We start from the raw sequence: 45,859 nt of genomic DNA on the forward strand, positions 1-45,859 counted from the left end.
ACGGGAATTGGAAATAGTCACAAGTGGACAGGAAATTATTATTGCCCTTGATAGTGCTGGTAATTGGCAAGCAGAAAACTTTGAACAAGCAGTAATTGCCGCAGCATCGCTGTATTTTTACGCACAGCGTCAGCAATTACAGGTGCAACTGTGGACAGCAGCCACAGGATTAGTCAAAGGCGATGCCTCCGGTGGGCATTCGCCGAGCGTCTCGCAGCATATTAGTAGGGTGCGTCAGATATTGAAAAACTGTGATTTTTACCCAATTATTACTTCTGACGCACCCTACACGAGTTTTTAATTATGACACTTGTGTAAGTCCTATCAAAAATTCTGCCTTAAGGAAGCCTGATAAGTATCTAGGGAAAGATGTTATTACTGAGGAAATCAGTAACAAATATATCAAGTCATATCTTGCACCTTTCTCAATAAGCGTCAGGCGATGCACATCCAATGACGTAAAACTAAGGCTTTTAGCAAATTGCAAGCAATGCCCACCCTACAAAAATTATCATCAAGGAACAGGTGCAAGATGTGTGTCAAGAGAAGAAAGCGGCATCTGTCCACTAAGGAGACTGATTAAATGAATTTGCGGAGCATTTGGCAGCTGTTTCAAGAAGCGTTTCAAGAATGGAATGAAGATAAAGCCTCGCGCTTGGCAGCTGCTTTAGCTTACTACACAATTTTTTCAATCGCACCATTGTTGATTATTGTGATTGCGATCGCTGGTGCAGTATATGGTGAAGAAGCAGCAAGGGGAGAAATTGTTTCCCAAATACAAAGTTTAGTAGGTAGAGATGGTGCAGAATTTATCGAGATAGCCATCAAAAACGCCTACAGGCCACAAGCTGGAACCATAGCTTCTATAATTAGTCTCTTATTGCTCTTATTGGGTGCAACTGGTTTATTTGCCGAGTTACAAGATTCTCTCAACACAATTTGGGAAGTGCAACCCCGTCCTGGTCGTGGTGTTAGTAACATCATCCGCAAACGCTTGTTGTCGTTTGGGATGGTAGTGGGTATTGGTATTTTGCTGTTGCTCTTCCTGATAGCTAGTGCAGTATTAACAGCATTGGTGAATTATTTTAGTGGTTTATTTCCTGGTGTGAATTTCCTGTGGCAGATAGTTAATTTTATCTTGTCCTTGGCGATCGCTACCTTTATATTTGGGCTAGTGTTTAAAGTTCTACCGGATGTCAGACTAGCTTGGAGCGATGTTTTAATCGGTGCTAGTATTACCTCAGTTTTATTTGTGCTAGGTCAGTTCTTACTCGGACAATATTTAGCTAATAGTAGTTTTGCTTCAACTTATGGTGCTGCGGGTTCACTGGTAGTCATCCTAGCTTGGGTTTACTACACCGCCCAAATTCTGTTTTTTGGGGCTGAGTTTACCCAGGTGTATGCGAGAAAATACGGTAAACCCATTGTCCCATCGCGTCGCGCCATATCCAGAAATCAGACAAACCCTACTCAACAAAGAAAGTCGTGAACTACCTACAACTAACGCCATTGCACCACAAAAAGTAGATTGAGATGTGCTAAATAGACTGTAGAATATGACAGTTGTATTCTGCCGCGAACGTTGATTGAGCGTTATACTTTGCCCGAAATGGGCAACCTGTGGACTGAAGCTTATAAGTTCAAAACCTGGCTGCAAGTAGAAATTGCCGTTTGTGAAGCCCAGGCGGAACTGGGCTATATTCCATCTGAGGCTGTTGAGGAAATCAAAGCCAAGGCTAATTTTGCTCCCAAACGAGTATTGGAGATAGAGGCGGAAGTCCGCCATGATGTGATTGCTTTTTTGACTAATGTTAATGAATATGTAGGCGATGCAGGCCGTTATATTCATTTGGGTTTAACCAGTTCAGATGTGCTAGATACAGCTTTAGCACTGCAAATGGTTGCGAGTCTGGATGTGATAGCGCAGCACCTGGAAAACTTAATTCAGGTGATTCGGGAAAAAGCACGGGAACATCGTTATACAGTCATGGCTGGGCGATCGCATGGTATTCATGCTGAACCGATTACTTTTGGGTTTAAACTGGCGGGATGGCTGGCGGAAATGTTGCGTCACCAACAACGACTGCAAACTCTCCGCCAAACCATTGCTGTCGGTAAGATTTCCGGCGCAGTGGGAACTTACGCCAACATTGAACCACGAGTAGAAGCGATCGCCTGTCAAAAACTAGGGCTACAACCAGATACCGCTTCTACTCAAGTCATCTCCCGCGATCGCCATGCCGATTATGTGCAGCAATTAGCCTTAGTCGCCGCCTCCATCGAACGCTTTGCTGTAGAAATTCGCAATCTGCAAAAAACCGACGTTCTGGAAGTCGAAGAATTCTTCTCCAAAGGGCAAAAAGGCTCTAGTGCTATGCCCCACAAACGTAACCCCATCCGTTCCGAACGGTTGACGGGAATGGCGCGACTGATTAGAAGTCATGCCGGTGCAGCTTTAGAAAACGTCGCCTTGTGGCATGAACGGGATATTTCCCACAGTTCTGTCGAACGGGTAATTTTGCCAGATGCTTGTATTTTGACACATTTTATGCTGGTGGAAATTACTGACTTGGTGAAAAACCTGTTAGTATACCCAGAAAACATGGCGCGAAATCTCAACTGCTATGGTGGGGTGGTATTCAGCCAAAAAGTGCTACTGGCTTTAGTAGAAAAAGGCATGAGCCGAGAAGAAGCTTATGCGATTGTGCAACAAAACGCTCACGCTGCGTGGAATAAACCAGAAGGCAACTTCCACAACTTGATTACTCAAGACTCCCGTGTGACTCAAAAGTTGACACCAGCCGAAATTGCTGTATGTTTTGATCCACAGCAACATCTTCGCCATCTAGATCAGGTTTACCAAAGATTGGGGATTTAATTCTACGGGTTCAGGTAGCATTTTTGCTCAAAGAGGTAGTCTACTCTTGGGGGAAAACCCCAGGAGAAACTTACCCGTATTTTTTTACCAAATACAAGCCAGTCGGGTTTAATGCCAGCAATCCCAACATTCATTGACCTGAAATCAAGTATGTAAAGTTACTGATAAAACTAAGTATATCATCACTCCAGAGTCGTAGATGATGCTGTAATTTTCCCCAAGCGTGGGTAGTATAAATAGCAAATAGCTGTGTATTTATTAACGTTGTAAGTCTTAATGATAGAAATTTTAGCGTTACTATCGGCTTCTGCGGCGGCTGGCTTGAGAATAGGGGTACCCTTATTAATTTTTGGACTTTTGCAGGGCCATGATTTATGGTCAAAAGTTCCAATCTTATCTCACCTTTCCCCAGCACTTTTGTTAGCTTGTCTGAGTAGTTGGTCATTCCTAGAATTATACGCCTCAAAAAAACTTTGGGGGCAAAGAATTTTACAAATTATTCAGTTATTATTGTCTCCTCTGGTGGGCGCAATCATGGGTTTAGCGGTAGCTTCCGCAACAGCCACGCCACATTGGTTAATTGCTGTCATTGGGGGTTTATTCGCTTTGGTACTCCAGCTAGTGCAGGTGGGTTGGTTCTATCGCTTGCGGGGTTTGCCACTGTGGGCAGTTTTTCTGCAAGACACCTTGTGTATAGCTTTAGTGCTGTTTGCCTTTGATGCTCCCTGGCAAGGAGGATTAATTGCTTTAATCCTCCTGTGGTTTGCTTTGCGTAGTGCTAAACAGTGGTATAACTGGTATCACAAAAGCTGTTAAAATACCTGAACTTGGGCGAAACCATAGGGTATTTCTCGCCGATAACCAAGATGTCCACCAGCCAGTTCATATAGATAAAAATTGCGATTGGGACTATCTAAAGCCAAATTCCTGAAGGCGATTTGTAGAGTGGTGGCTGGAGGTACTGGTTGAGAAAAATTAATCCTAATTATGTCACCTTCTCTCATGATATTGGCATCTATTTGCTCACCAGCTTGATTTGTAATGTCAATGTTGCCAATGTTAACCAGTTCAGGCGGACGAACCGCAATATAGGATAATGGTTGCTCTCCTGTATACACACTGATATAATGGGCATCACGGAAACCTGTCGTACTGCTGATTTGGGGAGCAGTGCGCTCAAACACGCCTCGTTGTCTGGGTGAAATTTGCGCTCCTGGCTGGATTGGTTGTACAGGTTGGATTGGTTGTACAGGTTGGATTGGTTGAACAGGTTGGATTGGTTGAACAGGCTGGGCTGGTTGTATCTGCGCTACAGCTGGTAAACTGGTTGTGGCGATCGCCAGACTAAAACTAGAAAACCAAATCAATTTTTTCATTGCTCACCGCCAGTAAATAAACCATTACACATATCTTGCACCTGTTCCTTGATGATAATTTTTGTAGGCTGGGCATTGCTTGCAACTTGCTAAAAGCCTTAGTTTTACGTTGTTGGATGTGCATCGCCTTCAGCTGATTGAGAATGGTGCAAGATATGACATTAAATCTTTACTGGAGATGTTCGCGTAATTTATCTGTTGTTACATCAATCTACAATGGGAAGCACAGAAATTACAAAATACTCCATTTAAACACAAACACCTCCCCAACGAGGGAGGTGATCATCACAACTCAAAAGTAGCTAATATAGGTTGATGCTGCGTGACTTTTTACTGTTTGAAGCTAGAATCCCCGCAATTCAATTGCGGGGAGTATGTCAATGTAAAAGTCCGATCAAATGCAGCAAACCTTGACCTGTAATCAACTCAATAATTAAAGCAATAAAGCCCAACATCGCAATCCTACCATTCCAAACTTCTGCGCTGGTAGTCATACCCCATTCCCATCTTTCTGGAGGATACATTTTCACCTTCTTCTTCATTTGGGCGGCTTGTGAAAGCTTGAAACTCGGTTGATTGAGGGCATCAATTACCAAGTCTGCCAAAGCGCGAATAAATACGGGATGAGTATTAGGTGCGGGTACTCTCCGGAAATTGTGAATTCCTGCTTCTTCGGCTATTTCCCGATACTCAATGTCAATTTCTTGTAATGTCTCGATGTGTTCCGAGACAAAACTGATAGGTACGACGACTAAATCTTTTACACCCTTTGCGCCGAGTTCTTGAAGCGCATCTTCTGTATAGGGTTGCAACCACTCCACCGGGCCGACCCGACTTTGATAAGCTAAGGTGTAAGCATTGGGACGATTGAGGGTTTGCATAATCAGCGCAGTACATTCCTCAATCTCTTGCTGATAGGGATCACCTGCTTCTTCTACATAGCTCTTGGGTACACCATGCGCGCTAAAGAATACATGAGCTTGCTCAGGATTAGGACATTGTTCTAGTTCTTGCTGGATAAGTTCCGCCATTGCTTGTAAGTAACTTGGTTGTTTATACCAGGAAGGAATGACGGTGTAATCCAGACTTTGCAGTTTGGGATCTTCTTGCCAAAGTCTTTCTAACAGACGGAAACTAGAGCCACTGGTACTGATAGAGAATTGGGGGTATAACGGCAGAATTACCAACTTGTCAATTTTATCTTGAGTCAGCAGGGCGATCGCTTCCTCGGTGTAAGGATGCCAATAACGCATTCCTACATAAACATTGGTTTCTTGTCCCAAATCACGCAATTGTGCTTTTAAGGCTTCTCCTTGCGCTTCTGTAATGCGCCGCAGTGGAGAACCGCCACCAATTTGTTTATAGTTCTCTTGTGAGGTTTTGGTTCGCCGTGAAGCGATGAACCAAGCTAGGGGTTTTTGCAACCAGCGAAACGGTAGGCGTATGATTTCCGGATCTGAAAACAGGTTATACAAAAACGGCCCTACATCCTCTAACTTATCGGGGCCACCGAGATTGAGTAATAAAACGCCTACACGACCCATAGCTGCTATTTTCCCCCAACCTTTTCTATTTTTTTACTAATGTTAACAATATATCTTTATTTAATATAAAGCTTAACATTTTGGTAAGGTACAATGGCAACAATTTTACGAGATTTAAGTTACCGTTATCAATGGCTGTACGATGCGATCGCTCGTGTAGCCGCTATCAGCGTCGGTGGTGAAGCCCGTTTTCGCCAACTCGCTTTACAAGGACTCACAATTAACTCAGACTCTCAGATTTTAGATTTATGTTGTGGCAGTGGGCAAACGACGCAATTTTTGGTGAAATATTCACAAAATGTAACAGGACTTGATGCCTCACCATTATCGTTGCAACGAGCGCGTCAAAATGTCCCGGAAGCTGCTTATGTAGAAGCTTTCGCTGAAAAAATGCCATTTGCAGATAACCAGTTTGATGTGGTGCATACCAGTGCAGCTTTACACGAAATGGAATCAGAACAATTGCAAGCAATTATTCAAGAAGTTTACCGAGTGTTAAAACCAGGAGGTGTGTTTACATTAGTAGATTTTCATGCGCCGAATAACCCGATATTTTGGCCTGGTTTATCCATATTTTTCTTATTATTTGAGACAGAAACAGCTTGGCAGTTACTCAAAACTGATTTAGCTGAATTGTTAACTCAGACTGGGTTTGAGGTGAGTAAACCTACTTTGTATGCAGGGGGTAGTTTGCAGGTAATTCAAGCGAAAAAATAAGTCATTAGTCATTAGTTATTAGTCATTAGTCATTAGTCATTAGTTATTAGTTGTTCTCCTGCGCTCCCCTGCTCCCCTGCCTCCCTGCTCCCCATTTCCCAAGGATTCTTTAATGCAAGAGTTTTGAATTTTGAATTCGCAGCGTCGCGACGTGGCATTGGCTGATAAATTAAGAACAGTCAACCAAAGTCAAAACTAACCGTGTCTGAGAACGAAATTCCAGAGCATTTACATTTACTCTCAAGCTATGAAATGGGATGGAATGGGTTAAACCTGATTTATGAGCGAGAGCCGGCTGACGAAATGCCAGAAATGCTATTGCAGCAGCATTTTATTGTAATCTGCCTTGAGGATGTGCGTGTTGGCTGGTGGCTAAACAATCATTGGCAGTATATTGATTACACCAAGGGTGATATTGGGATTTTGCCAGCGTATGAGCTTTTTCCTAAAGCGCAGGTATTTCGTGAAGTGGGATTAGTCGAACTATTTCTAGAACCTGCTACTCTGGCTCGTGCTGCTTATGAATTTGTGGATGCAGACAAAATTGAGATTGTGCCACAGTTGCAGTTACGTGATCCTTTGATTGAACATATAGGATTAGCATTGATGACTGAGTTGCAAGCGGGTAAAGCTGACAGTAAGCTGTATGCTGAATCAATGGCAACTGCTTTGTCTGCTCATTTACTGCGGCGATACGCTTCACACCCACAGCAAATTCCAGAATCTAGCGGTGGTTTGCCTAAGTATAAACTAAAGGAAGCGATCGCCTACATTCATGAACATTTAGACCAAAATTTGACTTTAGATAAAATTGCGGCTTCAGTTCATCTCAGTGCCCATTATTTTGCCAGTTTATTCAAGCAATCTACAGGCTTAACACCATTACAGTATGTGACAAAATGCCGGATTGAAAAAGCCAAGCAATTACTGCACAGACACGAGTTGACACTGATAGAGATTTGTCAGGAAGTCGGCTTTCAAAATCAAAGTCATTTCACGAGAGTATTTCGCCAACACACCTCAACCACACCAAAAGCCTATCGCAAATTGTTATAAAACTTTGCGGAATATCAGAACATTTTTCGGAAGAATCGGCAAGACAGCAACTGCAAGCGATCGCTAAACTCAATACCTATCAGCAATTTTATGTTACGGTTTTTATTCAGATGATAGGTAACAAATTTTTTAGCAAAGGATGGGGTATAGTTGGTTTTACTACCCTAGCGATTGGGGTGATAGTGGCTGTAATATGGCTATTTCAAGGTATTGATGAGTTAGGAATGCGAATGGCGGTTAGAGCCACAGCCCGGACTTCTTGTATCTTATTTCTCGGTGCTTTTGTAGCTTCGGCTTTACACAAAATTTGGGCAACACCTTATAGTGCATGGTTGGTGAAAAATCGCCGCTATTTGGGAGTATCAATGGCAGTATCCCATACTTATCATGCGATCGCCTGGACTGGCTTGTGGTTTGTCACCTCTGGAAACAGTCCCCAATTTGCCTTCTTGTCGATTTTAGGTTACATCTTCATCTTGGCCATGACTGTGACTTCTTTTAATCGTGCGGCAACTTTGTTAGGTAGACGATACTGGCAGATATTGCATACCACTGGCATGTATTATTTTTGGTTAGCTTTTACCACAGAATTTGTTGTCAAAATTCCGCAGTCAATCCCAATTTATTTACCTTTTTCCAGCTTGTTAGTTGTAGCAATGATACTGCGCTTATTTGCTATGAAAAAAACAAGAAAATTAGCCAGTTAGATTCAGAATACAATACTGTTGAGAACCGCCAAAAATTCTCATGTAGAGACGCGACAAATCGCGTCTTAAAAAACAAAATTCCCTATTTCCTGTGCTATACTATTGGTTATACCAAGCTTTTCGCCACTGTTGCATTTGGTTAATTTCAGTATTTTGGGCTTGAATAATTGCTTGAGCTAGGTTTTTGATTTCCCCACGCTGAGATTTTTGATCAGCATCTTGAGCCATCACTAAAGCCCCTTGATGATGAGGAATCATCGCGTTGAGAAAGCGCAGTTGACACTCTCCGCCCTATAAGGGCGGAGATTCTTCAATCATAGACCCAACTTGCTCATGCAAGATTTCTCCAGCATGAGTAGAGGTCGAATCTCCTGAAGCGTTCGGATCTAAGATCCAAGTTCCCGTATGCCCTACGGTACTCAAGGGACCAATTCAGAATGTTGATTGCAGCATTCCAATCTCTATCCATCTCAAAACCACATTCACAGACATGAGTTCTTGTAGATAAAGATTTTTTAACTACCGCACCACAATTAGAGCATTGCTGAGAAGTATAGGCAGGATTAACAGCAACAGTTATTCTGCCAAACTTCACCCCGAAATACTCTAACCATTTTCTGAATTGATACCAACCAGCATCATTAATAGATTTGGCAAGACAATGATTTTTGACTAAATTTTTAATCCTCAAATTTTCATAGGCTACCAAGTCATTAGATTGGATTACGCAACGCGCCACTCGCTTGGCGTGTTCTATACGTTGCCTACTTATTTTGAGGTGTACTCGACCTAATCTATTAACAGCTTTCTTACGGTTGATAGAAGCCCTTTTTTTGCGAGAAACACGACGTTGATAAAACTTTAATCGTTTTTCTCCTATGCGATAAAATCTAGGATTAGGTTCACTATGCCCATTACTATCTGTGTAGAACTCTTTTAGACCCACATCTAAACCAATGGTTTTACCAGTCGGCTGTGTTTCTATTTTGTTATCTACACTTATCAAGAATTGGGCATAATATCCATCTGCACGACGTACCAATCTAACCCGTTTTATCTGGTCTATTGGATAGAAGTTTAAATCCCACGTTCCTTTTAGTTTCAGGTTGCCAATTCCTTTTTTGTCTGTAAAAGTAATCTGCTTTCTCGTTTGTGACAACTTCCAACCAGATGTTTTATATTCCACTGAACGGTTATTCTTTTTAAATTTTGGATAACTTTTCTTTCCGGGAATATTCTTTTTGCAGTTATCATAAAAGCGAGCTATTGAGCTATACGCTCTTTCTACTCCTACCTGACAAGCATGAGAGTTTAAAGCTTTCACAAAGGGATATTCAGCCCTTAACACAGTATTGTAGCGATATAACTCTTTCTGCCCTACACCATGATTATCCATCCAGAAACGGATACACTTATTGCGGACAAATTGAGCGGTTCTGATCGCCTCATCTATAGCTGCGTATTGAGTTGTTTTCCCTTTGACTTTAAACTCTAAAACTCTCATTGACGTGGAAAACATCTACGGCATTTATCCTAACACAAACAAAGCCGCCCTACAAGGGCGGGGCTTGTATCCCATTGTTTTTGGTCAAATTTTGCATCAGATGCGCCTAAGTCTTGGCTCATCTTCATAGCTTTGATTTGCTCAGATGACATCTCCATCACATGATTCATTTTGGCATGATAAGCCATTGGTTTAACTCCTACCTGGGGATACCAAGCTTTTCGCCACTGCTGCATTTGAGCAATTTCTTGGTTTTGAGCTTTGATGATATCGGCTGCTAACTTTTGCATTTCTGGGCGGTTGGATTTTTGTTGGACTTCCTTAGCCATATCTACCGCCCCTTGATGGTGCAGAATCATTGCATCAATGAACCGCAAATCATAGTCAGCATCGGCTGGGCCTAAATCCATTGCCATATTGTGAATCATACCACTGCCATGATTCATCGGTTGGCGATCGCTGATATCATTGGCAATAGTCTGAGAATCTTGATTTTGGGCTTGAGTGCTAGTAGAACAAGCTGTCAAAACTCCCCCTGTAAAGGAAGTCAGCAATACAACGCTCAATGCCAAAAAACGATTTTGCAAAGGTAAGAGTCCCATAAGCCTGGTTTAATGTTTCCTGATTTCATTTTCAACTCTCCAGCTTGGTAGAGAGTCAACAATTGTTTGAGATAGCCAGTAGTTCAGATATCTAGCTTGTCAAACCAAAGTGAAATCAGCATGAAATCAGGAATAGGAAACAGGGAAAATTACTTCTTTTTTGCCCAAAGATTACTGTGTGGACAGCAGGGGAGATGAGGCAGATAAGGGAGATGTAGCTTGCTTCTCTTACGAGACGCTACCGCGCTCTCTACGAGACGCTACGCGAACGCGCAGCGTATCCGTAGGATTCACCCGCAGGGTGGGAGCAGGGGAGATGTTTCCCAAAATTTTTTGACTTTTGACTTGATTTGTCCCCAGTCCCCAGTCCCTATTCCCTAGTATCCTTTTACGCCAAAGCTGCGGCTGGTTGAGGCCAACGCCCGACGGCTTTACCAATTACTGCTAATTCTTGCATTAAGTGGTCAAAAGCCTTTGGTGTCAAAGATTGCGGCCCGTCTGATAGGGCTTTTTTGGGGTTGGGATGAACTTCAATCATCAGAGAATCACAACCAGCTGCGATCGCCGCCATCGCCATTGACGGCACAAACTCCGCCCAACCAGTACCATGACTGGGATCAATCATCATCGGTAGATGGGTTAATTTCCGCAATACTGGCACTACAGAAATATCTAAAGTATTGCGAGTATATTGGCGGTCAAAGGTGCGAATCCCACGCTCACATAAAATCACATTGGGGTTTCCTGCTGCCAAAATATACTCAGCAGCCATCAGCCAATCTTCAATAGTAGCTGCCATTCCCCGCTTTAGCAATACGGGTTTTGACTGCGCTCCTACTTTCTTCAATAAAGAGAAGTTCTGCATATTTCTTGCGCCTACCTGTACCACATCAGCCACTTCGGCGATCATCTCCAGTTCAGCCGCATCCATCACTTCTGTAATAATCCCTAGTCCACTGACTTCCCGCGCCTTAGCTAATAATTCTAAAGCACTCTCGCCGTGACCTTGAAAGGCGTAAGGTGATGTGCGGGGTTTGTATGCACCACCACGTAAAAACTGCGCTCCTGCTGCCTTCACTAGCTGCGCCGTCTCGATAATCATCTCCTCATTTTCCACCGAGCAGGGGCCAGCAACCACTACCACCGGATGGTGTTCCCCAAAGAAAACAGGGCCATCTGGCGTGTTTACCACTACTTCAGAAGCTTCGCCGTGACGGAATTGGCGGCTAGCTCGTTTATAAGGCTGTTCTACTCGTAATACCTGCTCAATCCAAGGGCTAAATTCTTGAATTTGTAATGGATCTAAGTCAGCAGTTTCCCCGACTAAACCAATGACTACCTTGTGTTTGCCAACAATTTTTTCTGGTGTCAGCCCCCAGTTACTTAGTTCCTCACTAATACGGTCAATTTCCGCTTCTGGGGAACCAACTTTCATGACTACAATCATAAATATATTTCCTGTTTAATTGCGTTTGCGCTTCAAACAAGTAGGCATTTCATCTTGGTTTATATATTTTTAGTTTAGTCATGAAAAAATAAGAATGGATATTTATACTTAAAAAAACGACGCTCAGAGCGTTTATAACTGCTTATGGGGGTTAAACGTTAATCATAGATTTTTGATTAGAAATGTTGAAGTCATGATTTGAACTTCAACATTGACTCTAAAAATTTACCCAATAATCGCAGCTAGTTCCAATACCTGAGCGGCGTTGTTCATGCTTTTTTCTGCCGAGTTTCGCGCCAACCGTCTACCATTCGTCCCCAATTGGTGGTAAATTCACCAAAACCTAGTAGACTGCCAACTCTTTCTTCGTCCCAAGAGGCAGAAAGAACACCATAGGTGATTCCTAACACACCCAAACCAAACAGCCCCATATTCACTAATAAGACAGCGATGGGAGCTAATTTGATTTCAGAGTAGGTGGCAAGCAGATAACTAACAACTAACGTGGTAATACCCAAAGCTGTGGGAATCCCGCAAAATGCTGCTACTCGGCGGATCATGCGCTGACTAACCACCTGGGGAATAGCCATCTCTTCTTTAGTATAAGGTGGCTGCTGTTTTTCCTGTTTTTCAGGTGCTTTTGACTTTATTGGTGGATTAGTTTGAGATTTTGCAGGTTTTTGGCGTTTGGTTTTTGGTTCAAATGGCAAACGACTGCGTTCAGAGCCTTCAGCAGACATAAATATTTTTCCTTATCCACGAATACCTAAGCGTTCAATTAAGGCTTGATATTTTTCCCGGCTATCATTTTGGACATAAGCTAGCAGTCGCTTGCGCTGCCCAATCAGCTTTAACAAGCCCCGACGGGAAGAATGGTCTTTTTTATTAGCCTGAAGATGTTCGCTAAGACGGTTAATACGTGCTGTTAGCATAGCGATTTGCACTTCAGCCGAGCCGGTGTCAGTTTCGTGAACTTGGTAGCTAGAAATGATTTCTTGTTTGCGCTGTTGCGTCAGAGCCATGATTGATTCAAGTTATATTTAGTCTAAATGTATGCAGCAGTCTCTCATCATATCACAGCTGTTAAGTTGTGTGTGGCATGACTTGGGCTGGTACTGAGAATTGAGGATTTTTGCCCCCAAGCTGGGCAAGTCCCTAACTAAAGTGGGGTGTAGGGGTGTATGGGTGTAGGGCAGAATATACAGTTTTGCGCCACACACTGCTAATGGTTCATCGTCAAAATTTCATCTAACTAAATTGTGATATTGTAAACAAAAAAATAAAATCTATCCAAATATACAGGCGAGTATCAGCGATTTGGTAGATGATATCCTTGGTTAAGAATAAGATTGGCGAACAAATCAAAAATCAAATAATAATTGTCCCAAAAATGTTGCAACAGATAACTTCTTCAGAATTACCTGTTACAAAAATAGCGCAAAAAAATGCTCAACACTGTTAACTTTTCCAGGATTTTTTCCACTTAACCCAGGGGGTGAATCTGGTTTCTATAGATGAGGTTTATTAAGAAAAAGCGTGCTTGGTCTAGTGGGAGATGTCTGGGTTTGCCTTGATAGACAATTTGATATTCATTGACATCCGCCCCATCGCCATAACCAGAAATCAGCTTGAGGTGAAACGCTTCTTCTGCAAGTTGTCTGACTTCATCTCTCAGAGTAGCTTGTGTACTATTCATACGTTTGCTGTTTTCTGAACCCATTCTTCTATTTATATAAACTTTGCTGAAGTCTTACACCTATCTAGAGTTATATTTTTTTATGGGCAACAAATATATTTCTCAAAATTCTCCAGGTGAAGGACAAACAAAATTTGTTAAATTATGTCCTGGGATAGTTGAAAATGCTGAGAGCGGAAGTTAATTATAAACTGTTTATACCAAGTTTTAATTAATTAGTGACGCAGGGATCAAAACAAGCAATTGAAAATTAGTCAGACTTATTAGCGGCAATTAAAGATGGGATGTAAGCGTAGTTAGCTAAAGGTTAAACATCAATGGTTCAGGAAAAAAGCACCGATTTAGTTCGGATTAATGCCAGGAAGACAGATGTATTTGATATTTTCAATTTTCGACATTATGTCGGGCCTAACCCTGATTTAGATGTAGCAGCGTTAGTATTTGATTTTGCCCTGGTGGGAGATAAAGAGCCACTACCTATTGAGGATTATATTACTCGTGTAGGCGATCGCTATCCCCATCTGAAGCAACAAACCTATGAATCCTACGCCCAACTATTCGCCCAAACTGTATCCGCAGTGGCACAATTAGGCATGGATTTACACCTGAATCGTTGGAGTGTCAAGCCCTATCCCAATTATGCGCGGATTGCTGTCCAAACACTACACGCGCGCACCACTAAAGCTGTAATCTACTTTGTTTGGGACTGGTTTGAAGCCATTAACCAAGATCAAGATTTTGGCTTTGAAGACCAATTTTTGAGCTTACAAAATCAATTCCGTCAATCTGTTTATGGTGGCCCGACAGTTTACGCCTTATTGCGAACAGCCCAAGAAAAAGGTATTCCTTTCTTTTATCTCTGGGAAGAAGGACTAATACAATATGGTTGGGGAACAAAACAGGTTCGAGGTGTAGCAACCACCTTTGACTGTGATAGTCACTTAGATTCAGAGTTGACCACCCGCAAAGATGACTGTAAATTATTTTTGAAAAGCTTGGGCTTCCCAGTACCAAAAGGCAGAATTGTGTTTTCTTGTAAAGAAGCCCGCCAAGTAGCCAGAGAAATTGGCTATCCAGTAGCGATTAAGCCTGTAGTTGGTCATAAAGGAATTGGTGTCACCCCAGGCGTAAAAAATGTAGACGAACTAGAATCAGCCTATGATAGAGCATTGGCGGCAATTCCTCAAGACCAATCAACACGGATTATTGTGGAAAAAAACATATCAGGGAAAGATTTTCGCCTACTGTGTGTGAATGGTAAATTTGTCGCTGCTACGGAACGCCAACCAGCATCAGTTGTAGGTGATGGCGACTCGACAATTGCTGAGTTAATTCGCCAAGAGAACCGTAAAATAGCCCGTTTAGACACCCCAACTTCACCGATGAGTAAAATTCAAATCGATGAAGAGTTGGAATTATATCTGGAAGAACAGCGTTTGTCATTGAAAACTGTGCTGGACAAGGGAGAAGTTGTTTATCTGCGAAAAGTCGCCAATCTCTCAGCCGGAGGTGTCAGCATCAATGCAACCCACACCATGCACGATGATAATATTATGTTGGCACAAGATATTGCCCAACACTTCCGTCTGACTTGCCTGGGTATTGATGTCATTGCCGAAAGTCTGTCAGAATCTTGGAAACAGGGTAATTTTTCCATTTTGGAAATCAACGCCGCACCGGGAATTTTGATGCACCTCAACCCGGCTGAGGGTGACAGTGTGGATGTACCTGCCTATATTTTGGAAACCTTTTTTGCTTCTGGGATAGATGCGAGAATTCCGATTATTACCTTTAATAAAATTTCTGGAGAGGAACTACAAGCCACAATAGAACATATTCTGTCAGAACATCCTGAATGGACGATAGGGGGTGTTTGTCGGGATGGTGTATTTATGCAGCGATCGCCCAAAGTATTACACAGAGAATACAATAGTAATATGCAAATGTTGTTGCGTCATCCCAAACTAGATTTACTAATTGCTGAATATCCCGCAGACATCTTGGAAAAAGAGGGTATGTTTTACCACGGTAGTAATTTAGTAGTTCTAGATAACCCTAACGAAACAGAAATGATGTTAATGCGAGATATGGTAGATGGTTCTACTGTAATCATCAAAAAAGAAAACGATGTTTCGATGCGACGTAAAGGAATAATTGAAGACTTTACTTTAGGCGCAGAAGAATCATTCAAACAAGTTTATTTGAAAGAAATCAGCACAATTTTGTAATTTTTTCAGTTACTATTCTCCATAACCGTAGGGTGGGTGGGCAATAACACAACGTAAAAATCAGATTTGGAGCGAATTTTTAGGATTGCCCACCTAAATTTACAGCACAAATCTTGTAGGGTGGGCATCCTGCCCACCCTGATGTACTGCACTAACATGAAATATGCTGTAAAAATGATTTGTAGAGACGTTGCATTAAAGTCTCTACTTCAGCTTTTCATAAGCGGCTAAAATAACCTGTTCTGTTTCCTCCCAACCAATACAGGGATCAGTCACAGATACACCATATTTTAATTCTTCCCGTTGACAGTTAATTGGTTGATTACCTTCATATAAGTTTGATTCCAACATCATCCCCACAATTGAAGTATTGCCGTCTAATATTTGTTGCACAACATGGTCCAAAACAGCAGCTTGTAACTTGTAGTTCTTATTAGTATTACCATGACTACAGTCAATGACAATTCTCGGCGGTAACTTAGCTGCTTTCAATTCTTGTTCTACCAAGCTGACACTCTCAGTATCAAAGTTAGGTTGATTGCCACCACGCAAAATCACATGGCCGTAAGCATTACCTTTAGTTTCAAATACACTCACCTGTCCTTTAGGATTAATACCTAAAAAATTATGGGGTGTTCTCGCAGATTGTAGAGCATTTAAAGCTACTTTAATATTACCATCAGTACCATTTTTAAAACCTACAGGCATCGACAGACCACTTGCCATCTCCCGGTGAGTTTGGGATTCAGTTGTGCGTGCGCCAATCGCCGACCAAGTAATCAACTCCCCAATATATTGCGGTATAATTGGGTCTAAAGCTTCTGTAGCACTAGGTAGACCTAATTCCGCAAGTTTGATTAATAACTCTCTGGCGATTAATAAACCCTTCTCTACATGAAAAGAATCATCCATTTCTGGGTCATTAATTAAACCTTTCCAGCCTACAGTTGTTCTAGGCTTTTCAAAATAAACCCGCATAATTAGCAGCAACTTATCTTGCACACGTTCAGCCAAAACTTTTAATTTTTCCGCATATTCAAGTGCAGCTTTCGTGTCATGAATTGAACAAGGGCCAACTACTATAAATTTTCTACTGTCTTGAAAATCTAGGATTTGTTCTATTTCTTTTCTAAACTTAACAACAGTTTGTTCAGCAGTTTTTGTTAACGGTAATTTTGATTTAACTTCGTTGGGAGTTAATAGAACGTGAAATTTTTCAATATTTGTGTTGGTTAACTTATTGTGCATGGAGGAATTCTCTAAACTGATACTAATTCATTTTGGGTAGAATCGATACACATATTGTAAATGAAATGTATAACCCAAATTCATCTACTTTTTGTAGCCTAGTCAGAAAAAATAGACATAACAGGCTTGTCATAGTTTAGGACTTACGCAAGTGTCACATTACAGATGTCTTGTAGGGTGCGTCAGACTGTTTAAATGCTGTCAATCAACGTATTTGTGATATCTGACGCACCCTACTAATATGCCAGTTGCGTAAGTCCTGCTCAATCAGCGTTAGGCGATGCACAGCTAACAATGCAAAACTAGGGGTTTAAGCAAATCTCAAGCAATGCCCACCCTACAACTTAAAAAGGGGGTATGCTTCCTCCCCCTTGGATGCGATATTTAGATGTTATGTGAATGCAAGTATATTTTATTACTGCCAAACCAATACTTTCGCTTCGTAATCTCCTATATCAATGATGATACCATCCTCACCAGCCTCAACATCATAATTGCCTGTCCACTCGTGCCATGTTCCACCACAAGGGAAATTAGGGACATGATAACCAGCCAGGAAGTTGTCGGAAAAATTCACTACCACTACTACACGAGAACCTTTTTCATTCCAACGACTGTAGGCTAATACTTTAGCTTCTGGATTTTCATGAATAAAATCAATGTTTGCTGTATAGAGGGCGTGGTTATTTTTACGTAAATGAATTAAACCTTTATAGTATTCAAATAAACCACGATTTAAGTCATTGCCTAACACCGTCCAATCAATTTTAGATGGATCTGGTTGCTTAGGTTTATATTCCCCAAATTCTTCCCCCATCCAAATTAAGGGTACACCAACAGCAGTCATCAAAATAGCAGCCCCTAGTTTAGCCCTTTTAAAAGCTGCTTCATCCAAAATACCACGATTACCTAGCTCAACCATAAGATGGTTGTGGTCATGGTTAGTCAAATAATTGATCACATTGGTTGCACCCAGAAAACCTTGACGTTTGCAGTCAATCACATCTTTGAGGTTTTCTAAATCAAAGGTGTCACCGCAAATATGGGCTGTAATTGTATGATAAAAACTATCATGCCAGCATCCATCCATTGGCCCATCTACATTAGTAATTCTGGTAGTTTCTGGGATGTGTTCTGCAATATTATAAAATGGCTTGCCACCGGCAGTTTTTTTAGCTTCTTGCACAATCCAGTGCATAAAATCATAGTTAGCTATTTGTCTAGCTGCATCGTAGCGAATGCCATCAATATGATATTCTTCAATCCAAAAACGCACAGTGTCCCCAATAAATCTGCGGGCTGGGTAAGTTTCTAACTCTTGATCATAGTGTTCATAATTAAATTCCGGCCCCCAGTTATTATCAGGATCACGAGGCTGATGGTGATACCAATAATCATGATCAATTTGTGTTAATGGACTGGATGCTTCTGAGTGGTTATAAATTCCGTCGATAATCACACGAATACCGCGATGATGACACTCATCAATCAGGTGTTTTAAATCAGCCGTAGAACCATAACTAGATTCAGTAGCAAAGAAATAACGAGGATTATAACCCCAACTATAATCACCAGGGTATTCTTTTACAGGCAGTAATTCAAGAGCGTTGATGCCTAATTCACACAAATAATCTAACTTTTCAATAACGTGTTGATATTTGCCCCGTACATGAGGGTCATCTTCTCCACCAGAAAAATCACCAATGTGTAATTCATAAATCACTAATTTGTGGTCAGGCGGTAGAGGTTCATTATCATATTGCCAAACATAAGTATCAACAATTCTCTCACCGTCTTTAATTCTCACCACTCCATTATCTTGACCACTTAATTCATCAATATTAGTAGCATAGGGGTCTGTAACATCTACCCATTGGTCTTGTTCAAAAAACCATGATTTTGTCTGAACGCGAAATTTATATTCATAAGTTCCGTCCTCTAATGCAACAGTTGTACGAAAATAACCATCATCCCCTTTGTTCATGGGGATTGCTTGCCAATCAGAAAAAGAACCAATTAATGCAGCACCTTTGTTATGAGGAGCAAAAAAATTAAATTCAATTGGCTTTGCCATAAAATTTTATAAAATATAAAATGTTGATAATGTGTATTTTCTAATTATTATTCATTTTGCAAATCGGTCGGAAGAAATAATTAAGCAAGCTCTTCTCTATCACAGGGAAGAGTCTTGGCTATATTCAGAGAAGTTTTCTGTTTACTTAAATTCTTAAATAATTGGCATACAGATAATAATTTTGTGTCTACTATCATCAGATATAGATAAGTAAATTATTTTTAGTTTGACAGAATCGAAGTATGAATTTATTTTTTTCCCTTTGCGTCTACTTTGCGAGTTCCGCTTTAGCGGTATGCGTCTACCCTGTGGGTTCTGTGTTAGCGGTATGCGTGAGGCACATTTTTAATTACATCAATACCACCAATATTTATTCAAAAGCAAATACTCGGCATACAGATTAATTTAATAACCGAATATTTGCTAAATTTAATTACTATTGATTATCAGTAGTTTGCAGCAAATAACTTAGTAACCAATTGGCTGATGTAGCTCTGCGGGTGTCTCGTGGTGTAAAAGTCCCGATTTTGTAACCTTTAAAACCCAACTTTTCTTTTAGACCTTGTTTGTATGGCTGAGGGATAGAACGGGTTAATTTCATCGTGGCTGGACGACTTTCAAGAAAATTAGGTGGTTCTGGGTACTCGTCTCGCCACTCTGGTGCTACTGTGCTGTTATCCCATTTGCCGGTGGTGGAGTCGTAACGATAACCTAAGTAATACCAGACTAATTGTAAAACAGTAGCATCATCAATTTGGTCGTTGAGAATACCCCAGATAGTATCTGTATTTAGTGGTGGTAGTTCAGACATAAGCAATGCAGAAATCAAAATTTTACTCTTAAAGATTAGTTCTGGATGAACAAACAATGTAGACTGGTGATTGTATAGCATAGACCAGTCCATGCCAAATCCTACACCACAATCAAAATTAATTCGCGCCCATCTGTTGATTTCCGGTAGAGTTCAGGGCGTGGGGTATCGCTACGCTACTGTGGAGACTGCTAGCCAGTTGGGGTTAACTGGTTGGGTGCGAAATCTTCCTGATGGGCGGGTGGAGGCGGTTTTGGAAGGAGCGCGGGAAATTGTAGAAGAGATGGTACACTGGTGTCATGCTGGCCCCCCTGCGGCTGTGGTGCAGAATGTTGCGGTTGAGTATGAACACCCGGAAGGGTTGCGGGGGTTTGATGTGAAGCGGGTTGTGGAGTGAATTGAGTTACTCGACTACTAAGACTGCTGAACCTTCTATGTTACCGTTGCGGAGGGCATCTAAAGCTTGATTGGCTTGAGTTAAGGGGAAGGAGTTGATTTCTGTATGAATAGGAATTTTTGGTGCTAAGGCTAAAAATTCTGCTCCATCTTGGCGGGTCAAATTAGCTACAGACCTTAATACTCTTTCTTCCCAAAGAATGCTGTAGGGAAACGAGGGAATGTCACTTGCATGAATTCCGGCACATACTACCACACCACCTTTAGCAACTGCACGTAAAGCTATTGGTATCAGCTTGCCGACGGGTGCAAAGATAATTGCTGCGTCTAATGGTTCTGGGGGTAAGATATCAGAGTCACCTGCCCAAGTTGCACCTAACTGACGGGCGAAGTCTTGTTTTGTAGTATCTCCTGGTCTGGTGAAAGCGAATACTTGACGGTTTTGATAACGGGCTAGTTGAATGAGGATATGAGCAGAGGAACCAAAACCGTAAAAACCTAATTTTTGAGCATTACCAGTCATTCTGTAGGCGCGATAGCCTATTAAGCCGCCACATAACAAAGGTGCTGCTTGTAGGTCAGGGTAACTGGGGTCTAAGGGAAAACAAAAGCGATGGTCAGCTACGGTATATTCTGCATAGCCTCCGTCTAGATTGTAACCTGTAAACTCAGCAAAATCGCAGAGATTTTCTCTACCGGATAGACAATAGGGGCAGCGATCGCAAGTATAACCCAACCAAGGCACACCCACCCGTTGCCCAACATGAAAGTTATCAACGTTTGCGCCTATCGCCTCTACAGTCCCAACAATTTGATGTCCTAATATCAGTGGTAGCTTTGGCTGTGTCAATTCCCCATCCACTATATGTAAATCTGTACGACACACAGCGCAAGCATGAACCCGAATCAGCAATTGCTCAGAATTATAACTTGGCATGGGCAAGTCAACTAACCGTAAGGGTTGACCTGTTGCCTCTAAAATCATTGCACGCATGGCTTAGGGACTGGGGACAAATCAATTCAAAATTCGTCTTGAAAAGTTTCCTACGGCGGGAAACCCGCCTACAGAACTTTTCGCAAAATTCACAATTCAAAATTGAAGAACTTCTAGACAGAGGACTGGGTATCTCGATTCTATTAAACGCTAACCCAGTATTCATGTAACTTTTGTATGATTTTTCCTTCCCATGCCCCATGCCCTATTCCCTACTTCTTAAATATTTCCGCGAAAAATTGCCGCATGGCTTGCCAAGAACGCTGATCAGCAATAGGGTTATATTCTGCGCCTTTAATTTCGCCTTTGGCTTCTGGGTTGGTGAAGCTATGCACTGTGCGACCATAAGAAATAAATTGCCAGTCTACATTAGCTTGACGCATTTCGTTTTCAAAGGCTGTTATCTGTTCTTCTGGAACAAAGGGGTCATCAGCACCATGTAATACTAAAACTTTGGCTTTGATATTGTTCGCGTCTGCGGGGTTGGGGGTGTCGAGGTTGCCATGAAAACTGACTACACCAGCGATATTTGCGCCGCTACGTGCTAGTTCTAAGACTGTACCACCGCCAAAGCAGTAACCAATAGCGGCTATGCGTTTCACATCCGTAAGAGGATTTTTTTGTAAAACTTGTAACCCTGCATTGGCTCTTGCCCTTAATAATTGTCTATCTTGACGGTAAATTTTCGCCTGTGCTGCTGATTCTTCGGCATTTTTGGGTCTAATGCCTTTACCATAAATATCGGCAGCAAAGGCAACATAACCGAGTTTGGCTAATTGTTCAGCACGTTGTTTAGCATAGGATTGTAATCCGTTCCATTCATGGACTACTAATACACCAGGACGCTTACCTTTGATAGCATCGTCGTATGCTAGATAGCCTTCTAAAACTGTATTGCCATGTTTATATTCAACAGTTCTAGTTTGCAGTGCTGCCAATGCTTGAGTAGAAGCTAACAACAGGGCTACAGGTGTGAGTAACACAGAAAATAAGAATTTCATCTTCAAGTATCCAGTACAAAGCTATCTTTGTCTTGATTATCCCTGGAAAAATGCTCAACCTGTATGTTAACAAGATTTACCATTTTGCCATTTTGGCAGGTCGAAACGGGGGAGCGATCGCTACATTAGAAGAATACAGAACATAAAATTCTGATTCACCCATTATCTGCGTCTCACATTAAATCATGAGTGCAAACACTACCATTACTCATAATCCCTTACTGAAAGGTTCTGGTTTACCTCCATTTACGGAAATTCAACCAGAACACGTAGAACCAGCCTTTCAACAGCTATTGGCGGAACTCGAACAACAACTTACCACCTTGGAAGCTAATGTACAGCCTACTTGGAACGGCTTAGTTGACCCTTTAGAAAAGTTGACTGAACGGCTGAATTGGAGTTGGGGCGTAGTGAACCATTTAATGGGTGTGAAAAATAGCCCAGAACTACGTGCTGCCTATGAAGCTGTGCAACCGCATATAGTGCAGTTTATTAACAAGTTAGGACAAAGCCAACCCATCTACAATGCTTTTAAAGCACTCCGCGCCAGCGAAAGTTGGAATACTCTAGACTCAGCCCAGCAGCGCATTGTCGAAGCAGCTATCCGAGATGCGGAACTTTCTGGTGTAGGCTTGCAAGGGGAAGCCAGGGAACGTTACAACGCCATTCAAATGGAGTTAGCGGAACTTTCTACTAAGTTCTCTAACCATGTTTTAGATGCAACCAAAGCCTTTAGCTTAACCCTGACAACTCCCGAAGAAGTTGACGGTTTACCCCAAAGCTTACTTAGTTTAGCCGCACAAGCTGCCCGTGCAGCAGGAGAAGAAAACGCCACCCCAGAAAATGGCCCTTGGCGCATTACTTTAGACTTCCCCAGTTACTACCCGTTCATGCAACATAGCACCCGGCGTGATTTGCGTGAACAACTCTATAAAGCCTATATTAGCCGTGCTGCATCAGGAGAGCTAGATAATAACCCCCTGATTGAACGGATGTTGGAGTTGCGACAGGAACTAGCGAATTTATTAGGCTTCCAGAATTTTGCTGAGTTAAGCTTGGCTAGTAAAATGGCTCCGAATGTGGCAGCAGTCGAAGCACTGTTAGAAGAATTACGCAGTGTGAGTTACGATGCTGCTGTTATCGACTTAGAAGCACTCAAAGCTTTTGCTACCGCCAAAGGTGCAGAAGAAGCTGAAGATTTATCTCACTGGGATATGAGCTTTTGGGCTGAACGACAACGGGAAGAAAAATTTGCCTTCACCGCCGAAGAACTACGTCCTTACTTCCCCCTACCGCAAGTTTTACAAGGCTTATTTGGATTAGTCAACCGCTTATTTGGTATTACCGTTACCCCGGCTGATGGTCAAGCTCCAGTATGGCATGAGGATGTGCGTTATTTCCAAATAGCTGATGACACAGGTAGCCCTATCGCCTACTTTTATCTAGACCCCTACAGTCGCCCCGCCGAAAAACGTGGTGGTGCTTGGATGGATGTCTGCATTAATCGTGGTAAAATCACTGACAATGGTGTAACTACTATCCGCTTACCTGTGGCGTATTTAGTCTGTAACCAAACGCCGCCAGTTGATGGTAAACCGAGTTTAATGACTTTCGATGAAGTAGAAACTCTCTTCCATGAGTTTGGTCATGGTTTACATCACATGTTGACTCAGGTTGACTATACTGGGGCAGCCGGCATTAATAATGTTGAGTGGGATGCAGTCGAGTTACCAAGCCAGTTTATGGAAAATTGGTGTTATGAGCGCACCACTTTGTTTAGCATGGCTAAACATTACGAAACTGGTGAACCCCTACCAGAACATTATTATCAAAAACTTTTGGCGGCACGTAATTACATGAGTGGTAGCGCGATTTTGCGGCAAATTCACTTTAGTAGTGTAGACTTAGAATTACACTCTCGCTATCGTCCCGGTAGCGACGAAACCGCCGCCAATGTGCGTCATCGTGTTGCCCAGACTACAACTGTGTTACCCCCACTACCAGAAGATGCCTTTTTGTGTGCCTTTGGACATATCTTTGCTGGTGGTTATGCCGCAGGGTACTATAGTTATAAATGGGCGGAAGTTTTAAGTGCTGATGCTTTTGCGGCTTTTGAAGAAGCGGGGCTAGAGGATGAAGCCGCTATTCAAGCTACAGGCAGACGTTACAGAGACACTGTATTAGCTCTTGGTGGTAGTAAACACCCTATGCAGGTGTTTGAATCATTCCGTGGTCGTCAACCTAGTACAAGTTCTTTGCTCAGACATAACGGTTTGTTGTCCAATGTAGCTTAGGAACTGCCAAGTTACAAGATATCAAATATGTAGGGTGCGTCAGTCAGATAAAACTTGGAATTCCCCAGAAATTATTCTTACTAACGCACCCTACTAATCAGGAGTGATAACTTTTTATTAGTTCAAATGAATCAGAAAAATTATATCAATAATAATATTTTTAACTTTGCCATTCTTAACTTTTTTATAATTAAAAATATTTAACATAGATTAAAAATAATAACTAACATCACCAATCGTGAACTGTATCGGGCAGTATTGAGAGTAAGCTAAATTATTGAAACCTAGTTGAGAAGTTGAGTAAATCAGGCAAACTAAACTTTAATCATCATTAGTCTTTTAAATTTTTTTACTCGTTTGAGTGTTAATAGCTAATGACTAAAACTTGGTTTATGCTAACTTAATTACTAGGTTATTAAGCAAAGTGGTAAAAACATTAAAAACCAAGCAACCTTAACAACAAGAACTAAGGGAAGTCACGATGATAGAAAAAATTTTACTAGCGGTTTCTGGATTGGGTCACGCTGAGGAAATGCTAAAAAGCTTAAAAGAAGTGCCATCTATCCAATCTGCAAAAGTTACAGTTCTGCATGTTGTTCCTGCCCAAACTACTGCTAGTGCAATGACAGATAAATGGGAAGAAGGCGGCAAAATTCTGGCGAGTGCTATTCAAACTTTGAATTTAGATCCCTCTCAGGTTTCTTCAATTTTACGCCAAGGTGATCCTAAAGATGTTGTCTGTCAAGTAGCAGATGAAATCGATGCTGACTTAATTATTATGGGTTCACGGGGACTCAAGCGTTTGCAATCAATTTTATCAAACTCTGTGAGTCAGTATGTGTTTCAGTTGTCGTCTCGCCCCATGTTACTGGTGAAAGATGACGTTTATGTGAAAAGAATTAAGCGCGTCATGGTGGCGATGGATAACTCTGATTCTGCTAAACATTGCTTAGATTTGGCTTTGTTCTTACTGCGGGATATTCAAGGTAGTGAATTAATTCTGGCTAACATCACTACTGATTTACGTGGTAAAACTTCAGAAGCGACTGAAGTTAGCCCAGACCAGAATCCAATTTTAGCAGCCGCCGCCGCACAAGCACAAAAATATGGGGTACAAACTCGCTGTTATACCAGTAACGGTAAACCAGGTGAAGAAATTTGTCGCTTGGCAGAAGACTTGAATATAGATTTATTATTACTTGGTTCTCCCGATCGCAGGCCATCGGTGGCTAAGAGTTTTGTGGATATTGACAGACTCATTGGTGCTTCTTTGTCAGACTATGTACGTGTCAATGCGACTTGTCCCGTATTATTAGCCCGCACAAGTGGTTAACTTGTTTCTCTGCACATTAGTAAGGTGCGTCAGATGTTGAAAATCGGTGATTTTTTCCCCAATTATCGCTTGTGACGCACTACACCAGACTTTGCTGATCACACTGGCGTAAATCCTATCTCAGTTTTGCGGTTGATGAATCAAAACCCCTATACCAAAAGGTACAGGGGTTTTTTTATCTTATACAAAAAACGATCAAGTATCTTTTTTACCTTCGCGGCTAGCAGTTTGGATGTAAAGGATGATTAAAAATACGGAGGGTACTAACACGAACAGAATGCTCGCTACGAACCCTAGGTCATTAACTTGCATGGCAACGCAGCCTCTCTGTAATTTCCAGTCAACAATTTTAGAATAGCATCAACAATGTCAGTGTTAGCTCTTTTTTTTCCTGATTCAACTGCAAAGGCTGATGCCGGGAAAAATCAAGCAAATTAAGGTTTGGTGACGACACTAACAGGGCCATTCACTAAGGTTTGACAGGCTAGACGGTAATTAGCTGGCTTTTTCTTCAGCATCCGGTTTTCCACATCTGTAGGAGTGGAAAGATTTTCTATTCCTTCTACTATCTCTACTACACAAGTACCACACTGACCGCCGCCGCCGCAATTTGTGAGTTTGCCAAAAAATTTATAGATGTCAATGCCATTTTCCATTGCTTTTAGCCGCAAATTCGCACCATCGGCTGCTATTACTTCTTTATTTTCTTTGACAAATTTGATATTACCCATAACTCAATCATTCCTCTCTCACTGCAAGCTGACCAGGCAATACACCTATGTTATTGAGTTTATCTTAATCTATTACAAAAATTTAAGAATTATCAAATTTCAAGACGGAAGCAGTTGCACAAGCATCCTCATTAAAGTCATTTTTAGGTTGTGTCAGCAAATTTGTTCGATCTGACGCACCATAGTAAGGTGTTATGACAAAAAGTTAAGAATTATTAAATTTATAGCCAAGTAAAAAAATAGGACAGGTAAAATACCTGTCCTATGAATTGATAATGTGTTAACTTACCTAAATCCAACAGCAGCTTGCCATACGAAAGCAAGCAATAAAAAGAAAACGGGAATCACTGGTAGAACGTCAACCAGTGGGTCTAAGATTTGGTAAGCTTCTGGCAATTTTGCTAATAATAGTGCTGCTTCCATGTTTGTTTAAATCCACCTAATCCAACACAGATTTCATAATTGAGATGTATCTTAACATGGTTTAGTCATTAGTTATTAGTCATTAGTCATTAGTTATTAGTCATTAGCTTTTCTCCCTCTGCTCCTCTGCTTTCTCCTATTCTTCGGTTTCTGGGGAATTGAGCCAATGACCAAATTCTGCCATGAAGCGATCGCTTAATATGGCTTGGCGAATTTTTTGGGTAAAACGGATGAGTTCGGTGATGTTATGAATGCTCAATAAGGTGTAGGCTAAAATTTCCTGCGATCGCACTAAATGGGAAATGTAAGCACGACTGAAATTTTGACAAGCATAACAAGGACAAGTTTCATCCATTGGTGCAAAATCTTCACGAAATTTTGCATTTTTTAAATTCCAACGTTCGCCGTTAACTATCGCCGTACCGTGTCTTGCCCAACGGGTAGGAATCACACAATCAAATAAGTCTATCCCGGAAGCGATCGCAATTACCATTTCTCGATAAGTCCCCACCCCCATCAAATAACGGGGTTTGTGGGCTGGTAACAATGGCGCAGTAGCTTGGACAATTTGCGCCATCAGTTCCGGTGGTTCTCCCACACTCACACCACCGATAGCATAGCCAGGTAAATCAAACTCAGTTAAAGTATTCGCAGCTTCAGCACGTAAATCCAGATATACCCCACCTTGGACAATCCCAAACAAAGCTTGATCTTGGCGTTGATGCGCCTCGATGCAACGTTCTAACCAACGGTAAGTCCTTTGTGTCGCCGCTTCAACTTCTTGGCGAGTCGCTGGATAGGGTGGACATTCATCAAAAGCCATGATTACATCTGCCCCTAGAATATTCTGAATTTCTATGGAGCGTTCTGGCGTTAACTTAATAATTTGCCCATCGTGGGGTGAACGAAAGGTTACGCCTTCTTCTGTAATCTTTCGCATTTCGCTTAAGCTGAACACCTGAAACCCACCTGAGTCGGTGAGTATCGGCCCTTTCCAGCCCATAAACTTATGCAAACCACCCCCACCAGCTACTATTGCTTCCCCTGGCTGGAGGTGGAGATGATAAGTATTCGATAAAATCATCTGCGCCCCAGTATCTTGCAGTTGGGCTGGGGTGACAGTTTTAACATTAGCGAGCGTCCCCACAGGCATAAATCGGGGAGTTTCGACTAACCCGTGGGGGGTGTAAAATACGCCGGCTCTGGCTTTGGTTTGGCTACAGCTAGCTAGGGATTGAAAAGAAAATGTGGAACTCAAGGTATAAATACTGTTGTGTGCTGTATAGAAAAAACAATAATTGGTAATTGACAAACAGTCCTTTTTAATGTATTACCGTCTATCTATTACCAATTGCCAAATTTTGAGTATATGCTATCCAAGCGATGTTAAAACATATCCGAACAGTCGTCATCAATTTCTGCATCCCATCTAGCCGCCAGCACTTCGTCCATCATGGCTTCAATTGCGCTGACATTCCACTGTCTTTGTTGACGTTCCTGTAAAGGAGTGGATAGGGGTATCAGACGCAAACACATACTTTCTTGCATCAAGTCGAAGTAGGTTTGTTTTTCTGGTGACTGTTTGAGTTCCAGATAGTCAAAACTATCAACGTTGAGATACAGAGAATTGTTAGCTACTAAAGTAGACCGATGCGGATTTGCAAATACTTCCATCACATCCCCTTCACCCTCACTCAGTAGCTTGTCTTCTTGGGTGTAGATGTAGTGGACTCGACCTACATCGGCTAACAGTCGCTTCATGTCGAGTTTATTTACAATTATCCCCGTGTTAACAATGCACGGAGCAGGTATCTTGGTGTCGGGTAGATGATGACTCATAGAAAAATTGAGAAGGAGCAATTGCGAGTCCAACACAGCTAGACAATTGTTTACACAGCTTGTTGATCCTCTACATACAAAAAATATCAACTTTTGCGAGCGATCGTCTAATTACTTGGAGTCAATTGTTAATTTTTGAGTGCAGAACAAGACTATACTGTGTTGTAATTTTAGCTTGTTGAATTTAATAACATTACGTTATAATTGTCACGCAACAAACCAGATTACAGACACCAGCATAACAAAGTTTGGGTTAATTAACAGTAATCTTCGCTAAATATTTAAAATTGACTTGCGCCCAAGAGGTTGGGGAATGATGCTGAAGCAGCAAAATTTAGGATTACAATTATTAGCTGGCGTAATTTTTTATACTACTATTCCTCTACCTTATATAGATGGTTTAGATTTTCGCCGGGTGGCGCGTTTAGCCCCTGTGGTGGGGTTGGTCATTGGTGGTATGGTAGGGTTATTAGATACGGGACTGATGTATTTGGGTATGCCAGTCTTGACTCGTAGTGCTGTGGTGGTGGGTGTGTGGATTGCCATCACTGGGGGATTACACTTAGATGGGGCGATGGATACAGCTGATGGTTTGGCTGTTGGTAATCCTGAACGACGTTTAGAGGTGATGGCAGATAGTGCTACGGGTGCGTTTGGGGCAATGGCAGCGATCGCAGTATTATTATTTAAAACCTCTGCCTTGACAGATATCACAGATTACCGTTGGCTGGTGTTAATGGCTGCTTGTGGTTGGGGACGTTGGGGACAACAATTAGCAATTTGGCGTTATCCTTATTTAAAGCCTACGGGTAAAGGTGCATTACATCAAGAGGCGATCGCTTCCTATTTAGATTTACTCCCAGGATTGTTGTTGATGTTGGCAGTCAGTGGTTTATTATGGTGGCTGAATGCTAACAACTGGATGATGCCAGTAGTCATGATGATTGGGGGATGTGCGATCGCTAGTTTAACAGGTGCATGGTTTAACCACAAACTCGGCGGACACACAGGCGACACCTACGGCGCAGTTGTCGAGTGGACTGAAGCCTTATTTTTGTGTGTGCTGACAATATTTTAGCGTAGGGTGGGCAATGCTAAAAATTCACTCAATCCTAATGCTCACATTTTCGGCATTGCCCACCATAGGATGATTGAGAATGGTGCAAGATATCAGTTCAATCTTGTTCATGAATTTACCAACATCCTTTAAGTATTTGAGCCTTGCAAGATTCTATAAATTATCCCACTGATAATCGTGGCGATAGGTATACTCAAAATCCAGGCTAGCAAAATTTTTGAACAAACTAATTTATTAGCTTGATGAGTCGTAATTCCTACGCCAAAAATCGCACCTACGGCAACATAAGTTATAGACACAGGTAGCTGAAAAATACTGGCTGCAATTACTAAAATGCTGGTGATAATATTGGCAGATAAACCCTGGATGGGATTGATAGGTGTAATTTTAAGACTCATGGTTTCAGCAACCTTTTGTGAGTTGAGTAACCCACCAAGAGCCATAGCCATTGCAATGGTAATCATTGCACCTGCAATAGAAAAATAATCAATAATTACAATCAGAGTCACTAGCTCAGAAGTATGAATAAAACCTCTAGTAAAATTGATGATGCCAGCACTGAAATAATGAAAAATCTTAATAAACTTTTGGCTAGGTTGTAGATGAAAACGAGAATTAATATATTCTACAAAGCTGTAAGTTGCTGCTGCTAAGGGAATAGCTAGAACAGCACTAATAAATAAAGGTACAAGAAAGGAACTTGCTAAAACTGTAAAATTAGCCTTGAGTCCAATTGCTACTAAAGCAGCACCAAATATAGCAGCGATTAAACTGTGGAATGTAGAAACAGGTAAGCCCAACAAAGTGGCAATTAATACAGTTAAAGCTGTGGCAATTACGACAGCTATGTGAAACTCAGGCGCGTGAGCGATCGCATCATCCAAAATTCCTTGTCCAGAAAATTCTCTCACAGATTTACTGGTTAAAAAAGTCGATGTTACCGCCCCGGCAAAAGTCGTCAAAGTAGCCCACAAAATCGCTGTTTGGTAGCTAGCAGTACGACTACCAAACAACGTTGCTACACCCTTAAAATTGTCATTTGCCCCGTTGACATAAGCTAGAAATAGCGTAGCGATAAATATACTTACTAACAACATTTTGGCGATGTGAAATTAACAGCAACCACCACCGTCATAATGCCAAGTTGAATCAGTAATTATGATTTCTGATGGCTTTAAATTTCCTAGTTTAGCAGCAGTTTTGTCACAAACAGCAGCCGGAATGCCACGTTGTAGAATATGTCCGGCTAAATCATCAAAAAATGCTTCAGAACCAGCATAAATCGCGGTTTTCCCCGTAAAAATACAAGCACCATCTTCGGGAATTGCCACTTTAAAAGCCACCGAATCAAGACTTTCTAACAAAAGATGGGTTTCTAAATTATAAGTTGCCGCATCTAACAAGCGGTAAGGACGACGCGCCCGAATTTCCACTTGACCAAAGCCAGCATTAATAATACGCTGAACATATTCTTTGTAAGTCAGTGCGCCAGATAAACACATAGCGCGTAATCGCTCATCTTGTTGCAAATGTGCGGGGATAGGACTCTTAGAAATCGGATCACTCATTTGTAAACGTCCACCCGGTTTTAAAACCCGATAAGCTTCTTGTAGCGCGCGACTTAAATCTTCAGGTTCAAAAATATTAAACAGGCAATTCTGCGCCACGATATCCACAGAAGCATCAGCCACAGGTAGCTGGAAAGCATCACCTTCACGAATTTCTACAAAGCTGGTGTCAAACCAAGGATTTTCTTTCGCTGCCATTTCTAAATTAGCACAGGCGGCTTCTCGCATCGCCGCCACGGGTTCAACAGCAATCACAGCACCCCCACGGCGAGAAAAATAGGCAAACTGCAAAGCCTCTAACCCACCACCAACACCGACATATAACACGGTGGGTTGATTTGCCAGTTCATTGGGATGTACAGTAGTCCCACAACCATAGTTCATTTCTTGCATTTTGCTGGGAATTTTCAACCCTGGCAGTTGCAAAGGTGTACTCTGCACACAACAAAGTCCTACCTCTGGCGTTTGGGCAACTTCACTATAAAATTGTGCTGCTGTTTCTAAATATGTCATGAAAATCTAAAATTTGCGTGTTGTGGTTTAGATGACTCTGAGCATCGTAATATATCTAAACTCTCAACTGCATCAATTTTTGCTAAAAACAGCATTAAGAATCTTGGTTTGTCAGGGTGTAAATCTGCAAATTGCAAAATATCTGCGGTGTCTACTTTCTACTTACTTCGCAAATTATCATAGACTGTAGCTAATAAATCTTCAACGGTGAAGGGTTTGATTAGATAATCATTAGCACCACTATCTAAAATAGTAGCGCGATCGCTCAGTTCATCTTTAGTGGTTAATAAAATTATCGGCACATTATTACCCGTATCTCGCAAACGCCGGCAAACCTCCCAACCCGACACACCAGGTAACATCCCATCTACAATGATTAAATCTAGACGTAGCTGCCCTGCTGCCAACATCGCGGTTAAGCCATCGTAGGCGATGCTTACCTCATACCCTTGATAATTTAGTTCTAATTCTATAAATTGGGCTAGTTTGACTTCATCTTCAACTAGCAAGATGTGCGTCATATTATTTTTTGGCAGAAGTAATTAGGCACGGTGACAGCGATAAGATGCTTATAACATAGGCTTTTACCGAGTCCACAGAGTCTGATTACTTTGAGTGTGCCGTGCTAGCCAATTATATAGACATCTAAATAGCTGCACGTTAGCTTAGTATACTTTTGCTTAAGTAACAACCGTAGTTGTGTAATCACAGATTGATCATGGCTACTGATGCACCAATCATTATTTAGCAATACGCTGTGATATCTTCACCACATTCATCAGCCAGATAACAAAGGGCTTTGAAACGCAAACCCACAACTTCCTCATAGAGAGGATTTAATTTACACATTGGCGGAATGTGAAACAACTGACGACCAAATAGCGTTACATCTCTTTCAAACGGACATTGAGCCGGAATAACTCTACACAACAGATGGGCTAGTTTGGGGTGATGAATTTCGATATTGTCTAACCATCTGCGAATCGGATACAGTAGGTCATGGTGGGAAATAACTTGAGTAATGGTTGTCATAATTAATCACCTTGATAATCTCGCTGGTTTTGTGTATTGCGACCTCTATTAATAAATACGGTGGGGTTTTGTGTTTTTATGCAGTCAACCCCTGCGGGGAATTAAAAATTCAAAATTCGTCTTGACAAGTTTCCTACGGCGGGAAACCCGCCTACAGAACTTTTCGCAAAATTCAAAATTACAATACCCATTGTATAGTTTTTTACTTTTTTTCCTATGTTGATGTTTGAACTAATGGGACACTATTAACTACACTTTTCGTCCCTAGTTTTACGGAAGCTTGCCAAAAAATCGCCCTCCTATCTCTGGTGCTAAACGCTAGGCTAGAGATTATTGGCTGTTGTTGTAAATAAATTGATGGGAGGCGCAGCTAAAAATTGATTGCTTACAGCATCTAGCGCAAGCTGCGAAAACTAATGACTAACGAATTTCTCAAGACGAAAAAGTTAATTTTTGACCGTTGGGCTTTTAGTTATGATTGGCTGTTACCTTCGGTGTTTTACCAAGCTGTCCACAAACGGCTGTTAGAATATGTGGAATTGCCAGAGCGAGCCAACGTGTTAGATTTAGGTTGTGGAACTGGTCGCTTGTTGGAACGTTTAGCTACTCAATATCCCCAACTGCGGGGTACGGGTTTAGATTTATCTTCTAATATGTTGCGAGTAGCAAGACTCAGCAACCGTCACCATCCCAGGTTAATATTTCTTGAAGGCAAGGCTGAGGCTTTACCTTTTGGCGATCGCCAGTTTGATGCTGTGTTCAATACAATTAGTTTCTTGCATTATCAACAACCACAACAGGTTTTGCAGGAAGTAGGGCGGGTACTTGCTCCTGGGGGACGCTTTTATTTGGTTGATATTACTAGCAACACAGAGAAACAACCGCTAACATTGTCAATTTCTCATCAAAGCGTCAAGTTCTACAGTCCTGAGCAACGGGAAATGCTCGCTGCTTCTGCGGGACTGGTATGTGTGAATCACCACTATTTGTTAGGGCCTGTTCTATTAACTATTGTAGCTAAACCTGTAGGCGAAGTGTGAAATTTTTAGTAGTAACTTACTGTTGGAAACAGTGGTGAGTTACTACTGAAATGTTGGCGTTGTTCAGAGAAAATATGAATTTTTCTCACGCAGAGGCGCAGAGACGCAGAGAGTGAGAGTTTTAGAGAGTTTGGTTCAGCAAGGCTTGAATATTTATTGTGTGTTCAAAAACTCTAAATAACCATTGCTGAGTTCTTTGACTGCTAGTTGATAAAATTGTTTACCATGTTCTGGTGTTGCTAAGGCTGGGTTAGAACCCATGCGTCCATCTGGGTAATGTGCGCGAAAATCAGCAGCACTATAAATTCTATGTCCTGATGCTACTTCTGGTGATAGGGGGGCTTGTTTAATGGCTTCGGGATAAATATACTGGGTGAGGGCTACTTCGCTAGGGGTGGCGTGAGAACCTTCTTGCTCACTATATAATTCTTTTGCTAATTTGTAGACGGAACTACACATAAACCAATTAGCAATGTGACATTTTACTTTGGCGGCGTTGGCAATTTGTAAGTCTTCTAGATGGGCGTAGGTTTCGGAAAATGCGGCTTTCAGTGTGGCGATGTTACCGCCGTGTCCGTTAATAAAGTAGAATTTGGTAAAACCTACTTTGGTGAGACTGGTGATATAGTCTCGGATGACTTGAATTAAAGTGCTAGGGCGGAGGCTGATTGTACCAGGGAAGGCGGTATGATGTAATGCCATCCCTACATTGATTGTAGGGGCTACTATGGCTTTTGTCTCCTCACCCACACCACGCGCGATCGCTTCTGCACAAATTGCATCTGTACCTATTAAACCTGTAGGGCCATGTTGTTCTGTTGAACCTATAGGTAAAATTATCCCTGGGGATGTTTGTAAATATTCTTCAACTTCTTGCCACGTAGTTAAATGTAGTAACATTTTTATTTAATATCCTCAATCTAATCAGGACTAAAGTCCTTACTACAAACTTTCTTCTACATCTATTACTTAGGATAGTGTTAGAAAAGCTAAAACTAAAGGCAAAGTAAGATTAAACAATCTTCAAGTAATTAGGCTTAATTAATTGTTAGATAGTGGAACAGGCTTCTAGCCTGTTTACGGGCTGTCCGGCCCATCCCACATTTTATATTTAATTGCAACCAGCTACTTCAGTGATGCTGCCAATGAGTTAAAAAATTAGGAATTACGCCAAGATAGTCTCATAACTAACAAATTTATCCCCTGTAGAGAACGATGGCAGCAGAGCATGGCTTAATTCTTGATTTTACAATTGTTTTAGGAGCTTCGGCCCTGGGGGGATATGTTGCCAACCGACTGCGCCAACCTGTGTTACTTGGCTATTTGGCGACGGGCTTGGCAGTGGGGCCTTATGGTTTTAAGCTGTTAAGTGATGTGCCACGAATTCAAGCCTTAGCATCAATTGGTGTAGCTTTTTTGTTGTTTGCTTTGGGTGTGGAATTCTCGCTCACAGAACTGAAACGAGTTAAGGATATTGCTATTAAAGGTAGTTTACTACAAATTGGTTTAACTACGGCTTTAGTCGCCTTTTTAACAATAACTCTGGGTTGGGTGAGTGGTTTTACAGAAGGTATTTTTGTCGGCGTGGTGCTTTCCCTGTCTTCTACGGCGGTGGTATTGAAAACTTTAGCAGAACGAGGCGAAACAAATACACTGCATGGTCAGGTGATGCTGGCAATTTTAATTGCTCAGGATTTGGCTTTGGGAGTAATGTTAGCTTTTTTACCTGCTTTGCGACAACCGGAAAGTATTGGCTTGGCGTTAGGTAGTGTGTTGTTGAAGGTTTTGGTATTTTTAGGAGTAGCGATCGCCTGTGGACGTTGGATAGTTCCGAAGTTAATTAGTAACGTTGCAGCTACGGAAAGCACGGAATTATTTGTGTTGACGGTGATTGCTTTGTGTTTAGGGGTGGCTTTGGTGACAGCTAAACTGGGTTTATCTATAGAAATGGGTGCATTTGTCGCCGGGTTAATGGTTTCCGAGATTGATTATGCAGATCACGCCCTCGCCAAAGTATTACCCTTAAGAGATACCTTCGCCTCACTATTTTTTGCTTCCATCGGGATGTTAATTGATCCAGTTATATTAATCCAGAACTTAGGGCTAGTTTTGGGACTGGTGACATTAGTCATGCTGGGTAAAGCCATGATTGTCATGCCCATCATTTTAAAATTTGGCTACTCACTTAAAACTGCCATCCTAACAAGTTTTGGAATTAACCAGATAGGAGAATTTTCTTTCGTTTTAGCGTTAGCGGGATTACAACTGCAACTCATCCCCGAAAGGACATATTTTCTACTGTTAGAAACCACAGCCGTAACACTGATTTTAACACCAATATCCCTGAAACTTGCGCCGAAATTGCTAGCACATCTTACCCAGATGCCATTTTTTGCCAAATCACTGCGACAATTTGCCGAACCGCAAAGCTTATCAATACCCGAAACCATTAGTAGTCATGTAGTAGTTGCAGGTTACGGAAGAGTCGGACAAGTAATAGTAAATATTTTACTCAACCAGGGTTATCTAGTCCTAGTAGTGGAAAACAGCGAAGCAGCCATCCAAAGATTGAGAATGCAACGCATAGCTTACATTTTTGGTGATGCCGACTCAGAATTAGTGCTAGAGAAAACCCACCTAGAAAAAGCGAAAGCCTTAGCGATAGCCTTACCTGATCCTGCTTCATCCAGATTACTACTCAAAAGAGCATTAGCGATCGCACCCCAACTAGACATCATAGCGCGATCGCACCACGACCGAGAAATCGACCTACTCACCCAAATTGGAGCCAAAGAAGTGGTACAACCAGAATTTGAAGCCGCCCTAGAACTAAGCGCACATCTCCTAACAACACTAGGAGAACCAAAAACCCAAATAGATCAAATCATCACAGACATTCGCACAGATAGATACCGCAGCATCCGCCCAGATAGATAAAACCCAAGCTAACCATCAACCAAAATCAGCGTAAAACCTCACTTAAACCTCCGCGCCCCTCCGCGTTTCCTCCGCGCCCCTTTGCGTTTAAAAAACCCTCACAAAAAAATCAACCAAAAATGCCCCAACTAGCACCACACATCTTCAAAATCTTACACCAACAAGGAGTAAAACACGCCTTTGGCATCCCTGGAGACTTCGCCTTAACCCTATTTGATGCCCTAGCAGCCAGCCAAATAACACCAGTCGTCATGACACATGAACCCTGCGTAGGCTTTGCGGCTGACGCTTATGCTCGCATACGTGGCTTAGGTTTAGCCGTAGTTACCTACAGCGTCGGCGGCTTAAACATGGTAAACGCCGTTGCAGGTGCTTATGCTGAAAAATCCCCCTTAATAATTTTAAGTGGCTCACCCGGCATCAAAGAACGACAACAACATAACCTACTACACCACAAAATCAAAACCTTTGATACCCAAAGGCGTGTTTACGAAGAAGTCACCCTTTACGCTACCACCCTCAATGATCCAAAAACAGCCGATACTAAAATTCATCGCGCCCTAGACTACGCCATCACCTTTAAACGTCCAGTTTACCTAGAAATTCCCCGCGATATGGTGTATGCAGACATTGAGGAGGCGGAAAACTATTCTTCACCCATCAAGCGCACTGATGCAGATACCCTACAAGAAGCCCTAGACGAAACTTTAGAAATGCTGCACCAAGCTAAATCACCTGTAATTTTGGCTGGTGCGGAAGTACACCGTTTTGGTTTGCAACCCCAGGTGATAGCATTAGCAGAAAAATTAGGCGTACCTGTTTGTGCGACCATATTAGGTAAATCAGTTTTTCCTGAAGCACATCCCCAATATCTTGGCATTTACAACGGTGAAGCAGGTGATACCCATCTGCGGCAAATCGTGGAAGAATCAGACTGTGTGCTGATGTTGGGCGTGTTCATGAGCGATTTAAATTTGGGTATGTTTACCGCCCAACTCAACCCCAGTCATACTGTTTATGCGACTTCGGAAAGGATAGCTATTAAGCGTCACGAATACCCGAATGTCAGGTTTGAAGATTTTATTGATAGTTTGTCTAGTAGCTCAGATTTACCGCATAGAGAGTTATCCAGCATCCCGAAAATGAAACCCCGTGTGCAACCATCCAAGGGTAGGATTTCTATGAGTGGATTACTTTATGAACTCAACCAATTTATTGACAGTAAAACTTTACTGGTGACAGATGTCGGCGACACCTTATTTGCAGCCGATGATATTCAGACTCAGGAAGGAACATCATTTTTCAGTCCGGCTTTTTATGCCAGCATGGGGTTTGGAGTTCCTGGGGTAATAGGAGCGCAATTAGCTGATGATAGCAGGAGAGCGATCGCTTTAGTTGGTGATGGTGCCTTCCAAATGACCGGAATGGAATTACTCACAGCTAAACGCTTAGGACTAAATCCCATCGTCATCATTATTAATAATGGCTCTTTTGCCTCCCTGCGCGCAATGGGTCATCAAAATGCAGCATTTGTGAATATTCCCACTATCGACTATGCCCAATTAGCCCAAGTCTTAGGCGGTAACGGTTTCGTGATAGAGACAGGTAAACAATTACAACAGGCTTTACACACAGCACGAGACAGTAACACCTTCAGTATTTTAGATGTGCGACTGCTTCCAGATGATGTCTCACCAGCCTTGGAACACTTAAGTAAACTATTCGCCAAAACTCTGAAGGGATGAGGAGACAAATAAATTCAAAATTCAAAATTCAAAATTCAAAATTAAATAATTTTTCCCCAGAATTCTTCACTGCGTGACGCTGGCGCGAAGACTTTTGACTTTTTTGATGACTAATGCCCAATGCCCCAAGCCAACAAGAATCTGAGCCGCCTAAATTGATTTATGGAGAAGAAAAAATTGAAACTACATTAATTCAATAACCCGGATTTATCCGTAGGGTATTTAATGCAAGAATTTTGAATTTTGAATTTTGAATTTTGAATTCGGAGCGCAGCGACGTGACTAATGACTCAGAAATTATCTTTCGATTTGCCGATGACCTCGGCCCTTCTAAAATTATCCACATTTATGACCCCACGACAAAGTTAAAAGCCATTGTGGTTGTTGATAACACCGCTTGCGGCGCAGCTATTGGCGGAGTTCGCATGGCGGCGGATGTCACCACAGAAGAGGTGTTTCGTCTAGCGCGAGCCATGACTTTGAAAAATGCGGCGGCGGAGTTACCCCACGGTGGCGGTAAATCTGCAATCTTAGCAGATCCGAAATTACCCTTACCCACTAAAGAACGCTTAATCCGCACCTTTGCCCGTGCTATAAGAGACATCACAGAATACATTCCCGGCCCGGATATGGGAACTAATGAGCAGTGCATGGCTTGGGTGAAACAAGAAACTGGTCGGGCGGTGGGACTACCCAGAGCAATGGGCGGTATCCCCCTCGATGAAATTGGTGCTACAGGTTTTGGTATCTGTGTTTGTGCAGAGGTCGCTAGTAAGTTTTGTCACCTTGACCTGCACGGGGCGCGAATTGTGATTCAAGGTTTTGGTTCTGTCGGTAAACACGCCGCCCGTTTTTTAACTGCCGAGGGAGCAATATTGATTGCTGCCGCAGATTCTCAAGGTACAATATTTAACCCCCGTGGTATCAATGTTCACGAACTTATAGCCATAAAAGAATCTGGTAACAGTGTAATTGACTATGCCGACGGTGAAAAACTGCACCGAGATGCGGTGATTGATATCGAGTGTGAAATTTGGATACCAGCCGCTAGACCTGATGTGATTCATGCTAATAATGTTAATCGGTTACATACTCAGATGATTATTTGTGGTGCTAATATTCCTTTGACAGAAGAGGCAGAAAGCATCTGTCATGACCGTCATATTCTGGTAGTACCTGATTTTATTGCTAATGCAGGGGGTGTGATTTGTGCGGCTGTAGAGTATGATGGTGGTACACAAGCAGATGCTTTACCAGCTGTTGCTAATAAAATTCTGCACAACACAACCCTAGTTTTAGAAAAATCTGCTCAGACAGGAATGCTTCCCCGCCAAGCAGCTATGGAACTCGCCCAGCAACGAGTTAGTATTGTCAGGCAATTTTGAATGTGATTTTCAAATATAGAGGTTCTTAACGAGAGTGAGAAGAGAACGCAGATAAACGCAGATAAACGCGGATGTAGCAATAAGTCATGAGCTTGATTAACATTTTTGTAGGGTGGGCATTGCTTGAGAGTTGCTCAAAGCCTGAGCTTTTAATTGTTGGCTGTGCATCGCCTGAAGCTTATGGAGAATAGTGCAAGATATTATTTAATGAGATTTTGCTGATACAATCACATTTTAAGTTTTGCTTGACAGAAAAATTTGCATAACACCAGTTAACAATATAATCACACAACCAACTGCTTGCAATCCTGAAATTTTTTCTGAATAAATCATCCATCCCAACAGTGTGGCAGCGAGAGGTTCTAAATAAGAAATAATACTATATTCATAGGTGTCTAACAGTTTAATAGCAGATATTGTCAGAGTTAGGGCAATAAATCCATAGATGAAACCGACAGCTATTAACCAATATAAGTCTATGGGGAAATCAATGATAATTTCTGTGTTGCTTAGGTAGATAATAACCGCAATAGCAATAGTACCAAAGAATAATTGCCAAAAAGACCGAATTAATGGCGGTATTTGCTGTGATATCTGTTTATTGGTAACTATGAATAGTGCGTAAAATATCGCTGAGAGAATTCCCCATAAATAGCCTAGTGATTTTAAACTGTTGAACGTCAGATTAAATTCAATAATACATAGGCATCCTATCAACGCCAAACCGAGCAATAATGATTTTGTTAAAGTTAATATTTCTTGGTTTAAAAAAATTGCTAAACCAGATGCAATCAAAGGAGCAATATATAATAGAAAAACCGCATTAGCTAATGTTGTACTATTAATAGCATTGATGTATAACCAAATACACAAAGTTATAAAAACTCCACTAGCAACCAGAGAAAAGGATAACTTGAGAATTTTAACTTGATTAATTTTTCCAGTAATTAAGAGATACATTAAAATAAAATAAAAACCAAAACCAAAGCGTCCTAAAGTAATTATTTGGGGATTTAAGGGAATATTTCGGACAAAAATTCCTAAAGAAGCCATGATAATAGTCGCCATGCTTCCTAGAATATATCCAAGCATTTTTTGCTGATTCATAGCTATACTGCCAAGTCCGAAAATGAATTAAGTAGAAGGACTTAATAAAAGAAAAGTTCGTAGTAAGGGCTTTAGCCCTTTAACCCATTCCCAGAGAGCGATAAATCGCTCTCTACGAGACGCTACGCGAACACTACCAACAAAAAGCTATTGTACATTTTAAATTATTCAAAATAACTAATTAAGTAGGCATTATTTTATGGCAAGGTTCATGCAAATCATTTCCGCTATTGATACCCATACAGATGGAGAACCTACCCGTATAGTTTTGAGTGGTATTCCACCAATTATAGGCGAAACAATGGCACAGAAGAAGCAGTACATGAAAGACAAACTAGACCATATTCGTACTCTGCTTATGCAAGAACCTAGAGGACATAAAGATATGTTTGGCGCAATTATTACGCCGCCAACTACTAATCAAAGTGATTACGGTATTATCTTTATGGATAATTCCGGTTATATCGATATGTGTGGGAGTGGAATTATTGGTGCTACTACAACTCTGATTGAAATTGGTATGATTCCCATCATAGAACCAGAAACAGTAGTAAGCTTCGACACTCCCGCAGGTTTAGTTGAATGTCGTGCCAAAATTGAGGAAAGCCAAGTAAGTCAAGTGTGCGTCGCTAATGTTCCTTCTTTTTTGTATGCGAAAGACGTAGAAATTACTCTCCCCGACATAGGAAAAATTTTAGTCGATGTGTCTTTTGGTGGAAACTTTTTTGCTATAGTTCAAGCACAAGCTTTAGGGGTTGCTGTTCATCCTGATAATATTTCTACACTGATCCGTTTAGGAATGTTGGTAAAAAAAGCAGTTAATGAACAGATTAGTGTGCAGCATCCCATAGAACAACATATTAATACTGTTGAATTCACAATGATTTATGAACAACCTGAAGCTTTTGTACCATTTTCTCAAGGTGTGGTGATTTTTGGTAATGGTCAAATGGATCGTTGTCCTTGTGGTACTGGTACTTCAGCTTTGATGGCTACACTTTACGGTAAAAATCAACTGCCATTAGGTTTAAATTTTACCAGTCAGAGCATTATTGGTACTACTTTTAAGGGAAAACTTGTTGCTAAAGTTAATGTAGGTGATATGGTAGCAGTTAATCCCGTATTGACTGGAGATGCTCATATCACCGGAATTCAACAGTTTGTAGTCGATGCTAATGATCCTCTCAAATACGGTTTTGTTGTCGGTTGATTATCTAATAAATTTCATTAATCCAGGTTTGAACAGCATTGAGTAAAATTTATAGATGAACTTCGAGGGTTACGAGTTATCTGTAAAGGAGGACTGTTAAACCATGAAATTATTACTGTTTATTGGCACAACAAAACAAAACGAAAAGTTCGCAGATAATCTCTAGAAAATATAAACAAATCCCCCAGTATGTCTGGGGGTTTCAGAGAAGTCATATCTTGCACCATTCTCAATAAGCTTCAGTCGATGCACACCCAACAACGTAAAATTAAGACTTTGAGCAACTTGTCAGCAATGCCCACCCCACAAAAATTATCTACAAAAAAATCCCTCAGACATTCTGAGGGAGTTAGAGAAGGAGCGTTTTTCCATGAGAAATCTATGCGGGGCTGGGTTCGGTGCGGCTTTGCAATAGTTGAATAATCGCTGTTTTTTCTAATATTCCCACTAACACGCCGTTGTCACGAATCACAGGTAATGCAGATAATTGTTGTTTCTCAAACAGTTGCACTACTTCTAGCAATGGTTGATTTGATGGGATGGTGGTAGATTCAATTGGTTTCATCACATCTTTGACTTGTGTTTCTGACCAAAGTGTGGTATCTATAATCCGTAGGTTATCTCGTGCGATCGCACCAACTAATTGTCCTTCATCGTTGGTAACTAAAAACCGTCGCCAGTTGTTACCTAAAACTATTTGTTGGTCTACAAACTCTCTGAGAGTCAAATTAGCAGAAACAATCGGACTGTCAACTGTAACTGCATCTGCGGCTGTTAATCCTGTGAGTTTTTCTTGCACTCTGGCAAATTGTGCCGCATTACCAGCATTCCGCACTAGGAAGAACCCAATTAACAAAGTCCAGAAGTTGGCGAAGCTACCAAACAAGAATAACGGAATTACACCAGACGCGATCGCTACCCACCCAAAGATTTGTCCAACTCGACTGGCAAAGCTGACACCTCTATAGGGTTTACCTGTAATCTTCCAGACAATCGCTTTGAGGATATTACCGCCATCTAAAGGTAAGCCAGGAATTAGGTTAAACAACGCTAACGCCAAGTTTACAGAGGCTACAACACCAAGTATCGCCGCTAAAGTGCCAGTGACGTTGGTAGTCACACCGATGACTGTGATGATACCAGATAGTAACAGACTGACTAAAGGCCCGGCGATCGCCACCCAAAAAGCATCCGCAGGGGTTTTTGATTCTTCTTCTAAGCTAGCCAACCCACCAAAGATAAACAATGTAATTGAGTTGACGTTAATTCCTTGGCGAATGGCGACAAAGCTATGTCCTAACTCGTGGGCGACAACAGAGGCAAACAATAACAACGCTGTCATCAATCCCAGCAGTAACGCCAACCCCCCGGATAATTGGGGAAATTGTGCCATGAGTCCGCCGCTATAAGTCCAAGTTACCAAACCGAGAACTAGAAACCAAGACGGATGAATATAAAAGGGAATGCCGAAGAGACTCCCAACGCGAATTGTGCCATTCATGTTGTTCTCCTTTGAGTTCATCAACGAGATGTGGCTGTTTTACCCTCTCGTTGTCTCTAGTGTAACGAAGTATTAAGCAATTTTAATCTTTGTAATGGTAGTAGTGTCCGTCTTTTGGGGTGCGGTTTTCAGCAATGCCAAGGTTTTGTAATGTCTGTTCACCTGTTGGTTGAGACTTGAGATAATACGGATCGCAGTATGTGATTCTTTGCTAAGATTGCCAATGCAAAAACATTGAAATAAAGCCACCTTTCCATATCATGCCAACATCTGCACTTGACGGTCAAGACGCGATCGCCATCCCAGCCGCAACAGCAGGGGTTGCTGTGTGCGATCGCTCTGCTTGGGGACGTATCCGTGTTACTGACGCTGATAGAATCCGTTTTTTACACAATCAGAGTACCAATGATTTGCAAAGCCTGAAACCCGGACAAGGCTGTGATTCTGTCATGTTGACATCTACCGCCCGCACCATTGATTTAGTTACGGCTTATGTTCTCGATGATGCGGTGCTGCTGTTAGTTTCCCCTAGCCGCCGTGAGTATTTAATCCAATGGCTGGATCGTTATATTTTCTTTGCGGATCAAGTACAATTAAGCGATGTCACCGATGAAACCGCGACTTTTAGCCTCATCGGCCCTGAAAGTGATGCGGTAGTCAAAAAATTAGGTGCTGGGGCGATTATCGGTCAACCTCACGGAAATCATCTGTTATTAGATGGTAATATCATCATAGCTGTCGGTAGTGGCTTGGCTGAACCGGGATATACTTTGGTTTTGCCTGTGTCTGAAAAAGAGAAAGTATGGCAGCAAATTTTAGAACTCGGAGCGGTAGAATTAAGCGATCGCGCTTGGGAACATTTACGTATTTTACAAGGTAGACCAGCCCCAGATGCCGAACTCACGGATGATTATAATCCTTTAGAAGTGGGTTTATGGCAGACCATATCTTTTAATAAAGGTTGCTATATCGGTCAAGAAACCATCGCCCGTTTAAATACATATAAAGGTGTTAGACAATATCTGTGGGGAATTCGGCTCAACAACCCTGTAGAAATAGGCGACACAATTAAAATAGGAGATGAAAAAGTCGGTAAACTCACCAGTTTAACTACAACCCCCGATGGTTACTTTGGATTAGGTTATATCAAAAGTAAAGCTGGTGGTGTGGGTTTAAAAGTGCAAGTAGGAAACGCTGAGGGTGAAGTAGTTCCAGTCCCATTTGTGTCACACGAGTACCCTTAGATAATTTAAAATTCACAAACAGAAAAATGTACTGCACAATGTGCAGTACAATCAAGAACTAAGCAATCAGGAAACTCAATTAACAGGAGAATCTACAGAGGGAGTTTATGCAGCCTCACCTTCTGTAGCACCGCCTATAGACTTCCAAGCGTGATAACCACCCTGAATTTCAACCGCATCAGGAAAACCTGCACCTCGCAGGATAAATACTGCACGGGTTGATTGTTCTTTGTTGTCGCCATAGACGTAGATTTGACGACCTTTATGTAAGGCAGTGTGGGCTTTTTGCGCTAATTCATCGAGGGGAATTTGAATTGCGCCTGTGATGTGTCCGTGATTGTATGTGTGGCGATCGCGCACATCAACAATTGTAAAGCCAGGGGAACCCCATTCCAAACGTAACTTTAAATGTTCTACATCAGTTACTAAGTCGGTACTCATAAGCAATTCTCGCTTCCATCCTAAGAAGCAATCTAGCAAAAATCTCTGATTAATTCGGTTTTCTTCACAATTAATAAAAATTCCCGTTGTGATTAGTCATTAGTCGTTAGTCATTAGTCATTAGTCATTAGTCATTAGTCATTAGTCATTAGTCGTTAG

General features: G+C 41.6%; 41 protein-coding genes and 4 pseudogenes. 18 read left to right on the forward strand and 27 right to left on the reverse strand.

Annotation, left to right across the window (positions count from 1 at the left end; translation table 11 throughout):
• The 4 genes and pseudogenes from AACS98_RS09595 to AACS98_RS09610 form a co-directional block, all read left to right on the forward strand.
• Nucleotides 1–301: pseudogene (locus AACS98_RS09595) on the forward strand (hypothetical protein); the annotation flags it as partial.
• Between the two features lie 282 nt (nucleotides 302–583).
• A complete protein-coding gene (locus tag AACS98_RS09600; RefSeq protein ID WP_066378845.1) occupies nucleotides 584–1,489 on the forward strand; it encodes a YihY/virulence factor BrkB family protein in 906 nt (301 codons plus the stop codon).
• Nucleotides 1,490–1,582: 93 nt separating this feature from the next.
• A complete protein-coding gene (gene purB / locus AACS98_RS09605) occupies nucleotides 1,583–2,878 on the forward strand; it encodes an adenylosuccinate lyase (protein ID WP_066378848.1) in 1,296 nt (431 codons plus the stop codon).
• A gap of 276 nt (nucleotides 2,879–3,154) precedes the next feature.
• Nucleotides 3,155–3,694 (forward strand): DUF4126 domain-containing protein, encoded by a 540-nt coding sequence (locus AACS98_RS09610; RefSeq protein WP_066378850.1) that lies wholly within the window; start codon nucleotides 3,155–3,157, stop codon nucleotides 3,692–3,694.
• On the opposite strand, the gene AACS98_RS09615 is transcribed toward AACS98_RS09610, so the two are convergent.
• Both AACS98_RS09615 and hemH read right to left on the reverse strand, forming a co-directional pair.
• The gene (locus AACS98_RS09615; protein WP_066378852.1) at nucleotides 3,691–4,254 is read right to left on the reverse strand and encodes a hypothetical protein; all 564 of its coding nucleotides are present in this window, start codon (nucleotides 4,252–4,254) and stop codon (nucleotides 3,691–3,693) included. The two genes, AACS98_RS09610 and AACS98_RS09615, sit on opposite strands and share 4 nt — an antisense overlap.
• 377 nt (nucleotides 4,255–4,631) lie before the next feature.
• Nucleotides 4,632–5,798, reverse strand: coding sequence for a ferrochelatase (gene hemH / locus AACS98_RS09620; protein WP_066378853.1), 1,167 nt, complete (start codon nucleotides 5,796–5,798; stop codon nucleotides 4,632–4,634).
• 93 nt (nucleotides 5,799–5,891) lie between these two features.
• Here hemH and AACS98_RS09625 point away from each other — a divergent pair, with 93 nt between their 5' ends.
• The 3 genes from AACS98_RS09625 to AACS98_RS09635 all read left to right on the forward strand — a co-directional run bounded on the left by AACS98_RS09625 (nucleotide 5,892) and on the right by AACS98_RS09635 (nucleotide 8,278).
• Complete coding sequence (locus tag AACS98_RS09625; protein ID WP_066378854.1) at nucleotides 5,892–6,515, forward strand: class I SAM-dependent methyltransferase; 624 nt, start codon at nucleotides 5,892–5,894, stop codon at nucleotides 6,513–6,515.
• A gap of 201 nt (nucleotides 6,516–6,716) precedes the next feature.
• Nucleotides 6,717–7,571 (forward strand): AraC family transcriptional regulator, encoded by an 855-nt coding sequence (locus AACS98_RS09630; RefSeq protein WP_197480127.1) that lies wholly within the window; start codon nucleotides 6,717–6,719, stop codon nucleotides 7,569–7,571.
• Nucleotides 7,572–7,681: 110 nt separating this feature from the next.
• The gene (locus tag AACS98_RS09635) at nucleotides 7,682–8,278 is read left to right on the forward strand and encodes a hypothetical protein (RefSeq protein ID WP_066378856.1); all 597 of its coding nucleotides are present in this window, start codon (nucleotides 7,682–7,684) and stop codon (nucleotides 8,276–8,278) included.
• A gap of 99 nt (nucleotides 8,279–8,377) precedes the next feature.
• Here the strand turns inward: AACS98_RS09635 and AACS98_RS09640 are convergent.
• The 7 genes and pseudogenes from AACS98_RS09640 to AACS98_RS09670 form a co-directional block, all read right to left on the reverse strand.
• Nucleotides 8,378–8,563: pseudogene (locus AACS98_RS09640) on the reverse strand (DUF305 domain-containing protein); the annotation flags it as partial.
• A gap of 6 nt (nucleotides 8,564–8,569) precedes the next feature.
• Nucleotides 8,570–9,782, reverse strand: a pseudogene (locus tag AACS98_RS09645) (RNA-guided endonuclease InsQ/TnpB family protein).
• Between the two features lie 29 nt (nucleotides 9,783–9,811).
• A complete protein-coding gene (locus AACS98_RS09650; RefSeq protein WP_066378858.1) occupies nucleotides 9,812–10,384 on the reverse strand; it encodes a DUF305 domain-containing protein in 573 nt (190 codons plus the stop codon).
• A gap of 388 nt (nucleotides 10,385–10,772) precedes the next feature.
• Nucleotides 10,773–11,831: a 3-deoxy-7-phosphoheptulonate synthase gene (gene aroF, locus AACS98_RS09655; protein ID WP_066378861.1), complete on the reverse strand. Its 1,059-nt coding sequence runs from the start codon at nucleotides 11,829–11,831 to the stop codon at nucleotides 10,773–10,775.
• A gap of 269 nt (nucleotides 11,832–12,100) precedes the next feature.
• A complete protein-coding gene (locus AACS98_RS09660; RefSeq protein ID WP_066378864.1) occupies nucleotides 12,101–12,571 on the reverse strand; it encodes a PAM68 family protein in 471 nt (156 codons plus the stop codon).
• 12 nt (nucleotides 12,572–12,583) lie between these two features.
• Nucleotides 12,584–12,853, reverse strand: coding sequence for a 30S ribosomal protein S15 (rpsO, locus tag AACS98_RS09665; RefSeq protein ID WP_066378867.1), 270 nt, complete (start codon nucleotides 12,851–12,853; stop codon nucleotides 12,584–12,586).
• A 461-nt stretch (nucleotides 12,854–13,314) separates the two neighbouring features.
• Complete coding sequence (locus AACS98_RS09670) at nucleotides 13,315–13,527, reverse strand: hypothetical protein (protein WP_066379579.1); 213 nt, start codon at nucleotides 13,525–13,527, stop codon at nucleotides 13,315–13,317.
• Between the two features lie 317 nt (nucleotides 13,528–13,844).
• Between AACS98_RS09670 and AACS98_RS09675 the strand changes: the two genes are divergently transcribed.
• Nucleotides 13,845–15,755, forward strand: a complete 1,911-nt coding sequence (locus AACS98_RS09675) for an ATP-binding protein (protein WP_066378870.1) — start codon at nucleotides 13,845–13,847, stop codon at nucleotides 15,753–15,755.
• A gap of 204 nt (nucleotides 15,756–15,959) precedes the next feature.
• Here the strand turns inward: AACS98_RS09675 and AACS98_RS09680 are convergent, their stop codons facing one another.
• The 3 genes from AACS98_RS09680 to AACS98_RS09690 form a co-directional block, all read right to left on the reverse strand.
• Nucleotides 15,960–17,003, reverse strand: a complete 1,044-nt coding sequence (locus AACS98_RS09680; protein WP_066378873.1) for a 3-deoxy-7-phosphoheptulonate synthase — start codon at nucleotides 17,001–17,003, stop codon at nucleotides 15,960–15,962.
• Between the two features lie 415 nt (nucleotides 17,004–17,418).
• Nucleotides 17,419–19,077 (reverse strand): alpha-amylase family glycosyl hydrolase, encoded by a 1,659-nt coding sequence (locus tag AACS98_RS09685; RefSeq protein ID WP_066378875.1) that lies wholly within the window; start codon nucleotides 19,075–19,077, stop codon nucleotides 17,419–17,421.
• Nucleotides 19,078–19,513: 436 nt separating this feature from the next.
• Complete coding sequence (locus AACS98_RS09690) at nucleotides 19,514–19,888, reverse strand: DUF1823 family protein (RefSeq protein ID WP_066379582.1); 375 nt, start codon at nucleotides 19,886–19,888, stop codon at nucleotides 19,514–19,516.
• A 91-nt stretch (nucleotides 19,889–19,979) separates the two neighbouring features.
• On the opposite strand from AACS98_RS09690, the gene AACS98_RS09695 reads away from it, so the two are divergent.
• A complete protein-coding gene (locus AACS98_RS09695) occupies nucleotides 19,980–20,285 on the forward strand; it encodes an acylphosphatase (RefSeq protein ID WP_066378876.1) in 306 nt (101 codons plus the stop codon).
• A gap of 6 nt (nucleotides 20,286–20,291) precedes the next feature.
• On the opposite strand, the gene AACS98_RS09700 is transcribed toward AACS98_RS09695, so the two are convergent.
• Together AACS98_RS09700 and AACS98_RS09705 are read right to left on the reverse strand one after the other, a co-directional pair.
• The gene (locus AACS98_RS09700; protein WP_066378878.1) at nucleotides 20,292–21,278 is read right to left on the reverse strand and encodes a zinc-dependent alcohol dehydrogenase family protein; all 987 of its coding nucleotides are present in this window, start codon (nucleotides 21,276–21,278) and stop codon (nucleotides 20,292–20,294) included.
• A gap of 212 nt (nucleotides 21,279–21,490) precedes the next feature.
• Entirely contained in the window at nucleotides 21,491–22,279 is a 789-nt protein-coding gene (locus AACS98_RS09705) for a dienelactone hydrolase family protein (protein WP_066378881.1), read from the reverse strand.
• Between the two features lie 185 nt (nucleotides 22,280–22,464).
• On the opposite strand from AACS98_RS09705, the gene AACS98_RS09710 reads away from it, so the two are divergent.
• Nucleotides 22,465–24,573, forward strand: a complete 2,109-nt coding sequence (locus tag AACS98_RS09710) for a M3 family metallopeptidase (protein ID WP_066378884.1) — start codon at nucleotides 22,465–22,467, stop codon at nucleotides 24,571–24,573.
• 481 nt (nucleotides 24,574–25,054) lie between these two features.
• Nucleotides 25,055–25,906, forward strand: coding sequence for a universal stress protein (locus tag AACS98_RS09715; RefSeq protein WP_066378886.1), 852 nt, complete (start codon nucleotides 25,055–25,057; stop codon nucleotides 25,904–25,906).
• Between the two features lie 195 nt (nucleotides 25,907–26,101).
• Here the strand turns inward: AACS98_RS09715 and psbM are convergent, their stop codons facing one another.
• From psbM to AACS98_RS09740, 5 genes are all read right to left on the reverse strand, one after another.
• A complete protein-coding gene (psbM, locus tag AACS98_RS09720) occupies nucleotides 26,102–26,218 on the reverse strand; it encodes a photosystem II reaction center protein PsbM (protein WP_082803712.1) in 117 nt (38 codons plus the stop codon).
• A 122-nt stretch (nucleotides 26,219–26,340) separates the two neighbouring features.
• Complete coding sequence (locus AACS98_RS09725; protein ID WP_066378888.1) at nucleotides 26,341–26,637, reverse strand: 2Fe-2S iron-sulfur cluster-binding protein; 297 nt, start codon at nucleotides 26,635–26,637, stop codon at nucleotides 26,341–26,343.
• Between the two features lie 285 nt (nucleotides 26,638–26,922).
• Nucleotides 26,923–27,060 (reverse strand): photosystem II reaction center protein K, encoded by a 138-nt coding sequence (locus AACS98_RS09730; protein ID WP_066378894.1) that lies wholly within the window; start codon nucleotides 27,058–27,060, stop codon nucleotides 26,923–26,925.
• A gap of 136 nt (nucleotides 27,061–27,196) precedes the next feature.
• Nucleotides 27,197–28,318: a tRNA guanosine(34) transglycosylase Tgt gene (gene tgt / locus AACS98_RS09735; protein WP_066378896.1), complete on the reverse strand. Its 1,122-nt coding sequence runs from the start codon at nucleotides 28,316–28,318 to the stop codon at nucleotides 27,197–27,199.
• Between the two features lie 128 nt (nucleotides 28,319–28,446).
• On the reverse strand, nucleotides 28,447–28,899 hold the full coding sequence (locus AACS98_RS09740) for a hypothetical protein (protein ID WP_066378899.1): 453 nt from the start codon (nucleotides 28,897–28,899) through the stop codon (nucleotides 28,447–28,449).
• Nucleotides 28,900–29,215: 316 nt separating this feature from the next.
• Here AACS98_RS09740 and cobS point away from each other — a divergent pair, with 316 nt between their 5' ends.
• Nucleotides 29,216–29,977: an adenosylcobinamide-GDP ribazoletransferase gene (gene cobS / locus AACS98_RS09745; protein ID WP_066378902.1), complete on the forward strand. Its 762-nt coding sequence runs from the start codon at nucleotides 29,216–29,218 to the stop codon at nucleotides 29,975–29,977.
• A gap of 128 nt (nucleotides 29,978–30,105) precedes the next feature.
• On the opposite strand, the gene AACS98_RS09750 is transcribed toward cobS, so the two are convergent.
• From AACS98_RS09750 to AACS98_RS09765, 4 genes and pseudogenes are all read right to left on the reverse strand, one after another.
• Nucleotides 30,106–31,074 carry an inorganic phosphate transporter gene (locus tag AACS98_RS09750; RefSeq protein WP_066378904.1) on the reverse strand — a complete coding sequence of 323 codons (969 nt, stop codon included), beginning with the start codon at nucleotides 31,072–31,074 and terminating at the stop codon, nucleotides 30,106–30,108.
• A 15-nt stretch (nucleotides 31,075–31,089) separates the two neighbouring features.
• Complete coding sequence (gene arsM / locus AACS98_RS09755; protein ID WP_066378907.1) at nucleotides 31,090–32,058, reverse strand: arsenosugar biosynthesis arsenite methyltransferase ArsM; 969 nt, start codon at nucleotides 32,056–32,058, stop codon at nucleotides 31,090–31,092.
• A gap of 161 nt (nucleotides 32,059–32,219) precedes the next feature.
• Nucleotides 32,220–32,579, reverse strand: a pseudogene (locus tag AACS98_RS09760) (response regulator transcription factor); the annotation flags it as partial.
• A 223-nt stretch (nucleotides 32,580–32,802) separates the two neighbouring features.
• Nucleotides 32,803–33,090 carry a Mo-dependent nitrogenase C-terminal domain-containing protein gene (locus AACS98_RS09765; protein WP_066378913.1) on the reverse strand — a complete coding sequence of 96 codons (288 nt, stop codon included), beginning with the start codon at nucleotides 33,088–33,090 and terminating at the stop codon, nucleotides 32,803–32,805.
• A 416-nt stretch (nucleotides 33,091–33,506) separates the two neighbouring features.
• Here AACS98_RS09765 and AACS98_RS09770 point away from each other — a divergent pair, with 416 nt between their 5' ends.
• Complete coding sequence (locus AACS98_RS09770) at nucleotides 33,507–34,130, forward strand: class I SAM-dependent methyltransferase (RefSeq protein WP_066378917.1); 624 nt, start codon at nucleotides 33,507–33,509, stop codon at nucleotides 34,128–34,130.
• Between the two features lie 153 nt (nucleotides 34,131–34,283).
• Here the strand turns inward: AACS98_RS09770 and AACS98_RS09775 are convergent, their stop codons facing one another.
• Nucleotides 34,284–35,030, reverse strand: coding sequence for a creatininase family protein (locus AACS98_RS09775; protein ID WP_066378919.1), 747 nt, complete (start codon nucleotides 35,028–35,030; stop codon nucleotides 34,284–34,286).
• Between the two features lie 315 nt (nucleotides 35,031–35,345).
• On the opposite strand from AACS98_RS09775, the gene AACS98_RS09780 reads away from it, so the two are divergent.
• The 3 genes from AACS98_RS09780 (at nucleotide 35,346) to AACS98_RS09790 (ending at nucleotide 40,197) form a co-directional block, all read left to right on the forward strand.
• On the forward strand, nucleotides 35,346–37,067 hold the full coding sequence (locus tag AACS98_RS09780) for a cation:proton antiporter (protein ID WP_066378920.1): 1,722 nt from the start codon (nucleotides 35,346–35,348) through the stop codon (nucleotides 37,065–37,067).
• 119 nt (nucleotides 37,068–37,186) lie between these two features.
• Nucleotides 37,187–38,812, forward strand: a complete 1,626-nt coding sequence (locus tag AACS98_RS09785) for an alpha-keto acid decarboxylase family protein (protein WP_066378927.1) — start codon at nucleotides 37,187–37,189, stop codon at nucleotides 38,810–38,812.
• 278 nt (nucleotides 38,813–39,090) lie between these two features.
• The gene (locus AACS98_RS09790) at nucleotides 39,091–40,197 is read left to right on the forward strand and encodes a Glu/Leu/Phe/Val family dehydrogenase (RefSeq protein ID WP_066378928.1); all 1,107 of its coding nucleotides are present in this window, start codon (nucleotides 39,091–39,093) and stop codon (nucleotides 40,195–40,197) included.
• A 234-nt stretch (nucleotides 40,198–40,431) separates the two neighbouring features.
• Here AACS98_RS09790 and AACS98_RS09795 read toward each other — a convergent pair whose 3' ends face one another.
• The gene (locus tag AACS98_RS09795; protein WP_066378930.1) at nucleotides 40,432–41,304 is read right to left on the reverse strand and encodes a DMT family transporter; all 873 of its coding nucleotides are present in this window, start codon (nucleotides 41,302–41,304) and stop codon (nucleotides 40,432–40,434) included.
• Nucleotides 41,305–41,503: 199 nt separating this feature from the next.
• On the opposite strand from AACS98_RS09795, the gene AACS98_RS09800 reads away from it, so the two are divergent.
• On the forward strand, nucleotides 41,504–42,514 hold the full coding sequence (locus AACS98_RS09800; protein ID WP_066378933.1) for a proline racemase family protein: 1,011 nt from the start codon (nucleotides 41,504–41,506) through the stop codon (nucleotides 42,512–42,514).
• A 379-nt stretch (nucleotides 42,515–42,893) separates the two neighbouring features.
• Here AACS98_RS09800 and AACS98_RS09805 read toward each other — a convergent pair whose 3' ends face one another.
• Nucleotides 42,894–44,015: a site-2 protease family protein gene (locus AACS98_RS09805; RefSeq protein ID WP_066378939.1), complete on the reverse strand. Its 1,122-nt coding sequence runs from the start codon at nucleotides 44,013–44,015 to the stop codon at nucleotides 42,894–42,896.
• Nucleotides 44,016–44,275: 260 nt separating this feature from the next.
• On the opposite strand from AACS98_RS09805, the gene ygfZ reads away from it, so the two are divergent.
• A complete protein-coding gene (gene ygfZ, locus AACS98_RS09810; protein ID WP_066378941.1) occupies nucleotides 44,276–45,259 on the forward strand; it encodes a CAF17-like 4Fe-4S cluster assembly/insertion protein YgfZ in 984 nt (327 codons plus the stop codon).
• 105 nt (nucleotides 45,260–45,364) lie between these two features.
• On the opposite strand, the gene AACS98_RS09815 is transcribed toward ygfZ, so the two are convergent.
• A complete protein-coding gene (locus tag AACS98_RS09815; RefSeq protein ID WP_066378943.1) occupies nucleotides 45,365–45,700 on the reverse strand; it encodes a rhodanese-like domain-containing protein in 336 nt (111 codons plus the stop codon).
• Nucleotides 45,701–45,859: the final 159 nt, after the last annotated feature.

Origin of the sequence: Anabaena sp. CA = ATCC 33047, assembly GCF_963870205.1 — a bacterium.
Lineage (GTDB): Bacteria > Cyanobacteriota > Cyanobacteriia > Cyanobacteriales > Nostocaceae > Trichormus.

Coding starts and splice junctions, on each gene's coding strand:
- AACS98_RS09600 (WP_066378845.1), top strand. CDS start 584: ATGAATTTGCGGAGCATTTGGCAGCTGTTTCAAGAAGCGTTTCAAGAA.
- AACS98_RS09610 (WP_066378850.1), top strand. CDS start 3,155: ATGATAGAAATTTTAGCGTTACTATCGGCTTCTGCGGCGGCTGGCTTG.
- AACS98_RS09615 (WP_066378852.1), bottom strand. CDS start 4,254: ATGAAAAAATTGATTTGGTTTTCTAGTTTTAGTCTGGCGATCGCCACA.
- hemH (WP_066378853.1), bottom strand. CDS start 5,798: ATGGGTCGTGTAGGCGTTTTATTACTCAATCTCGGTGGCCCCGATAAG.
- AACS98_RS09625 (WP_066378854.1), top strand. CDS start 5,892: ATGGCAACAATTTTACGAGATTTAAGTTACCGTTATCAATGGCTGTAC.
- AACS98_RS09635 (WP_066378856.1), top strand. CDS start 7,682: ATGATAGGTAACAAATTTTTTAGCAAAGGATGGGGTATAGTTGGTTTT.
- AACS98_RS09650 (WP_066378858.1), bottom strand. CDS start 10,384: ATGGGACTCTTACCTTTGCAAAATCGTTTTTTGGCATTGAGCGTTGTA.
- aroF (WP_066378861.1), bottom strand. CDS start 11,831: ATGATTGTAGTCATGAAAGTTGGTTCCCCAGAAGCGGAAATTGACCGT.
- AACS98_RS09660 (WP_066378864.1), bottom strand. CDS start 12,571: ATGTCTGCTGAAGGCTCTGAACGCAGTCGTTTGCCATTTGAACCAAAA.
- rpsO (WP_066378867.1), bottom strand. CDS start 12,853: ATGGCTCTGACGCAACAGCGCAAACAAGAAATCATTTCTAGCTACCAA.
- AACS98_RS09670 (WP_066379579.1), bottom strand. CDS start 13,527: ATGAATAGTACACAAGCTACTCTGAGAGATGAAGTCAGACAACTTGCA.
- AACS98_RS09675 (WP_066378870.1), top strand. CDS start 13,845: ATGGTTCAGGAAAAAAGCACCGATTTAGTTCGGATTAATGCCAGGAAG.
- AACS98_RS09680 (WP_066378873.1), bottom strand. CDS start 17,003: ATGCACAATAAGTTAACCAACACAAATATTGAAAAATTTCACGTTCTA.
- AACS98_RS09685 (WP_066378875.1), bottom strand. CDS start 19,077: ATGGCAAAGCCAATTGAATTTAATTTTTTTGCTCCTCATAACAAAGGT.
- AACS98_RS09690 (WP_066379582.1), bottom strand. CDS start 19,888: ATGTCTGAACTACCACCACTAAATACAGATACTATCTGGGGTATTCTC.
- AACS98_RS09695 (WP_066378876.1), top strand. CDS start 19,980: ATGCCAAATCCTACACCACAATCAAAATTAATTCGCGCCCATCTGTTG.
- AACS98_RS09700 (WP_066378878.1), bottom strand. CDS start 21,278: ATGCGTGCAATGATTTTAGAGGCAACAGGTCAACCCTTACGGTTAGTT.
- AACS98_RS09705 (WP_066378881.1), bottom strand. CDS start 22,279: ATGAAATTCTTATTTTCTGTGTTACTCACACCTGTAGCCCTGTTGTTA.
- AACS98_RS09710 (WP_066378884.1), top strand. CDS start 22,465: ATGAGTGCAAACACTACCATTACTCATAATCCCTTACTGAAAGGTTCT.
- AACS98_RS09715 (WP_066378886.1), top strand. CDS start 25,055: ATGATAGAAAAAATTTTACTAGCGGTTTCTGGATTGGGTCACGCTGAG.
- psbM (WP_082803712.1), bottom strand. CDS start 26,218: ATGCAAGTTAATGACCTAGGGTTCGTAGCGAGCATTCTGTTCGTGTTA.
- AACS98_RS09725 (WP_066378888.1), bottom strand. CDS start 26,637: ATGGGTAATATCAAATTTGTCAAAGAAAATAAAGAAGTAATAGCAGCC.
- AACS98_RS09730 (WP_066378894.1), bottom strand. CDS start 27,060: ATGGAAGCAGCACTATTATTAGCAAAATTGCCAGAAGCTTACCAAATC.
- AACS98_RS09740 (WP_066378899.1), bottom strand. CDS start 28,899: ATGAGTCATCATCTACCCGACACCAAGATACCTGCTCCGTGCATTGTT.
- cobS (WP_066378902.1), top strand. CDS start 29,216: ATGCTGAAGCAGCAAAATTTAGGATTACAATTATTAGCTGGCGTAATT.
- AACS98_RS09750 (WP_066378904.1), bottom strand. CDS start 31,074: ATGTTGTTAGTAAGTATATTTATCGCTACGCTATTTCTAGCTTATGTC.
- arsM (WP_066378907.1), bottom strand. CDS start 32,058: ATGACATATTTAGAAACAGCAGCACAATTTTATAGTGAAGTTGCCCAA.
- AACS98_RS09765 (WP_066378913.1), bottom strand. CDS start 33,090: ATGACAACCATTACTCAAGTTATTTCCCACCATGACCTACTGTATCCG.
- AACS98_RS09770 (WP_066378917.1), top strand. CDS start 33,507: ATGACTAACGAATTTCTCAAGACGAAAAAGTTAATTTTTGACCGTTGG.
- AACS98_RS09775 (WP_066378919.1), bottom strand. CDS start 35,030: ATGTTACTACATTTAACTACGTGGCAAGAAGTTGAAGAATATTTACAA.
- AACS98_RS09780 (WP_066378920.1), top strand. CDS start 35,346: ATGGCAGCAGAGCATGGCTTAATTCTTGATTTTACAATTGTTTTAGGA.
- AACS98_RS09785 (WP_066378927.1), top strand. CDS start 37,187: ATGCCCCAACTAGCACCACACATCTTCAAAATCTTACACCAACAAGGA.
- AACS98_RS09795 (WP_066378930.1), bottom strand. CDS start 41,304: ATGAATCAGCAAAAAATGCTTGGATATATTCTAGGAAGCATGGCGACT.
- AACS98_RS09800 (WP_066378933.1), top strand. CDS start 41,504: ATGGCAAGGTTCATGCAAATCATTTCCGCTATTGATACCCATACAGAT.
- AACS98_RS09805 (WP_066378939.1), bottom strand. CDS start 44,015: ATGAATGGCACAATTCGCGTTGGGAGTCTCTTCGGCATTCCCTTTTAT.
- ygfZ (WP_066378941.1), top strand. CDS start 44,276: ATGCCAACATCTGCACTTGACGGTCAAGACGCGATCGCCATCCCAGCC.
- AACS98_RS09815 (WP_066378943.1), bottom strand. CDS start 45,700: ATGAGTACCGACTTAGTAACTGATGTAGAACATTTAAAGTTACGTTTG.